Source organism: [Clostridium] aminophilum (genome assembly GCF_900101295.1).
GTDB lineage: Bacteria > Bacillota > Clostridia > Lachnospirales > Lachnospiraceae > Clostridium_R > Clostridium_R aminophilum_A.
In genome coordinates this window covers 1-49,281 of sequence record NZ_FOIL01000020.1, presented here as the reverse complement: position 1 = coordinate 49,281, position 49,281 = coordinate 1, and the positions used below count along the sequence as shown (strand labels likewise).

Sequence of the window (49,281 nt, the reverse complement as noted above, 5' to 3'; positions counted from 1 at the left end):
ATGTTGTATCGTCTTTGCCGCGTCCGTGAGATCTCCCCGGGTACCCACACGTTCTTTCACACTTATACCTGTCCCGTCTACTGTTGGCGTTCCGTGCAGTTTTTGGACTTTGGCTTGTTTGGCAGCCTCATCCACGCTTCACAGCCTGTTCGGGATTCCTGTTCGTCAGGCCAGCGCTTTGCCTCGGGCTTCCTTCAGACCCACACCTCACGGTGGAGCCCTTGCCTCTGGCTGCATCCTTCCCACTGCCGGGCGGATCAGGGACTTTCACCCCTTAGAACGTGCGCCCGCCGGGCGCACCAAAAAGCCCGGGCGGATTTCCTCCGCCCGGGATTCTGCTGTTCGTTATTCTTTTTTTGCCGGTTTCCGGTATTTGCGGATCTCCTCAGCGGTAAAAGCCGTCAATTCGTCAAAGATCCGGATCTTGCGGATCCCCTTGTTGCGGATCGTATCACACACAAACTGGTATATACCGTCACCTTCCGGCCCGTTCTGAATCTTTACAAAATTGTAGTTCGGAGATTTATACCGGCGTTTCGCGCGGTACATATGGGTCTCCGGAAAGAGGATGATATCCCGCAGAAGGTTTCCGTATTTGTCCGAACCTTCGTCAAAGGATTCCTGGAACATATAAGGTTCGCCGGTATTCTTGCCGAAAATGCAGTACACATAATCCATCGCAAACAGTTTGTGCATGGTAAGTCTCCGCACATGTTTGCGCCGGTACTGGAGTTTCAGAACATCCAGTTTGTCACTGCGCACATCATCTTTATAAAAGCAGTGAAAATAATACCAGATCTCCCTGGCATCGCTGAGGCTGAATCGCTCCTGCTCTTCCTGTGACAGATTCAGGTCTCTCCGGACCACGTACTCGGCGCCGATGGAATTCAGATACTCCGTAAAGATCTCCTGCGGCGTCACTTCGCCGAGGTACACCACCGCACCGACGCGAAGATCGATGTCCGGATCATATTCCTGCTCACTGTCGATGCACTTCATGCTGATCTCAATCTGATGATTTTCCGCCGCTTCGTTCTCTATCCCGTTCACCCAGATACCGGTCACTTTCATCCGGATCGGCTCAAAAAACCGTTTTCCCGGATCCGTCAGATAACATTTATCTCCGATCTTGACTTTTCCGCGGATATAACCGAGAATCGTCGTCTCGCTCTCCTTCTCGGCCCGGAACACGCCCGAAATTCCCAGACAGAAGCTTCGCCGTTTCTCGCGGATCACATCTCCCAGCTGCTCCCTCAGACTGGACTTTTTGTCTTTCTTCTCCGTCTTTTCGGCCTCGGGATTCTCACCCGTATCCTTCTTCCTCCTGCCGAGAAGACCGTCGAATTCAATATCGTACAAATTCATGTTCTTCCTATACTTCCTGTAGCCTTTTTCCACCCCGGGCATGTCCGAAAACCGGTGCCCGTTTTTCCTTTCATAGTCCCGTTCTGATTAATATCGACAGGATTATATCAATTACTAAGAAAAATCATACACAGAACTGTCATTAATAGTCAGAAATGATCAATTCTTTTCCACAAGAGCGCACTGTACGACATATCGCATGGTGTGGGATGAACCCGTACAGGTCGAAAGGGAGAGAAGCTTTGGCCTTTCTGCAAAATCCACCTCATCGTTCTCCGGCATGGAATACGCGCTCAGATTCCGCGCCATCCGGATGTATGCATCATACCCTTCCCCGTCCCGGAATCCGAGATAAATGCTGTGCGAAGCCTCCACCTCACTGCAGGCAAAAATCCGATACCGGAAGGTTCCTTCCGGCGTATAGAGAAAGACATACGGGAAACGGTCCACAGCCCCGGATTCCCGGAATTCTTTCAGTTTGCCGAACATCGATCCGTTCTTCATATTGTGGCCGTACACAAACGTATTCTGCGCCGAGAGATCCGCCGGCGCATCTTTGTCCAGAAAAATGCAGCCGGCCGCATTTTGGGTTCCGTCAAAGGTCCGGTGAAGATACTCTTCGTTGTCGTGACTTTTCACAACCGGATACCGGATCTCCAGTGCCGGAATATCGATCACGCCGACGAAGTCCGGATTCTTTTCGGAGAGAGCATTCAGATCAACGTGAAGCGGTTCATAGAAAAAATCGAAGGGCAATGCCCACGAAGGTACTGTGCTCCGGTTTTTCTGCGAGTTCCCGTCCGCCGCGTTATCCGCTCCGGTTCCGCCGTTTTCGGAATTTTGGCCGTCCGGATTTCCCGATCCGTCCGCCGTCATATACCGGTTCAGTGCCGCGTATTCATCGTCCGCCTGCCGGTAACTGAGATAATCCCGAAGAAACATCCCCGATGAGATCAGAAAAACCGCGATCAGCACAATCGGAATCAGCCGGTCACATATTTTTTGCTTCTTCCTCATCGATGATGTCCTCATCACCATTCTCGGTGATAATCTCGTTGAACGCCGCACTTACGGTATCATATTCCTCATCCGTCTCGATATTGTCGAGCTGCGGTTCACCATTCTCATCCTCAAAATAGCGATACAGGAAAACAGTGCTCTCCTGCTCATCCGCCGTCTCTTCCGGAAGAAGTGCAATGTATTCTCCGTCGCCCGCCTCAAAGATCATGAGGACGACGCACTCCAGTTCCGTTCCGTCATCGAGCATTACCGTCACAGTATCTCTCTGCTGCTCTTCCTGCTCCATGCCCGCATTTCCGTTTTTATTCTCTGCCATCTGTTTTTCCGTTGCGCGGGATGCGCCCGGTTCTCCTTTCCGTTATCACTGTTGTTGCGTGTTGCTGTTAAACACTATATTCACTCTATCAGACCGTCCATGAAAAAAGCAACATTTTTCTCCGGCCGAAGAAGAGAAATACCCAATTCAGTATTCCACACCGTTCCGCGCCCGGATTCCGCGGTCATACGGGTGCTTTCTCTTCCGGAACTCGGTCATGTAATCCGCCCGGACGACGAGTTCTTCCGCCGGATTCCGCCCGGTCAGAACCACCTCCAGCCCCGCCGGCCGGCGATCCAGAAATCCGGTCAGTTCCTCCAGCGGGATCATACCGGTATTGACAGCGGCGCACGCCTCATCCAGAACAAGAAGCACCTCCGCCGAAAGGTCATCCCGGCCCGTGAGGGCGTCATCCACAGCATTTTCGGACCGATCCACTTTTTGGAGAAGGGAATCCACCGTTTCCACCGCGTTTCGAAACATGGAACGATTGGCTCTCGCAGCCTCTGCTTTGACCTCCGGTGTCATATTCCAGGTAAAGCCAAAATCACCGGCTGCCGGAATCACCACGACGTTTTCCGTCCGGCTCAGCGCCTCCGCTTCCCCGGAGCAGTCATTTTTCAAAAAACGGCAGATCACCGCCTGCTTGCCGCAGCCGGCCATACGCAGTGCCAGTCCCGCTGCTGCCGTCGATTTTCCTTTTCCGTCTCCACAGTAAAGATGAACCAGCCCCATGTTTACCTCCCGTCATAGGTGTCGGACCGCACGCCGAATCCGTTCCGTGCCCGAAAATGTTCTCCGCTGGAATCCGCAGCCGATGCCGCCCGTCCCGGGAATCCTCCGCCTGTTTTTCCGGTTCTCAGCCGGGATCCGGCATTTCCCTGATTCCCGGATCCCCCCGGAATTCCACGGTATGAGCCCGGGGTCTCAGCGTTCCCACCGGCGGTTCCCTTTCCGGTCATCGCCTCCGGCATGCCGCCGTAGTCCGCGACAAACCGGGACACTTCCACCGGTTTTTTAAACCGTTCCCTCACGGCGCATACCGTCAGTCTGGACTTCGCTCTCGTCATGCCGACATAAAAGAGTCTCCGCTCTTCCTCGATGTCGTCATCCAGAAGCGCCTTGTTATGCGGGACTACACCTTCATTCGCATCCAGAATGAAGACCATCTGAAACTCCAGTCCTTTTGCGCCGTGCATCGTTGCCAGCGTGACCGCATCCGTATTCAGCCGGCCCTGCTGTGCCTGATTGCGGAGTTCTTCCCGATACGCCTCCATATGGTCGAACCATTCCTCAAAGGTCCTGTAATTCGCCGCACTGTCCCGAAGTTCGTCCGCCGTCTCCATGAGATCTTCCAGCCGCGCATGCCGCGTCTCGGCATATTCCTTGAGAAATGCGTCATATCCCACCCCTTGACGGATATAATTGACCGCTGCAAGCGGCGACATCCGGGAGATGGCTTTCAGATCGTACTGCAGATCCTCAATTTTCTGAATCATCCAGTCCTTATCTTTGTAGTATTCTTTCAGATCAAACCACGACACCGTCTCCGACATCAGACTTGCCCGGCTGATGTACCGTTTCGGCCGGTTCATAATCCGGAGAAAACCGCTCCGGCTCATATCCCCCATCGCCATCCGGATGTAGGCAATGATATTCTGTGAAATCCAGTGGTCGTAAAGATTCGGAACACGGTCCCGTGTCCGGAACGGGATATTGTCTCCCATCAGCGCTTCCATCAGCGTTCTCGGTCCGGAATTTGTCCGGTAGAGAACCGCGATCTCTTTTGCCGGCACGCCGGAACGGATGTACTCTCCGATCGCCGAAGCCAGAAAAGCGGCTTCCTCTCTCGGATCCTCAAACACTTTGGTCATGACTGACCTGCCGTGGGAACCGGCTGACCGGATCGCCTTCGGAAAACGCTTCCGGTTGTGATCGATCAGCCGGAGCGCCGCCGTCACGATCTCATCCGTACAGCGGTAGTTGACGTCAAGGAGCACCCGCTTCGCTGTCGGATAATCCTTCTCAAATCCAAGCATAATCTCCGGTCTCGCGCCGCGGAACCGGTAAATTGACTGGTCATCGTCACCGACAATAAACAGATTGTCTTCCGGCCCGGCCAGCATCCGCATGATCTCGTACTGAAGGCGGTTGATGTCCTGAAACTCATCGATCAGAATGTAGCGGTATTTCCGCTGCCATGCGGCAAGGATATCCCCGCGCTGCTGAAAGAGTTCCAGACACATGACCATCATGTCGTCAAAATCGATGAGACCCGCTCGCCGCATCCATTCATCATATCCGCTGTAAATCCCGCGGAACACCTCATCCGGACAGCTCGTGGAATAATAATTCCGAAGCGACATCCGCTCGGATTTCACCATGCTGATCTCGGAGAGAACCTGGGAGGTGAATTCGTTGACATCCTCCGGTTCCATTCCAGCCCGTTCGGACAGCTCCCGGATCACCTGACGCTGCTGTTCTTCCCGCACAATATTGTCCGCGGAATAGTTATACGCCAGCTTCAGGATCCGGAAAAAGACCGAGTGGAACGTTCCGAACGTCACCCGGGACGGTTTTCCGGTAAGTTTTCCATAGCGTTCCTTCATCTCCAGCGCTGCGGCACGGGTGAAGGTAATCACCAGAATTGATCCCGGATCCGCACCGTACTGCTCCGTCAGATATTTCACGCGGTGCGTAATAACCGTGGTCTTTCCGGATCCCGGTCCGGCCAGAACGATCATCGGCCCTTCGCCGTGGGTGATCGCCTGCTGCTGCGCTTCGCTGAATGCCATGAATTCTCCTTCCCAAGTAACTTTTATCAGGAAAACGCGGATCAAAGCGTTTTTCCTGAACGGATTTTCGCTGCAAAGCAGCAATTTCCATTAAAAATCCGTACCCTCTGCCGACGGCTCTGAGAAAACACTGACAGAATCAGTCTTTCCTTAGAAAAAGAGGGCTCGAAAAAGCCCTCTTTCGGATTCATTCTTTCGTATTGCAGAAGGATATTACGCTTCGAGAAGCGCGATACCTTTCTTCAGTCTCTCGAGAGACTCTTCCTTGCCAAATACCTCCAGAAGTTCGGTTGCACCGGCCGGTGTGGTCTGCTTGCCGGAGAGAGCGGTACGGATCGGCCACATGATATAACCGGTCTTGTATCCCTTCTCCTCACCGAATTTCTTCAGAGTCTCAAACAGGGCGTCATTGCTCCAGTCTTCCTGACCCTCGAGGATCGGCATCACTTCCTTCAGAAGTTCCAGAGAATTCTCTTTCGTAGTCTTCATCTTCTTGTGAATGTAAAGATCCGTGGAATACTCCGGAAGTTCCTCGAAGAAATCAATCATCTCCGGGATATCCGGATAGATCTCTATTCTGGATTTCACCATCGCTGCAATGCGTTTCAGATCCAGCGGCTTCGTGATCACCTTTTTGATGTACGGAAGCGCATTCTCATAGAACTTGTCCTCATCCATCGCCTTGACATACTCACTGTTCATCCAGCGGAGCTTCTGCATGTCGAAGACCGCCGGGTTCTTCGCGATATGCATATAATCAAAGGCATGGATCAGCTCGTCCAGCGAGAAGATCTCGGTATTGTCGGTCGGAGACCATCCGAGGAGAGCCACAAAGTTGACAACTGCCTCCGGGATGAAACCTGCCTCGATCAGATCCTCATAAGAAGCGTGTCCGCTTCTCTTGGAAAGCTTCTTGTGCTCTTCGTTGGTGATGGTCGGGCAGTGGATGTACTTCGGAATCTCCCATCCGAACGCTTCATACAGACGGTTGTACTTCGGAGAGGAAGACAGATACTCTGCGCCTCTGACAACGTGGGTGATCCCCATCAGATGATCATCGATAACATTGGCAAAATTGTACGTCGGGAAACCGTCGGACTTGATGAGAACCATATCGTCCAGTTCGGAGTTATCTACCGAAATATCTCCGTACAGCTCATCGTGGAACGTTGTGGTTCCCTCGGACGGATTGTTCTGACGGATGACAAACGGCTTTCCGGCAGCGAGATTTGCCTCGATCTCCTCTTTGGAAAGATGCAGGCAGTGCTTATCGTAGGTCATGATACGCTCGCCGTTGACTTCTCTTGCCAGAGACTCCAGTCTCTCCTTATCACAGAAGCAGTAGTATGCTTCGCCCTTCTCGACGAGCTCCTTCGCATACTTCATATAAATGCCTTCTCTGACACGGTCACTCTGAACATACGGACCGACCGGGCCGCCGATATCCGGTCCCTCATCGTGGATCAGTCCGGTGCCCTTCAGGGTATCATAGATAATCTCGGTCGCACCTTCGACAAAACGTCCCTGATCGGTATCCTCGATTCGAAGGATGTAATCTCCGCCCTCATGCTTTGCAATCAGATATGCATAAAGCGCGGTTCTCAGGTTTCCGACATGCATTCTTCCGGTCGGGCTCGGCGCGTATCTCGTTCTGATTTTCATATTCTTATTTACCCCTCATTCTCTGAAATTTTTGGAACAATTTCATTCTGAAAATTATATTATATCTTACCACATTTCAGCATCTATGTCCAAAAGCTTGAAAAAACCTCCGCAGACCGGTCAGTTGTTCATCAATCCGAGGATTCTGCTTGCAAATGTGAAATAAATCATCAGGCTGGCCGCATCAACTACCGTCGTCAGCATCGGGGATGCGACGAGCGCCGGATCCAGATGAATCGCCTTCGCCAGCATCGGCAGCATGCTTCCGATGCTCTTCGCGATGATCACCGTGCAGAATACACTCAGCACAACGACAAAGCTGATCATTGTGTGTCCCGGATACTGGATCATTAAGCGGACGAAATTCGCGGACGCGAGGATGAAACCGCAGATCATGCCAACCCGGATCTCCTTCCAGAGAACCTTCGCCGCATCCGGCAGTTCAATATCTCCAACCGCCATACCGCGGATGATCATGGTACTTGCCTGACTTCCGGAGTTTCCGCCCGTATCCATCAGCATCGGCACAAATGTCACCAGAAGCGGAACCGCCGCAAAGGCATTCTCATATTTCAGAAGAATCGCTCCGGTAAAAAGGCTCGAAAACATCAGGACCAGAAGCCACGGAATACGGTTTCGGGCAAGTGTCAGAACATCCGTCTTCAGATAGGGTTTTTCCGACGGAATGATCGCCGCCATCTTCTGGATATCCTCAGTTGCCTCTTCCTCCATGACATCCATGACGTCATCGACCGTGATAATGCCCACCAGACGGTCCTCGTTATCCACAACCGGAAGGGACAGAAGATCATAATCGTTGAAGATCATTGCCACATTTTCCTGGTCTTCCGTGGTCGTGACCTTGATCACATTATCATCCATGATATCGCCGATGACCGTCTCGTACGGATTCATCAGAAGATCCTTGACCGTGATAACGCCCTCGAGGCATCTTGTATCGTCGGTCACATAGCAGGTGTAAATGGTCTCTTTGTCGACACCGTTTTCCCGGATATATTCGAAGGCATCCCGAACCGTCATGGTCTTGCGAAGTCCGATATACTCCGCCGTCATGACACTTCCCGCGCTGTCGTCCGGATAATTCAGAAACTGATTGATCAGCTTCCGGGTATCCGGACTGGAGTTCTTGAGAACACGCTTTACAACGTTCGCCGGGAGTTCTTCCAGCATGTCAACCGCATCATCGACGTAGAGGTCGTTGACGATGACGCTGAGCTCGTTATCGGTAATGCTGGTGATGATCTGCTGCTGATTCTCGACCGGAAGCGCGGCAAACACATCCGTGGCCAGCTCCTTCGGAAGCATACGGAATACCACCACCGTCTGCTCCGAATTCAGATCTTCCATAAAGTTTGCAATGTCGACCTCGTTCATCTCGATGAGCTCGGCCTTCAGTTCGCGGTATTTTTTCTCTTTCACGAGCGCGTTCAGTTTATCGAACAGCTCGTCCATTTCCATGTTATCCACCGGTTCTTTCTCCTTTCTAAACACCGGTCCCCTTCCGTTTCCCAACAGGCGGGACCTTCCCGCAGAATGATATCTGCGTTTTTCTCGATCATGATCGACAGTTTAGATCAGCAGAAAGACAGCTTTTCCGGACGATTTACGTTGCAGCAGGGCACACCAAAAAAACCTTGAGGCACAACCGTGCCGCGGGTCTGTTCCCTGCAGATTCTTTGGTTTTTCGTCCCGGAATATCCTTCTCTGTCATTTTCGCACGCTAAAAACCGCGGGCAGGAAAACTCATGCCCGGATACGAACTCCCGTCCATACGGCCGGGATGACAGATATAATAATCAGATGGCAGTGCGCGCAGCGGTCAGATTCCGCCCGGCATGCTTGTCACATATGAATATGTCAGATGCTTCAGAGGCACACACTGCCTTCCGTTCAGGATGACTGCCGTCTGAATCTGCTCTGCTCGTTCGACCTTCCACTGCGTTCACTCCTTTCTAAAGAAATGCTCAATCATTGATATGTCTCAGATCCGGAATTGATTTGTTCGGAATCGTGTCAGAAACAACAACAATTCCAAAATTCGTCAATCTCCGTACCTTTCATTATAAATTCCAAATGCGTTTTGCGCAATTCTTTTCACGGCATAATATGCATATTTTTTTGATCACAACCACCTCGCCGCTTTCAGCCTGTATCGCGGCAGTCCCCTGTGTCCTGTTCCTGCTCAGGCTTCGGCCCGCTGTCACGCCAATTTAACAGCAGGGCCTCCGCTTTCGCGGAGACCCTGCCCTCGGTCCGGTTCATGGCCGGATTCTTATGTTTTTTTACCGCAATTACCGGTTGGTACCCAGATCAGACGGCTTCATGCTCAGGTTGATGCGGCCCATCTTGTCGACTTCAATAACCTTTACGGTTACTTCGTCGCCGATGTTGACAACATCTTCCACATTTTCCACTCTCTTCTCGGAGAGCTTGGAGATGTGAACCATACCGTCCTTGTTCGGAGCGAGCTGAACGAACGCACCAAAGTTCATGATCCGAACAACCTTACCGGTGTAAACCTGACCCGGTTCGATGTCGGTGACAATGCTGTGGATGATGGCCTTTGCCTTGTCGATCATCTCCTGATCGGTGCCGCAAATGGAAACCTGACCGTCATCGTTGATGTCGATCTTTACGCCGGTCTCTTCAATGATGCCATTGATAACCTTACCCTGCTTTCCGACAACATCGCCGATCTTCTTCGGATCGATCATCATCATATCGATCTTCGGAGCATACTCGGAGAGCTGTTTTCTCGGCTCGGAGATGCACGGTGCCATGACATCATCCATGATGTGAAGTCTTGCCTGTCTGGTTCTGCGGATCGCTTCCTCAACGATCGGGCGAGTCAGACCGTGGATCTTGATATCCATCTGGATGGCAGTGATACCCTTGTGTGTACCTGCCACCTTGAAGTCCATATCGCCGAAGAAGTCCTCGATACCCTGAATATCGGTCAGGACAATGTAATCGTCATCGGTGTCGCCGGTAACCAGACCGCAGGAGATACCTGCAACCATGGACTTGATCGGAACGCCGGTTGCCATAAGTGCCATACAGGAAGCACAGATACTTGCCTGAGAGGTGGAACCGTTGGACTCCATGGTCTCGGATACGGCACGGATGGCGTACGGGAACTCTTCCTCGGTCGGAAGAACCGGAACCAGTGCTCTCTCCGCAAGTGCACCGTGACCGATCTCACGGCGGCCCGGACCTCTGGACGGCTTTGTTTCACCGACAGAGTAGGACGGGAAGTTATACTGATGGAGATATCTCTTATATGTGATGTTGGTGTCAAGGCCTTCCAGCTTCTGAACCTCGGAAAGCGGAGCCAGTGTGACAACATCGAGAATCTGTGTCTGACCACGGGTAAACATTGCGGAACCGTGAACTCTCGGAAGAAGGTCAACTTCCGCAGCCAGCGGACGGATCTCGTCAATCTGTCTGCCGTCCGGACGCTTGCGGTCCTTCAGGATCATCTTGCGGACAGTCTTCTTCTCGTACTGATACATGGCATCCGGAAGCTGTGCAACCCACTCCGGCTTCTCCGCATACTCTTCTGCAAGCTTATCGGTCAGAGCGGCGATTCTCTCGTCGCGAACCATCTTGTCATCGGTGAAGACAGCCTTCTCCATCTCTTCGGACGGAATCTTTGTCATGAGATCCTGAACCAGATCTGCGTCTACGCCGAAGCTCTGGTACTGCATCTTCTCTTTTCCGCACTCTGCAACGATGCGGTCGATGAACTTGATGATCTCCTGGTTTACTTCATGGCACTTGTAGATTGCCTCGATCATGGTGTCTTCCGGAATCTCGTTTGCACCGGCCTCGATCATGATAACCTTTTCTCTGGTGGATGCAACGGTCAGAGCCAGATCGGAAACCAGCTTCTGGTCATTGGTCGGGTTGACAATGAACTCGCCCTCGATCATTCCGAGCTGTGTGGTTGCGCACGGACCGTCAAACGGAATATCGGAAATGCTGGTTGCGATCGCGGAACCGAGCATTGCGGTCAGCTCCGGGCTGCAGTCCGGATCGACGGACATAACCAGGTTGTCGAGAAGAACATCATTTCGGAAATCCTTCGGGAACAGCGGTCTCATCGGACGGTCGATAACGCGGTCGATCAGAACCGCATTGTCGCTTGCCTTACCCTCGCGCTTCTTGAATCCGCCCGGAAACTTTCCGATGGAATACATTTTCTCCTCGTACTCAACGCTGAGCGGGAAGAAATCAACACCGTCTCTCGGCTTTGCGGATGCAGTTGCCGTGGATACCACTACGGTATCGCCGTAGTGCATGAATGCTGCGCCATTTGCCTGTGCCGCAACTCTGCCGACGTCAACCGTCAGCGTTCTGCCGCCAAGCTCCATTGAAAAACTCTTGAACATATTGTCTCCTTTTCTCCTCTTTCCCGACTCTGGTCCGTGACTACTGCTCTGCATGCAAGGTTCTCCGGAACAGGGGCCGCAGGCGGGCTTCTGCTCCGCTTTCACACCATTCCTCACGAAGCCTTCGCTGATTCGGCTCCGTCCTCATCCCTGAGGGGATACCTGCGGTTCCTCACATGTACAGCAGCGGTCCCGGAAGTAGTCAGAAGGATAAAATAATATTGGTTGCAGATCGGACAGGGACATTCATCCACCGACCCGATTGTGAAAAAGGGGCAGAGACCGCAAAATCTCTGCCCCCGAGCACTCGAAGCGAATTACTTTCTCAGACCGAGCTTCTCGATCAGCGCACGATAACCCTCAAGATCTGTCTTCTTCAGGTAATCAAGAAGTCCTCTTCTCTTACCTACCATCTTCAGAAGACCTCTTCTGGAGTGGTGATCCTTCTGGTTGTTTGCAAGATGAGCGTTAAGCTCCTGGATGCGCTCTGTAAGAAGTGCGATCTGAACCTCCGGTGAACCTGTGTCACCAGCTTTTCTGCCGTACTGGTTGATGATTTCTGTCTTTTTCTCTTTTGTGATCATGATAGATCCTCCTTAAATTTCTACGGACCGTATACGAAGTTTACGTCAGGAGTACATCGGATAAACTGCGTATCGGCGATTTGATACCTCGCGTATTATATCATGTCGGCCCAAAACTGTAAATAATAATTTAAGTTTTTATGCCGCTCCCGGTCCGACCGCAGCACCGACGTTCCGATCCGATCCCGGTCCGGAAACGGCTGCCGTCTCCTGCTTGGCCGCTTCGGTCTTCGTCTGCGCCGGCTGACCGGCTCTCGGCCCGTCCGCCTGCGTCTCGGCCGGCTTTGCTGCTGCGGTCCCGGCCGGCTTTGCCGCAGAGGTTTCGGGCTGGGCCGCCGCAGAAGTCGGTGTCGCCGCACCGCCCGGGCCGACCTGTGTGTTCGCCGGTTCGGTCTTCTGTTTGTTCTCGGCTGTCTGTCCGGCCTGTGCTGTCGGTGCACTCTCCGATGCCTGGGCGGATGTCTCTGCCGCCGCTTCCGTTCCGGACGGTCTTCCGTCTCTGCTGGTCTTTTTGCTCTCGGTACCCGCCGCGCCGTAGCAGACGACAATGCATCCCGTGTCAATATTCTCAAACAGCTTTTTTGCCATCGACGGCGGCATATTGATGCAGCCGTGGGAACCGTTTGTCTTGTAAATCGTGCCGCCAAACGAGCCTCTCCAGTTGGCATCGTGGAATCCGATACCGTTGTTGAACGGCATCCAGTAGCTGACCGGCGTCCGATAGTTTTCTCCCTTCAATACGGCATTTTTCTGCTTATACGCCACGGTATATACTCCGTTGGGCGTGCCGTGGCCCTTGGAAAGATTTCCCGACACGAAATCGGTATCCAGCACCAGTGTTCCGTTCTTGTAATAGTATAAATGCTGCCCGGTCAGATTGACTTCCACATAGGTGTCGCCGATGCCGCCGTTTGATCTGGATTTTCCGGATTTCGCATAAGCCGGTTCTTTCTCCGCGCTCTCCCCTTCCCGGACCGCTGCCAGAAGGTTTGCGGTCTCGGTCGCTGTGTCAATCTTCCAACCGTAGGTTCCGCCATTGACATCCACGGTTGTTCCGTAGCTTGTCCGGAAGCCTCTTGTTCTGCCGACCGTATCGTATTTCTGCGCAAGCGAGCTGACATACGCCGCGGCCTCTCCCTCATTCACCCGCATGGATCCGTCTTCGCCAACCGAAAGCCAGGTACGAATCGTATCACCGTTCAGCACCTCCTTTTCATCGCCGAACCGATAAATGACGGACATCTCCGCAGCTTTGTTCAGGTGGTCCAGTGTCGAAAGAAGTGTCTCGTTATCATCATCGATTGTCGGATGAAGATAGAGATCCTCTTTCTCCAGATCCAGCTCCGTCTGAAGGTTCTTCATGGCATCCCGCACGGCTTCGTGAAGCTTGTCCGAGTCCGCAAGCGTTCCCTTCTTCGCCGGAACCAGAGAATACCCTTTTCCGTCAGCATACTCCGAAACGGAAGCATTTTCCGGCCGGGTCTGTGTTTTGCGATCCAGACATTCCAGATCGTCCACCAGTTTTTCGAGTTTTTTCTCGTCAAATGTTACCGCCGTATCGATGGTGAACTTTTTCTGTTTTCCGAGATTCAGTCCCCATTTCCAGATATTCTGATCCTCGAGGAGCTTCTCGATGCTGCCGTCGAACTCCGGCTTCATATCGACGGACTGTCCGGCAATGCTTTCCGACTTTCCTTCCCGCTCTGCAATCGTCAGGGTATAATTCCGCGTATCGTGCTCGATTTCCTGCTCGACCTCCTGCGGCGTCTTTCCGGATGCATCGACCCCGTTGATGATCGTCTGCGGAAAGAATGCATTCCGGTAGGTCTGCGCTTTTACCGCATATCCGCCGGCACCGCAAAAGAGAACCGCCGCCGCGGCCGCCGCGGCGATCATTGCTTTCTTTTTGCCCGGCACATCCCCCTCCGCTGTGAGATCCCGGTTGTTCTTTTCCGCACGGCTTCTTCCCCGCTTTTTCGGTTCTTCCGCGGCAGATGATTCGGTCGGTTCCTCCGGGAATGCATCCGCTCCGAAAGCATTCATTTTTTCCGGTTCATTATGTTCATCCGATGTCTCCGCTGCCTCGTTTTCCGGGCGGTCAGACTCCTCTGCCGAAGCACGAGGATTTTCTTTCTTTTTTTCTGCCCGGATCTCTTCCGGTTCTTCTGCCGGAGCTTTTTTCCGGTCTTCCGCCCGGTTCTCTTCCGGTTCTTCTGCCCGGATCTCCTTCGGTTCTTCCGCCCAAGCTTCGATCCGTTCATTCTTTTTCGCATATTTCGACCGGCTTCTTCCTCGTTTCGGAAGAGACTCCGGCGTATTCATTTTATCTTTCTTACTCATTCCATCTATCTCCGTCAAAGGCGTTCCCGCCCCCATCATAGTCTTTGTCTATTCTATAGTAATCCGGGGTACAGCGTCAAATGTCATTCCTCTGACATTACCATAAAGTCTTCCCGCCGTTTTCGTAAGATTTAACACTTCTGAAATATAGCAGTGCCCTCTGATCATATTGCTGTAACATTTTGCGGAAGCCGCCGGAGTCTCTTACCGTCGCGTTTTTCGACAGGTCAACCCTTCAGCTTCCTTACAGCGGCGTGTGCATCCTCGCGGAGCGTTTTGTTTCATAGGGAATTTCGAAGAAATTTCCTATGAAACAAAAACAGGGCGAAAGAAGACCGTTTCGGCTGCAGTCTCTTCTGCCCTGTTCCATCCTTGATTCTCTTTTTCTCTTATGCTCTTCTCTTAATCCGCCGGAAAATTATTTCCCGAAAAATCCCTTTTTCTTCTTCTCTTCCGGCTCAATGCCATGCATCGCGTCATCGAACGCCTTCAGTGCTTCCTTCTGCTTTGCGTTCAGCGACTGCGGAACCTGTACCACGAGAGTAATGTACTGATCGCCGCGAACGTTGCGGTTCCGGAGTGACGGAACACCTTTTCCCTTCAGGCGGATCTTCGTATCCGTCGGAGTGCCGGCCTTCACTTCATACTCTTCCTCTCCGTCCACCGTGCGGATCTTGATGGTTCCGCCCAGTGCCGCCGTGGCAAACGAAATCGGAACGGTGGAAAAGATCGTGGTGTCCTGTCTGCGGAAGATCGGATGCGGTGCAACGATTACTTCCACAAGGAGATCTCCCCGCGGTCCGCCGTTGATGCCCGGATCGCCGTTGCCCTGATCACGAAGCTTCATTCCGTTGTCGATGCCGGCCGGAATCTTGACCTTGATGGTCTTCAGGCGGGATACATATCCGGAGCCGTAGCAGTCCGGGCATTTCTCCCGGATCACCTTTCCGGTTCCGCCGCATTCCGGACAGCTCTGCACATTCTGTACGGTGCCGAACAGGGACTGCTGTGTGTAAACAATCTTTCCGCGGCCGCCGCACTTCGGGCAGGTCTCCGGTTTGGTCCCCGGCTTTGCACCGGTTCCGCCGCACTTCGAACAGGTCTCTTTCAGATTGACCTTGATCTCCTTTTCGCAGCCGTGAATTGCTTCCTCGAATGAAATCCGGACGCTGGAATGAACGTTTGCCCCCTTCATCGGAGCATTGGCGTTCCGGGATGATCTGCGGCCGCCGCCGAAGATATCGCCGAAGATATCGCCGAAAATATCGCCCATATCCGCACCGTTGAAATCAAATCCGCCGAAGCCGCCGGCTCCTGCACCGCCCTGGCTGAATGCATCCGGTCCGAACTGATCATACTGTCTTCTCTTTTCCGGATCGCTCAGCACGCTGTACGCTTCGGACGCTTCCTTAAACTTCTCCGCCGCCTCTTCATTGCCCGGATTGGCATCCGGATGGTATTTCTTTGCCAGTTTACGATAGGCTTTCTTCAGCGCCGCATCATCCGCGTCCTTGGAAACGCCTAACACTTCATAATAATCTCTTTTGGACTCTGCCATGTTATTCCTCCAGTCAGAAATGCCGTATCCGGTCTTTCTGTGCCCGCTTCTCCTCGGGTATGTTTTGCCAGGATATCCCGCAAGCGGCATTCCTGCTACGAATTCAATGTCTTTATGGCACACATGATGGGGCTCAGGCCGAAGCCCGATCCCCATCACGCTCAAAGTGCTATTTCATCAGATCATCAAACCCGACCTTTTCGTGCCGGTTCTCTCTATGTGTTCTGACGGAACCCGCACCGTTTTTTTATCAGACTTCCTTGAAGTCGCCGTCTACGACATCGTCGTCAGCGCCGCCCTGTGCCTGGCCTGCGCTCTGAGCTCCGGCATCCGCACCTGCGCCTGCTGCCTGTGCCTGCTCGTAAACTTTTGCCATAATCGGCTGGCTGTCGTTCATCAGTTTCTCTTTTGCTTCCTTGATCTTTGCAGTCTGATCCTCTGTCGGCTCGCCGTTCTGAACCTCAGCCAGAACATCCTTCAGAGCTTTCAGATCCGCCTCAACGGTAGCCTTGTCAGACTCAGAAACCTTATCGGCAACCTTGGAAAGTGCATCCTCCATCTGGAATACCAGAGAATCTGCCTCGTTCTTTGCGTCGATTGCTTCCTTTCTCTTCTTATCCTGAGCCTCATACTCAGCCGCTTCCTTTACAGCCTTATCGATATCGGCATCGCTCATATTGGATCCGGAAGTGATGGTGATGTGCTGCTCTTTGCCGGTGCCGAGATCCTTTGCGGATACATTTACGATACCGTTTGCATCGATATCAAAGGTAACCTCGATCTTCGGGATGCCTCTTCTTGCCGGAAGAATTCCGTCCAGTCTGAAGTTTCCGAGAGTCTTGTTATCTCTTGCAAACTGTCTCTCACCCTGAACAACGTGGATATCTACTGCAGTCTGGTTATCCTCTGCAGTGGAGAAGATCTGACTCTTCTTGGTCGGGATGGTGGTGTTTCTCTCGATCAGCTTGGTCGCTACGCCGCCCATGGTCTCGATGGACAGTGAAAGCGGAGTAACATCGAGAAGAAGGATATCTCCTGCACCCTCTTCGCCGGAAAGCTTACCGCCCTGGATGGCAGCACCGATTGCCACGCACTCATCCGGGTTCAGGCTCTTGCTCGGCTCCTTGCCGGTGAGTTCCTTAACCTTATCCTGAGCAGACAGCATACGTGTGGAACCGCCGACAAGAAGAACCTTTCCAAGTTCGGAAGCGGTAAGACCTGCATCGCGGAGTGCATTCTGTACCGGAATTGCGGTTCTCTCGATGAGATCTCTTGTGAGCTCGTTGAACTTCGCTCTTGTGAGGTTGAGATCCAGATGCTTCGGTCCCTCAGCGGTTGCTGTGATGAACGGAAGGTTGATGTTGGTTGTGGTAGCGGAGCTCAGCTCTTTCTTTGCCTTCTCAGCCGCCTCTTTCAGACGCTGCATTGCCATCTTGTCGCCGGAAAGATCAACGCCCTCTGCCTTCTTGAACTCATCGATCATCCAGTTGGTGATCGCGTTATCGAAATCATCACCGCCGAGGTGAGTATCACCGTTGGTTGCCAGAACCTCGATGACGCCGTCACCGATCTCAATGATGGAGACATCGAATGTACCGCCGCCGAGATCGTATACCATGATCTTCTGCTCGGACTCGTTGTCCAGACCGTAAGCAAGGGCTGCCGCCGTCGGCTCGTTGATGATTCTCTTTACTTCAAGACCTGCGATCTTGCCGGCATCCTTGGTTGCCTGTCTCTGTGCATCGTTGAAGTAAGCCGGAACAGTGATAACCGCCTCGGTTACCTTCTCGCCGAGATAAGCCTCTGCATCAGCCTTCAGCTTCTGAAGGATCATCGCGGAGATCTCCTGCGGTGTGTATGCCTTGTCATCGATGCTTACTTTATAATCACTTCCCATGTGTCTCTTGATGGAAGCAATGGTTCTGTCCGCGTTGGTTACGGCCTGACGCTTCGCCGGCTCGCCGACCAGTCTCTCACCGGTCTTGGAAAATGCGACAACAGACGGAGTGGTACGGATACCTTCCGCATTTGCGATAACGGTCGGCTTTCCACCTTCCATAACTGCTACACAGCTGTTTGTTGTACCCAGATCAATACCAATGATTTTTCCCATGATGTATCTCCTTTTTATGATGTCCGGAGCGGAAATGTTTCCGGCCTCCGGAATGTGGTTTGTGTTATTGTCTCAGTTTTTTTGCCGGACATTCCCGGCATCCGTTCCGGTGAAAATTATTTCTTCACCTTCACCATCGAGTGTCTTACCACCTGACCCTTGAAGGTATATCCCTTCTGCAGATCCATGGTTATGGTATCCTCCTCGGCATCGCTCTCCTCATCGGTCATAACCGCGTTATGAAGGTTCGGGTCAAACTTCTGGCCGAGTGCCTCGATCGGCTTCACATCCATATCGTCAAACATTTTTTCAATCTGACGATAAATACCGTCGACGCCTTTTACGAACGAACTCTCTTTTTCCTCGTCGGAGAGGCTTCCGAGAGCTCTCTCAAAGTTATCGACCACCGGAAGAATTTTTTCAATCACGCTCTTTGAACCCATGTCAAACATCTGCGCTTTTTCCTTCTCGGTGCGTTTGCGGAAGTTGTCAAACTCCGCCATCGTTCTCTGAAGACGGTCGGTGAGTTCGGCGATTTTCTCGTCTTTCTCATCCTTTTTGTCCTTCTTAAAGAACCGGAAGCCTTTTTTATCTTCATCTGCGGCTGCGCCGTCCTCCGGACAGCACTCCGCATCACATTTTTCTTCCTCTCCGGAATTCATTTCCTGTTCGGGCTCCTCCTGCTTCTCGCCTGCTTCCGCAGCTCCAGCGTCGACATTTCCGGTTGTCTCCGCTTCCTCAGCATGTTCAGCAAACTCTTCAGCATTCAGATTTTCTTTCATTTCTTCATTTTTCACTTCTCAGCACACCTTTCTGTTGAAATGTTTCAGCCCGTTCCACTGCCGTTCTTTTTGTCATTGAACGTATTCTGCAGCTGGCTCATGAGCGTCCGCAGGGTTCCCACGACCTTCTCATAATCCATTCGCTTCGGCCCGACAATGCCGACCGTTCCGCGCAATCCGTTGCCCAAATCATAATTTGCGGTAACGACGCTGCAGTCTTTCATGGACTGTACCTGATTCTCCTGACCGATATAGACCTGAATTCCATTCTTCTTACCTTCGGAAGCCGCTTCTTCCATGGCCGCGCTCTCGGCAAGGAACTCTTTGAGTTCATCCTTCTTTTCAAAGGTATGAAGGAGTTCACTGGCCTGCTGGCGGTCGGACAGCTCCGGATACTTGAAGATGTTCGTCGCACCTTCGGTATAAATGTTCAGGTCTTCCTCGTTGGTCCGGATCGCCTCCGCAATCTCATTCAGGACCATGTCGACCACCTCACGCTGTTCTCCAGCCTGCTGTTTCATCTTGGAGATGACATCCAGATTGATCTGCTCCATCGTAAGGCCGGTCAGATTGTTGTTCAGAAGAATATTGAGATTCAGCAGTTCCTGATCATCCAGCGTCTCTGCGGTATCCACCATCGAGTTCTTGATGATGTTCCCCTCGAGGACGGTTACAATCAGGAGCTTGCCGGTTTCCACTCTGGAAAGCTGGACAAATTTCAGTTTTGTCCGGTTGTACTGCGGACCGCTGATCATTGCCGCGTAGTTGGTACTCACCGCAAGGATCCTTGCCATCTGCTTCAGCAGATCTTCCAGTCGGTCCACCCGGCTGATCATGAGGCTGTTTTCGGACTGTTTCTCTTCCGTCACCTCTGCGAGTTCCGCCTTCTCGGCGTCTCTCTCTTTCAGGGCGGCATCTTTCTCTTTCACGATCTCATCGACATAGAAGCGGTATCCCTTATCGGAAGGGATCCGTCCGGATGAGGTGTGCGGCTGAAGGATGTAACCCATCTGCTCCAGATCCGACATCTCGTTTCGGATCGTCGCACTGCTCAGCTTGAGGTCGGAACTTCTTGAGATCGTGCGGGAACCGACCGGTTCTCCCGTCTCAAGGTAGGTCTGGATTATCGTCTTCAGAATCGTGATCTTTCTCGCATCCAGTTCCATTCGCTGCTCCTCCCTGTCTGTAATTTGTTAGCACTCATTTTTGTGGAGTGCTAATATCTACAGTTCATAATATAGTGCGGCGGAAAGTCTTTGTCAATAGATTTTTCCGGATTCTGCCGCTGATTCCTGTCTGCATTTTCGTCACCGCAAGATAGGCTTTTTTGACGGTCTTCCACCACAAGATGGCCTAAAACCGCGGTTTCCGGGCCCTTTCTTCTCCACCGGGCTTGACATTTAACATTTCTGTAATATAATGAACACGAAACTGCAAAATCTGACATTAAAGATATGACAGGAAAATTTGATTTTTCACAATCATCTCCTAACACCAACACAACGACCCGAACGATATCTTTACTGCCAGCCCAAAAGTGAGGTTTTATGAAGAATTCACAGATGATCACTGCTGTGACCGCATGTTTTATCGCGGCCGCTTCGACATTTACCTCCTTCGCAGCGGAAGCTGCCACCGGTCCCGCTCTTCAGGCGGAACAGAAGGACATTCAGTCGGAAATACAGCAGACAACAGATGAAGCAGGACACCCGCTGATCATGCAGGCGCCGGACGGCACCATCGCATCCTATGCCGGAGAATTCCGTGCAAGCGCTTACAGTGCTGAGGAGTATGGATCCAGTCTCACCGCAAGCGGTGTCTATGCAAAGGCAAATCACACAATCGCAGCAGACCGCAATGTGTTCCCGATGGGAACAAAGCTTCTGATCGATGGAACTGTATACACCGTGGAAGACACCGGATCCGCCATCCGCGGAAACAAGCTGGACATCTTCTTCAACACCAACCGCGAGTGCTATAACTACGGCGTTCGCACTGTATCCGTGTACCGCTTGCCGTAACGAACTGATCATTCTGAATTTCAATACTGATAGGATGAAAATTGATAAAAGCTTTGAAAGGTGCTGTCACATTCGTTGATTGATCAATCAACCAGTGCGACAGCACCTTTTTCGATATGTCTTCTTTCATTTATGCAGGGACGTATCACAAAAGCTGCCTGCGCACAAGCTCTGCGAATTTTCCGTTTCGCTCCATTAATTCAGAATATTTGCCCTCTTCCGCAATCTTTCCATTTTCAATCATGATAATCCGGTCAAACTGTTCCACGGTAGAAAGGCGGTGCGCCACCATGATCACCGTTGCTTTCATCCGGCGAACATGCTCCAGTACCGCCCGCTGGCTTTCATTGTCCAGCGCGGAAGTTGCCTCATCCAGCAAAAGAATTCTGGGATTTGCCAGAAAAGCCCGCGCCAGAAGAAGTCTCTGACGCTGTCCGCCGGAAAAACCTCCCGAGTTGGATTCCGAAATCTCCGTATTCATCTGAAGCGGCAGTGACCGGATATCATCTCCGATGACCGCAGCATCCGCAGCCGCCCAGATCTGCCCCATGTCCGCATATTCCTCTTTTCCGAACGCAATGTTTTCCGCAATGGTTCCCGGAAACAGACGGCTGAACTGAAAAACAGATCCGATGCATTTCCTGAGCGATTTCTGATTCAGACCGCTGATCGATTTCTCATCGTAAAAAACATTTCCGGAATCCGGTTTTTCCAGTCCGAGAAGAATCTTCAGAAGTGTGCTTTTCCCGCATCCGCTCTCCCCTACAATGGCCAGTTTTTCTCCGCTTTTTATCTCGGCGGAAAACCCGTCCAGACAGGGCCGGCTTCCCTTTTCATAGGAAAATGTGACATCTTCCAGTCGGATATTTCCCTGAAGACTCCGCACATATTCCAGGCTCTCCGTCTCTTCAGCCGGCATTTCAAGGATCGGCGCGATGTTCCTGCATAAAAGAACGGTCAGGAACATATTTTTCATAATATCCGTGATCCGGTCGACTACCGTCATAATCAGTGCGAATGACGATAGAAAGGTAAGATACTGGGTATTGCGCAAACCTGCATTCAGCGCCGCCATGAGAAAAACCATCGTGGTCAGAAGCCTGATTCCGGCCATGATTTCATTGCTGTATTTCAGAAGAAACGGCTGCCGGTAGGTAAGCGCCAACCGCTTTCGGTACATTTCTGCCCATCTGGCATAGACGAAAACACCGGCGCCCAGGCCCTTGATCTTCTGAATTCCCCTGATGGCCGAAAACAGAAAATCCGTATACTCCATGTCCAGATCCAGAAGACGGGCTTCCTTTCTCATGTTCATCCATGCACTGAGCACAGATAACAGGATGTACGCGGAAAGCATTATCATCGCCGGCCCGAACATATCCGCGCTGAAAGAATGCAGCTGGACCAGATAGGCCGCGGAAAAACTGAGATTCAGCAGGACATCCATAATGATGTCCAGAATAATGTCCGACAGGCGGTTGCAGCTGTTAATTCTGCGCGATATCTTTCCGGCAGAGGTATCTTTAAAAAAGGCATATGGCAAATGAAGAAGCTTTGCCATGACACTGGATTCGACCTCAATCGACGCACGGATCTTGGTTTCCGAGAGCAGCAGCGTCTTGACCGTCGTGATCAGTGCACGGATCAGAACAACCAGAAGGTAGATGAAAACCGCGATGGCAAAACCGCCGGCAGAATGCTCTGACGGAATGTAGTTCTGATAAATATACCTGCTGACCGCCGGAATCCCCAGGCCCAGCGCGGCGGACAGACCGGTTGCCAGAGCAAGCCGGGCAACATCCGACAGTCTCAGACTGTATATGGCATGGACGCAAAAAGTCCGCAGGATTGTTTTTCGCACGGTCAGCGGTCGGTGAAAAATATAGCATCCCTTTTTCAGACCTTCGCAGAACGCGGCGGACGCATATCCTTCCGACGCATCACCGGGGCAGTAATACCGGTATCCCATTCCGGTCGGGATGACGGCGACCGCTTTGTTGTCCGCGCGGAAAGCCAGAATAAAATCCGTTTTTTTCCTGCAGACCGCCTGCGTATCTTCATAATAATCGTACATCATCCCCAGCGGATCCAGCATCGTGTCCAGAAGCGGCGAAATACTGTGAAATCCGTACAGCCGGTCTGCATCAATGCCGAAACGTCCCAGAATATAGAGCACTGTGGTCTGGACGTCCTCCATCTCATCTTCAATGAGCCGGACCGGTCTGTCCTGCAGAAGCGCTGCGTCCGCGTTCTGCTCCATCCGGGCATTGTTTTCTTCCCTCTTTTTGATGATTTCTCCGTAAAGCCCCATTCTTATTCCCTTATCCGATTAACGTTCTGTAAAGACCTTCCTGCGCGTACAGTTCCTCATGTGTTCCCTGCTGCACGATCCGGCCGTGTTCCATCACATAGATCCGGTCACAGTCCACGATGGTGGAAAGCCGGTGCGCTACAATCACGCAGGTGGTTCCCTTTTCCCGAAGCGCTTTCATCGCCCTGTCCTCTGTACGCGCATCCAGCGCGGATGTAAACTCATCCAGAAAAAGCATTGTCGGCTCATGCGCCAGCGCTCTCGCCAGCTCGATCCGCTGGAGTTCCCCTCCGGAGAAATTCCGTCCGTTTTCTTTCATCCGGACGCTGTAATTCTTCTTTTCCCGGCTGATCCGTTCATGAATCTGAGCATCTCTCGCCGCCAGAATCACTTCATAATCCTGAATGGTACTGTCCCACATCTTGATATTGTTATAGACGGAATCCTCAAACATCATCGTTTCCTGATCCACGCCGGACACAGAGGAATAAAAAACTTCGTCCGGAATCTCCTCCCGGCGTCGGCCTGAATAGAAAATCTCGCCGGACTCGGGCTGATAGAGGTCTGACAGAACTTTGATGAGGGTGCTTTTTCCGCACCCGCTCTCCCCGACAATCGCCACCATTTGCCCCGGACGAACCTCAATGCTGACATGATCCAGTGCCAGCCGGTCCCCGGCATGATAACGGTAACAGATATCCCTCGCCGAAAGTCCGCCCTCGAGTTTATCGACATTTTCCATCGTATCCGTCCGCGGGGACAGGCGGGGTCTTGTCGCCCGGCTGTTGATGTCATCGATCCGCTCAATATTGGTCCGCATGGTCTGAAGCATATCGACCGAACCCACACAGCGGTTGACCGATGTGATCATGTTTCCTAAAATTCCCTGAAACAGCGACATCCCGCCAAGGGTAATGTTTCCGTGAACCACAAAATACGCCCCCATAAAGAGTAATACAGCCTGAAGAAGGTTCTGGGAGAGCATGCTGATCAAATTGGACACAGCAGAATACCGGAACTGAACCATACGGTTTTTCTGATAACGGTACTGCGACCGGTACCACATATTGTAAAACGAGTGCTCCGCCCCGGACGCCTGAATCGTGTCAATCATATTCATCCCGTTCAGCAGTGATGCATTGACGGAGTTCCCGTTCGTGACCATGCTTCTGGACGCAATCGCCCTCTTATTCTGAACCAGCGTGCTCGAAAAGACCGATCCCGCCACAAGAAGCGCACAGATTCCGGCAATAAACGGTTGATAGCGGAACAGATATATGAGATAGACGATCGACATCATCATATCGATGCTTCTCGGAACCACGGCTTTCAGAATCGAGTTGTCCAATGTGATATTGTTCTCCATTCTCGAGATCAGATCATAGGCACTGTGTTCCTCAAAAAAACGGAGCGGCTGGCGGAAAATATTTTTGAACAGGCGGATCCCGGAAACGGCGGAAGCCTTCCGGCTGGACCGGTCGACATGACGGGTTTTGAGAATACTGAACATCACATAGAGTACCATGGCCGCCGCATAATACCGGATCAGCCCCTCTGCGCCATCCGAAACCACCGCCGTTCTGCTGCCCATGTGCCGGTCCAGAATCTGTTTTTCCAGATTCATCATAAAAACGTTCAGTGCAATACATCCGGCGGTATAGACCAGCATCACGGCCATCGGCCCACGGAGCGTTTTCAGCCGGCTGCTGATCTGGCTGAACAGCGTTTCTCTTCTTCCACCGGCCTGAAATTCCTTCGTCTTCCGGAATACCAGCACGGTTCCGGAAAAAAGCTGTTCAAACTTTTCCAGCCGGATTCCGTACGTCCCCCGGGCCGGATCGACGATACGGACCAGATCTCCCCGGATCGATTCGATCAGACAGTAATAACGCCTTTTCCACCGGACCATAACCGGAAACTCCTGATTTCGCAGCTCCAGGATCGTCATGTTCCGGATTTCTGTCTCCAATCCATAGACAAGAGCCGCGTCGGCGATCTGCTGCGGGCTGGACCCGTTCCGGGAAGACACGCAAACTTCCCGCATGTCACAAATCGGAACAAAATGCCCGAAATATCCCAGCATCATACACAAAGCGGTTGCCGCATTTTCACCGTTCTGCATCTGAATCATAACCGGTATCTTCACGTCTGTTTTCCTTCCCTCCTGATCCTGGATACAACAAAAGAGAAGGGGTATTTTGCCTGGCTGGACAAAACCGGCTTGTGCTCACAGCCGTTCTCAAAGCTTTTCATGTGAGCATGTCCGGTTCTCTGAGAACACGATTTCCGCACCCTTCTCTCATCTGAAATTATAATCCACGTCAGCCGTCAATACAACGGTATTCCATAGAATGGAGTTGACTTTTTTCAGCAATCCGTACATATTGTAATCGAAATCAAAAAACCGACCGTGTCATTTCTGTACACGGACATTCTGAAATTGAGATGAATATCTGGATAAAATGAAAAATAACGCGAATGGAATCTTTGACCGGGCTGCCGCTGTCGAAATCCGAGAGGATTTTCTGTCTTCCCGTCAGAAACAAAATAATTCAAAGCCCGAAGAATATGATGAAATGGCTTCTTATATACGAAGCAGCGCTGTAGAAAATGATCTGAACCGGTTAAAGCGCGGAGAATTTTTCTTTTCCGCGCCGCAGCATTTTCGAATTCCCAAAGATTTCAGCCAGCGCAAACGGGACATCTATGTATGGTACGGTACGGAAAAATATCTCCTGAGTCTGCTCTGCTATCTTCTGCGGGATTATGACTCGATCTTTTCCCCCTGTCTCTATTCTTTCCGTTCCAAAATGAATGCACACGATTTTATCCGAAAGCTGCTGCGTTGTCCGGACACCCGGAAGTATTACATCGTCAAGGCAGATATCTCCAGTTATGCGTCTTCCATTGTCCCGGAACAGATTCTTCCGCAGTTAAAAAAGATCTTTCAAAATGATCCCGGAATGTATTCCCTCTATGAGTTTTTACTGCTCCGGCGGGAGTGTATCGAAAGAGACGGTTCCCTTGTAAAATGCGAACCAGGAATTCTCGGCGGCAATCCGCTCTCCAATTTTCTGATGAATGTTTGTCTCATGGATCTGGATACGTATTATGAATGCCACTCTCCGCTCTACTGCCGTTATTCGGATGATCTGATCATCTTTGCCGAAAACCGCGCAGAGGCAGAGCGGTATATCTCTTTTTTTCAATCCGTCCTGAAGGAAAAACATCTGACGGTCAATCCGGAAAAAATGCGTCTCATTGAACCGGGAGAACAGGTGGACATTCTCGGTTATTCCCTGAATCAGGGAATCCTCGACATTGCCGATCATTCCAGGCAAAAACTTCTGCGCAAAATCCGCATGCACAGCAAGCGGCTGATTCTCGCAAAAAAAGAACGGCATCTGACCGACCGGGAAGCGGCTGTTCAGATGACCGTCTATTGCAATAATCTTTTTTTCGGCAAAGCGGGAAGCAATGAACTCAGCTGGAGCAGATGGATTTTCCCGGTCATTAACACCATCGCATCCTTAAAGGAAATGGACCACTACGCACAGGAGGCAATCCGCTATGTATACTGCGGTTCCTTTTCCGCAAAGCGCTATCGGCTCCGCTACCGGGACCTCCAGAAAATGGGGTACCGAAGTCTGGTCCATGAATACTACCATTTCGAACGCTGAACGGGATCTGCTTACGCCTTTTTGTTCACCATAAGCTCCGCCGCGGAAGAACCGTTTACCATATATTTCAGCTGATACTGACGGATCGTCATCTCGATCCGGGAATCCGTCTTTATCTCCTCCGGAAGCTGTTTCAGAATGGTCTTCATATCCTCCATCAGGAGGGAAATGTTCGTATTCTGGGTAAGAATCACCTGCGCCATGCTCTTCATGATTCCGAGTGTGTTGCCCCGGTTATCGATCAGAAACTGCTCCAGCTGCGCCTCTCCCACTTTCAGAATCAGAGAATCCTCAATGGCGACCGCGGTATAAACCTGCGGTTTGCCGGTGAGCATGGAAACCTCACCGAAAAATTTATCCGTGCCCAGAATTCCGAGAATATTTTCCTGCTCCTCTTCATAATTGACATAGAGCGCAACTTTCCCTTTCAGCACTTTATACATATACGGATTGATTTCATTCTCGCGGAAAATCACTTCTCCGTCGCAAAATTTCCGCATATTTCCGCCTGTTGCTTCCTGACCCATATCGTTTCTCCCATCCGCCGATTCGCTCCGGAATCTCCGGTCCGTCCCGGAATTCCTTTGCCGTTTTTGCTGTTTTTCCCGTTTTTGCTGTTTTTCCCGTTTCTTCTGTTCGCCCGCTTTGTTACTCTCCCTGCTCCACCTGTTTGATCTCGCTCTCGGACGCGTTCTTCAGAGAATATGTGTCAAACACCGGCTCGTCCGGGAGTTTCAGTTCGATGGAATTAATCTTATCCAGAAATGCCGTACCACGCTTCATTGCAATCTCAAAGACATGTCCGCCGCATTTCCGGTCATCCGACACAAAGTGAAAATGCCAGCCGGCCGCATTGATCCCGTCCATATAATCCGGATAATACACACAGACCAGAGATCCCTTCACATTCTCAAAGCAGAAGGATTTCTGCGTTTTGGACAAAATCGTCTTCAGCGACACATGCATGGAACGGTAAGATGACTCCGACCTCGCGTCAATCATCGGGAACTCTCCATCAATCCGGATCACATGCATACTGTTGAGTCCGAATCCCTCTTCGATCCGGTTGTTAAGCTCCGACTTCAGTTCAGCGGCGCACCGGGCCTCTCCCATCTCGAAGGTGCGGCTCCGGTTCATATGACAGACCGCCGAAAACGGAACACCCTTTGCGGAATCCGCGACCACAACCGTTCCGTCTTCGGTTGCCCGGTAGCAGACGCCGTCCAGAACGATCATTTCCCCGTCCACGTCCTCAAAAGTCCCAAGGCCCGTATCACCGTGCTTCAACAGCTCTTCCACGGTGATCACCGGTCTGGAATATCCCAGCATCAGCGCCTGAAGTGTGGAAACCTGAAACATTTTGATTGCGTTCATATGTCCTCCTCTTTTATCATCCGTCTGTTGCGATGGAAATGATACTTCGATGATGTGCATAACGATGCGTAATTCCTTTGGAAATCCTGAGATTCAACAGCCATAATAAATCTCGTTTCTATTACGGGATTATTCCGGGAGAATATGTTTTACCCTTCATTCTGTCCAGATGGCAAATTCTCAATGTATCTGCATTTGGGATAACTGGAGCAGCCCCAGAAATGATTTCCCTGATAACTGCCTCGTTTTGCGGTCCTCATCACAAGCCGATTGCCGCATCTTGGACAGATTCTGACGGCGTCTGCATTCTTTGCAATATCTCTTTCCAAAACATTTCCCTCGAGGGACGATGGCTGCAATACATTACTGCCGGAATCCGGATTTGAGTGCTCATCTGCCTCTGCTGCCCCGCACGCAGTAGCGTCGTATTCTTCGGACTCCGTTTCTGCCGCTACAGTCTTTAATTCCCCCGTTTCTGCCCCATCTATCTTTGTGACTTCGTTTTCTATCCCCCCGGACGGTATCTTTCCGTTCGCGGATACTTCGATTCCTGTCACTTCGCTCTCTGAGCCGTTATGCTCTGCTGTATTTTCTATCTCTCCGTCCACCGAACGTGATTTTATAATTTCTTCCGCTTCCTGATTCGTGGGATCATGCTCCACAGCGTTTTTGAGCTCAACGAATTTCGCAAGATAATCCGTCCGGTCTGCCCGATTCATCTCCAGAATACTGTTGCCAAAGTCCAACAATTCCTTTTTTTTGGATTTTACATCCGATTTCATCTGCCTAAGCGTATTGATCAGCTGATCCGCCCGGATCACTTTTCCGTCAAGTTCTCTCGGAGCATAGCGGTCATTAATCAGGCTCTTCGGATTTGCCAGTACAACCAGCGATTTATTGTAGCGCTGAAAGTAAAATTCAAATCCCCAGCGTACAAACTTGCCTTTATTAGCCGACCGACAGTTTTTATACACCAGCATATGGCGTTCGTTCTGTGTGACCGGATTGTAGATACCTTCTTTGAATCTGTGACCATTATAGGAAAAGGTTCGAATGAAATCCCCTCTTGAGTTGATCTCAATATCTCCATAAAGATTCTTACATTCAATAAAGACCGTTACGTACGGAGTCAGTACAATGAAATCAATCTGTGCTGTATTTCCCTCCGGATCGACCAGACATATATCATGAAGAACCACCAGATTCATACCGCTGTTCTTCAGTTCAAACATAATTCTGTCTTCTCCAGCGATTCCGGCCTTTACGACAGCTATTTCCTTTTCAATTTTCTTATATAACGGAGTGTCCTTCTGTACCTCGTTTTGTAAATCCAACAGTTTTTCAAGGTACTCTTTTGCATCACTTGATTCTTTGAGAATCACCACTTCTGGACGTTCAAATAATGCCATTGTTCTGTTCCTCCGGTCCATCATATATTTCAAGTATAACACAGAACAATGGTGATATTCATGAAAAGAGCCCGAAAGTGCTGCATGCACTTTCAGACTCTTTTCACCGTCATATATATCACTTCTCGTCGCTTACCTCAAAGATATAGAACTTCAGATAATACGAATCACCCGCGCCCCAGAGGATCGGATGATCCGGTCCCTGTGTGTTGAACTGGAGCTGGCGAAGGCGCTTGTGTGCGCTTCTTGCCGCCTCGGCGATGGTCTTTGTGAAGAGTTCCTGCGTCATGAAATGTGAGCAGGAGCAGGTTGCAAGAATGCCGCCGTCCTTCACGAGTTTCAGTCCTCTCATGTTGATCTCGCGGTAGCCGCGGATCGCATTCTTGGTCGCCTCTCTGGATTTGGTAAATGCCGGCGGATCGAGAATTACGACATCATACTTCTCTCCCTTTTTTTCCAGTTCCGGAAGATAATCCAGAACATTCGCACATACAAATTTCACCGTCTGATCCAGACCGTTCAGCTTCGCGTTCCGCTCCGCCTCTTTCACCGCGAACTCAGAGATATCCACCCCGGTGACTTCCCTTGCACCGCCGAGTCCGGCATTCAGGGCAAAGGTTCCCATATGGGTAAAGCAATCCAGAACCTTCGCTCCCCTGCAGAGCGGCTGCATCGCCAGACGGTTCATCTTCTGATCCAGGAAAAATCCGGTTTTCTGTCCGTTTGCGACATCAACGATATACTTCACACCGTTTTCGCAGATTTCCACATTCGGATCAAATTCCTCCCCGATGAATCCCTTCACCGGAGCAAGTCCCTCTTTCCGGCGGACCGGCGCATCGCTTCTCTCATAAATACCGCGGATTCGGATTCCGTCTTCCGCAAGGCATTCTTTCAGATCGTCCAGAATCATCATCTTCAGACGGTCAATGCCGAGAGCCAGGGACTCGACCACAAGGACATCCTCGTACTTATCAACCACAATTCCCGGAAGCCAGTCTGCCTCGCCGAAGATCACACGGCAGGAGGAGGTGTCAATCACTTTTTTGCGGTAATCCCATGCTTTTCTCACTCTCTCCCGGATGAAGTCCGCGTCGATCGGCTCCTTTCTCCAGCGTGAGAGCATCCGCACACGGATCTTGGACCGGCTGTTGATAAAACCGTATCCAAGGAAGAAGCCATCGAAATCTTCTACTTGGATAATATCACCATCCTCAAAGTTTCCTTCCATGGATGCGATCTCGTTGTCAAACACCCATGCACCGCCTGACTTGATGGTTCTTCCTTCACCTTTCTTCAGAATCACCTTTCCGTCTTTTACCAAAGATTCTGCCATATTCATTCTTCAATGGTGCTTTTTGTGACAAAATCACCATATTCCTTTCTTTCCGTATTTGTCTCCGGATTTTTACCAATCCTCTTCACACTCCGGCATTTCGGTTTCTGAATCTGTGCCATACGCGAAGCATCTTCCCATTCGTAAAAACCGGCATTCATTCCATAGAGTTTACTACATCTGTGCCTTTTCTGCAAAACAATCTCATCACAGGTTCATACATTGTGCTTTGTAAGAACAAGATACAGCACGCTTGGCGAATTTCGGAGAAATTTCCTATGAAATAAAAACAGCCCGGCCGGTGCATTTCTGCACCGACCGGACTGGTCTTATCTTTTCTATCGCGGTTCCCGCTGCTTATTTCTTTCCGCTGAGCATCTCATCGATTCCCTTCGCGCCCGCTCTGCCGGCCTGCATCGCCAGAATAACGGTTGCCGCGCCGGTTACCGCGTCACCGCCGGCAAATACGCCCTTGCGGCTGGTCGCGCCGGTCTCTTCCTCGGCAACGATGCACTTTCTGCGGTTGATCTCCAGACCCTTAGTGGTCTTGGAGATCAGCGGATTCGGAGAAGTACCGAGGGACATGATGACCGCATCGCACTCAATCTCGTACTCGGATCCCGGAACCTCCACCGGTCTTCTTCTTCCGGACTCATCCGGCTCGCCGAGTTCCATCCTGATGACACGGATTCCGCGAACCCAGCCCTTCTCGTCAGTCAGGATCTCCACCGGATTGGTCAGAAGCTGAAAAATAATGCCTTCCTGCTTTGCGTGATGAACCTCCTCGACTCTCGCCGGAAGCTCTGCCTCACTTCTGCGGTATACGATATGTGTCTCCGCACCAAGACGAAGAGCGGTTCTCGCCGCATCCATCGCCACGTTTCCGCCGCCGACGACAACACACTTCTTCGGCATCATGATCGGAGTATCGTACTCATCCAGATATGCACGCATGAGGTTGTTTCTGGTCAGGAACTCGTTTGCGGAGAATACGCCGAGGGCGTTCTCACCCGGAATTCCCATGAACTTCGGAAGGCCTGCGCCGGATCCGATAAATACCGCGTCATATCCTCTCTCTTCAAGAAGTTCGTCAATCGTGACGGACTTGCCGATGATCACATCAGTCTCAATCTTTACGCCAAGCTTTGTCACTTCCTCGATCTCCGGAAGAACGACTCTTGACTTCGGCAGACGGAACTCCGGAATACCGTAGGTCAGTACGCCGCCCGGCTGATGGAGTGCCTCAAAGATCGTCACGTCATACCCCTTCTTTGCCAGGTCGCCGGCACAGGAAAGGCCGGACGGGCCGGCACCGATGACTGCAACTTTCTTTCCGTTGGCCGGAGCCTTTGCCGCCTCAACACCGCCGTTTGCGCGATTGGTATCCGCAACGAAACGCTCCAGCTTTCCGATGGAAACAGCCTCGCCCTTGATTCCGCGGACGCAGACGCCCTCACACTGGGTCTCCTGCGGACATACACGACCACATACTGCCGGAAGACAGGAGGACTCTGCGATGACACGGCCGGCTGCCGCAATGTCGCCGTTTTTGATCTCACGGATAAATCCCGGAATGTCGATGTTCACCGGGCATCCCTGAACACAGCGCGGATTCTTGCAGTCAAGACATCTCTCCGCCTCTGCCTTTGCTTCTTCTTCATTGTATCCGAGGCAGACCTCTTCAAAATTCTTTGCGCGCACCAGCGGGTCCTGCTCACGTACCGGTACTTTCTTCATCATATCTGCCATTAGTCTTCACCTCCGCACTGTCCGCAGCCGCCGTGATGGGTATCGCCTTCCTTCAGCTTGAGCATCGCTCTTCCCTCCTGGGTCTTATAGAGCTGCTGACGCTCCATTGCCTCATCCCAGTTCACTTTATGGCCGTCAAACTCCGGTCCGTCCACGCATGCGAACTTCACGTCGTCACCGACGGTGAGACGACAGGCACCGCACATTCCGGTTCCGTCCACCATAATCGGGTTCATGCTGACAATGGTCGGGATTTCGAGTTTTTCGGTTGTCATGCAGCAGAACTTCATCATGATCATCGGACCGATCGCAACGCACACATCATAGTGTTTTCCCTGATTCTTCACAAGATCCTCGATCAGTGCGGTAACCATTCCCTTGAAGCCCTCGGAGCCGTCATCCGTCGCAATATAGAGGTTTGCGACCGACTTCATTTCCTCTGTATAAATCAGGAGATCCTTATTCTTTGCGCCGATGATGACATCACACTCAATGCCGTGATCGTGCATCCATTTTGCCTGCGGATAAACCGGAGCGGTTCCGAGACCGCCTGCCACAAAGAGATACCGTCTCTTTTTCACTTCCTCGATATCCTCCGTCACAAAGTCGGACGGATTGCCGAGCGGACCTACGATGTCTGCGAAATGATCACCGGCCTTGTATCTGCTCATCTTCTCGCTGGTCGCGCCGACCGTCTGGATAACCAGAGTCAGTGTCTCCGCCTCACGATCGAAATCGCAGATCGTAAACGGAACACGCTCCCCCTTCTCATCCGGTCTGACAATGACAAATTCTCCCGGCTGACATGCATGAGTGACATTCGGTGCTTTGACTACGAGACGAAAGATTCGCTCGGCCAGCTTTTCCGCCTTAAGAATCTCAAACATTGATTTTCCTCCTGTTTTTCGGATGCATCGTTTCCTCTCCGTAGAGTTTCCAGCCGCCTTTCCCCGTTTTCTGCGTTTTCCGGAAAACAATCCGCGGATTTTTGCCCCGCGCGGTATTTCCTTCGAACGCATTTTCCCCTATAATAGTGAACGGCAAAATGCTTCCTAATCCAAGTGATTATAGATAACGTCGCTATTATAACACAGTTTTGTGAAATCCGACAGAATCTTATCATTCCTCATTTCTATATCATATAACGTTTTGGTTATGGAAGAATATTGTCCGACGATTATTAATTCCCGGAAAGAAAGAGGTTCAGACCATGTTTAAAAATATTGATTCCACAGGAAAAACGGGCCGTCATTTTGCGATGATCGCCTGCGTTGACCAGCAATGGGGTATCGGCAAGGACGGGCGCCAGCTCGTCACCATACCGGAAGATATGCAGATGTTCCGTCGCGCCACCATGGGGCGGATCGTGGTCATGGGCCGCAAGACCTTTCAGACCTTCGGGGCCATGCGTCCTCTCGAGGGCCGACTCAATGTCATTCTCAGCCAGAATCCTTCCTTCAATCCGAAAGACGCCTATGTTGTATCGGATCTCGAAGAAGCGCTGGACATCATTGACCGGCTGAAAAAGGAAAATGATCTCGGCGACGAGGACGTCGTCATCATCGGCGGCGGCGAGATCTACCGTCAGTTTCTTCCGTACTGCGACCAGGCGCTGATCACCCGGGTCGAATACACCTATGACGCCGACACCTTCATGGTGGATCTGGAAAAAGAGGGCTGGAAGCTGGAAAATGAATCCGACGAGCAGACCGCATTTGATCTGATCTACCACTACCGGCTGTATGTTAAACCGGAGGAGGAGTAAAGTTTGAAAGAAAACTTTCAAACTTTGATTGACGGCTCAAATAGACAAGCAAGCTTGTCTGCTTGAGCCTGGAGGACAAAAATATGAATCGCTCTCCTTACTGGGATATCGTAAAGGGAATCGGCATCCTTGCCATCGTAATCGGCCATACAGGGCTCGCCCACCGGTTCCTCTATCTCTTCCATGTGGCTCTCTTCTTTTTTATAACCGGCTTTCTATACAACGAAAAAAAATATGCCGGTAATCCCTGGGGATATTTTGCGGCCCGCGTCCGCGGCGTCTGGCCAAGATACATGGTATACACGGCATTTTTCGCCCTGATCCATAACTTCTGCGTGACCCACGGGATTTATCGGGATCAGCCGATCTATTCCCTCCCGCAGATACTGGGTTCCATATTCACCTCCGTCACCTTCCAGTGCCCGGAACCGCTTCACGGTGCCCTGTGGTTTGTCCCGGTCTGGATCACCTCCGCGGCACTCTTCGGCGGCTGCGTGTGGGCGGGAAATGCGCTGTCTGCCAAGTTTAACCGCGCTCCTTCCGCGAATGACTGTGCTCCGGCAAGAGACAGGGCGGAGACCTGTTCTGATTTTGCCGCGGAGAAACCGGCCAAACTCCGATGCTGTGCATCCTTGTCCGCCGGCATTTTCGCAATGTTCTTCGGTCTTCTCGGTCTTCTGCTTGCAGCGGGAGCTGTCACTCTGCCTCTGAATATGCATGCCGCGGCTCTTGCCGTCCCGCTCTACTGGATGGCATGGATGGTTCAAAAATATCGGCCGGACTATCGGAAATTCATGTTCCTCCCCGGATGGATTGTCAGCGGCGTTTTCCTTGAAATCATGCAGAGAATCGGCTGCCGGGTCAATATCGCCGTTCTGAACATTCCGGGCGTACTCTACTATCTCTTTTCGCTGGTGGGTGCCTATCACGTTCTCAGCCTTGCCGACTTTCTTGAGAAGCACCGTCTTCTCCGGCCTCTGTCCAACATGATGGCAGCGTTCGGGAAGTACTCCTTCGATATCATGGCGCTGCATTTTGCTGTATTTAAGATGATCGATCTTCTTTACTGCAGACTGATTCTGCATGCGTCACCGGATGGTCTTTCCAGCCTGCCCGTCGGCTTTCATTTTCTCACTCCGGTCTACATTGTTGCAGGCGTACTGATCCCGACACTGTCCGGAACAGTGCTTGACCAAATAAAAAAGAAATACCATTAACCCAATATTTCTTCCAAACGAATCTTTCGACATACCATCTCGTTCTCCGAACATACCGCCAGCGCGCAGTGCTGAAATCTCCGTGACATCACCCGAAGTTCCTCCGCCTCCTGCCATCTTCCGTCACATCGAATTCCGCTAAAATCCGTCCTTTCCGCCGGATACTGCAGTCCCACGCCCAGATATTTTCCGTATGCCTCCTTCAGGCTCCACATCCTCGCCAGTTCTTTGCATTTCAACTCTTCCTCCCGGATCGATTCGGCTTCCTCCTTCTCCCTCTGCGTCAAAAACCGGCCTGTCACCCCATGAAGGAGCGGCGAAAAATCCTGCACATCCACGCCGATTTCTTTCCGGTCTACCCCACAGGCCACTGCGGTATCACAATGGGACAGATTGAACCGGATCTCTGAACCGGATAACTTTGGTTTTCCGTATTCGGAATATTCAAACTCCGGCATTTCCGTGATCCTATACTCCTTCTTCAGAGAAAATCGCAAGAGAAGCCAGGAGAAGACACACAGCGCCCGGTCCTTATAGAACCGGTACTGCATCGCCTTCTCCTGTCTCTGCGGATTCAGAAGCGGCATCCATTCCTCCAGAGAAATATTCAGATGCGCAAAGTCTGCCTCCACCACATATATCATTTACTTGCCGCCTTGATCTACACCGCACTGATTACGTTATTCCGTCGCCCTGATCACACCTGTCGGCCATGTTACTCTGCCGCCTTGATCTCTTCCACCAGATTCAGTTTCCGGATCCGCCCGGAGAACAGCTGATTGATCATCACCGACACGGTAAAGGTGATTGCAAACGCCAGGAAAATGTATCCGGGGCTGCACTTTGTCGGAATATCCATGGAGTCACCCAGAGAATTCACCAGCGCAGACAGCATCATTTTCCCCAATGGTATACCCAGAAGCGCTCCAATGAGTGCCACATAGATGTTCTGCTGCAGCATCAGCCTGCCAAGGCTCCGGGAGGAAAGTCCCAACACCTTCAGTGTCGCAATCTCCTTTTCTCTCTCTTCAAAACTCAGAAGCCCAAGGCTGTAGAGAACCACAAACACCAGAAGAAGGGCAAACACCAGCATAAACGCCATCACCATGTTCACCAGTTCCATATAATGATCCAACGCCGACGATAAGCCTTCTCTCGTGGTAACATCCGCAATGTACGGCGATTCCGCCTTCAGAGCTTCCGTCACATCCTCCTGTGTCAGGAGTCTTGTGGGCGTAAAGGAATATCCCGCCGCCTCCACTGCTTTTCTTCCTGCCACAATTCCCTGCTCAAAGGGCGCTCTCGTGATGGCAGTCACCCGGCTCGTTTTCCATCCGGCAGAACCGTAAATGTGCCACTCCACAGTGTCGCCGACGGAAACGCCAAGGCTTTCTGCCGCCTTATAGGTCAGAGTAAAATCTTCACTGCCGATCTTTGACGTCCGGAAGTCGAGATCCAGAACATTACAGATCCGGCCATCTTCATAGACATTCATATGGAATGTTCTCCTGTCCGCACTCTCCGACGTGCGAAGCTCAACCGTATCGGACATGACCAGTTCCCCGTTCACCTTATCACGAAGCCGTTCCGACTCCCGGATATCGGTATCTTTTTCCAGTGTGATCATGGCCGAATTGTTCATCAGTTTTTTTACATACAGGTCTTCGATCGCGCCCTTGAAATCCGCTCTGGACGCAAAGGCACACAGAAGAAGTGCCATACAGGAGAAGGTTCCGGCGATTCCGAAGAGGGTTCTCACCTTATTTCGGGAGACGTCTCTCAGATTATACCGGGTTGTAAAACTGAGTTTTTTCCAGAAGTACATTCTTTCCAGCAACATTTTCTTTGCGCTCTTCGGCTGCGCCGGCCTCAAGGCCTGCGCAGGCCTTATGGCAAGGATCTTCCGGCAGCTGAGCCAGGTGGCTGTCACGCAGGCAAGAACCATCAGTGCACCGAATACCGGAAAATACCACGGGATCACCAGCGGGAACTCCGGAAGCATGTATTCGGTAGACGAATCCATGTAAAACTTCATTGCAAAGAGGTCCGGAGAAAGCGATACCGGTCCCACGATCAGTCCGAGAAGCGTTCCGATCAGGGATGGAACCAGACCATATCCGAGATAATGCATATAAATCTTCCGCTCTTTCAATCCCAAAGCTTTCATGGTTCCGATCTGGGTGCGCTGCCGGTCTACAATTCTCGACATGGTAGCCACCGTCGTGAGTATCGCGATGACCGCAAAAAATGCCGGAAACATCACGGACATCATCCGGTGCTGACGGATCTCGTCATCCAGCATGGTGAGATTGGTGATGCCGCTTCGGTCCAGCAAAACATTATACCGGTCTCCGAGAACGCTCCGGATATCCTTTTCCAGCATGCTGACTTTTTCCGCATCGCTTCTAAAAACAATCTGGTTGAAGGCTGTTTCTTCCGAAAGCACCTTCATGGAAGCGAAGGCATATCCCGTGTCATGATAATCCGGTTCAAGATCTACTTCATTTTTATAGTACTCATATTCCGGCTGCCAGATGAGGCCTTTCACCCGAAGACGGAGTTCCTTTCCTTCCGCTGATACCGAATAGTCATCTCCGACGTGAATTCCCTGTTCCGCCGCAAATCTTGCGGAAAGCCAGATTCCCTCGGAATCCTCCGGATCATATGCTTCGCCTTCCAGCACCAGCGGCCTGTTGATAAGATCAGCATGCTGGAAATAGAGATAGAGAAGGGTGTCGTCACTTCCATGGATCTCCTCATATCGTCTTCCCTGGGCGTTGCTGATCCCGTGGATCTCATTTAGTTTTCCGAGATCACCGGATGTAAAATCATCCCCGAAGATCCAGCCATTCCCCAGTTCTGCCTCGGATTCAAATCTTGTTCTGGCCGCTTCCACACCTTCGACTTCGCTGGCAACGCCGGAGAAGAAACTCATCGCAATAAATGTAAGAATAATGATGGACAGGAACTGACCGGCATGGCCCCTGAAATCCCGAAGCATTTTTCTGAAAAGCATCAGAGTTCCACCTCCCCGGCGTCCATGGGATGCTCGTTTACTTCAATCGAAACGATCTTTCCGTCTTTCATCCGAAAAACTTTATCCGCGCACTTTGAAATGTTCTCATTGTGTGTAACAAGAATTGTCGTCTTGTTCTTTTCTCTGCACATTTTCTGGATCAATCTCAGTACTTCTTTTCCGGTCTCGCTGTCCAGCGCTCCGGTGGGCTCATCCCCCAAAATAAATTTTGGGTTTTTGGCAAGGGCCCGGGCAATGGAAACTCTCTGCTGCTCGCCGCCGGACATCTGCGTCGGAAATTTATTCCTTTTTTCTTCCAGTCCCACAAGTTTCAGCATCTCCTCCGGATTCAGGGCTTCCGGAACGATATCTCTCGTCAGCGCCACATTCTCATATGCCGTCATCGAGGTGATCAGATTGTAAAACTGGAAAATGAAGCCGATATCCGTCGCACGGTAATCCGAGAGTGCCTTATCCTTCATTCCGGAAATAACTCTGCCATCCACACGGATTTCTCCCGACGTGGGGCTGTCCATACCGCCAAGCATATTCAGCACGGTGGACTTTCCGGCTCCCGACTGTCCGAGGATCACCGCAAACTCGCCTTCATTCAGACTGAAACTCACGTGATTCACGGCATACTGTCTGTTCTCTTCACTGCCGTACACTTTGACAACATCTTTAAACTCAATAAAACTCATGCTGCAAACTCCTTACAAAACAACCATCTCTTCATCCTCTTCCTCCGGCATGACGCAGGGATCCTCTGTTTTTTCGTGAATATGCCGAAGAAGCCCGACAATAGTCGGATACTTTACCAGTTCCGCCGCACTGACATTCACTCCCAGTGTGAGACGGATCTTATCCAGCACTGACGGAACTTTCAGGGAATTTCCTCCCAGAGAGAAAAAATCGTCCTCCAGCGATATGAAATTTTTATCCATGTCGAGAACATCCGAATAGATAAACAGAAGAAGATTCTCCTCATCACTCAGTTTCCGCCCCTTCCACCGTTCCGGAATCTTCTCAGTAGCGATATCGTAGATTCCGTCGGCATAATTTTTCCTCAGAGTCTTTCCATCGATCTTTCCGATGGATGACACAGGGAATTCCTCTTTTTCCAGCCAGAGAATCCGCTGAAAGGAAAAACCGTATACCCGGGACATCCCGGAGCGGATCGCTTCTTCTGCCGTCTCCCTCCGGTCCTGATCCTCTTCATCCGTTTTGGAAATGAACAGGATCAGTTCATCTGCGGCATTTTTCTGATTCTTCACCGTCAGAACTTTGAGGATGCACTGCGGATCATCCCGGTCGGATTCCGCCAGAAAATCTCTCACACTGTTTTCAATCGCACCGATACTATAGTTTTCTCCGTTCAGGATATAGATATCCGATTCCCTCCCGGTAATAATGAGTTCTCCGTCCCTTCGCTCTGCCAGATCTCCCGTGATAAACCATTCCCCGTCAAAATGCTTCCGGTGTTCCTCGTCCGTTTCTCCCAGATAAGAAGTCAGCACCCACTGTCCCCGAACCTGAAGCATGCCTTCGACGCCATCGCCGATTACATTTTCGCCGTCCTTTACGATCCGGACTTCCAGCCCGTCCACCGGTCTTCCGATGGAGACAAGGCTCCCTTTTTTCACCTTTCCGAAATCAGGATTATAGATCGCACCGTTACAAAGTTCCGTCATGCCCCAGCCCGGAATCAGCGCCGATCTCCGTAAACCTTTCCGGTTTAACAGCACAAGGCACTGTTCCGTCATTTTCCCGTCAATGGCCTCTCCGCCATCGATCAGGCATTCCATCCTTTTGAGGGAAAGATCCTCCGCTTCAATTTCTCTTTCCTTCTCCAGAAGCAGCCGGAAGAAAAAATTCGGTGCAAAACTCATGCTCACCCGGTATTTGGAAAAATATTCCAAAAGCCGTTTTGGGTCAGAAAGAACATAGGTGGTATTGACATGGATCTGCTCCGCGCCCAGAACACCGGCCCCCATATGAAGCAGCATCAGCGACGCGATATGTTCTAACGGAAGCCAATTGAGAAATACCGTTTCGTTTGTCAGTCCGAAAAAGCGAATATTTTCCATGCAGCTTTCCATCACCATCCGATGGGTCATTTCGACGCCTTTGGGTTTTCCCGTGCTGCCGGAGGTGAACAGAATCAGGGCCGGATCGTCCGCACGGATATCCGCGGCATGCGGCATCACGTCCTGCGGAACCGATTCCTTTAACATCCCATTCTTCCTTCCGGCACCGCTCCATCCGGACCCGGTTCCGGGAGCGAAAACCATCCGAACACGCCGGCTGACGTAAGGAGAAATGCTTCTGTTTTCCTCCTCACCGGTCAAAAGATACTCCGCTCGGCTGATATCCAAAACATCCTTTAAGCGCTGCGTTTCCTGTCTTCCCTCGATATACTCTCCCACTTGCGGGAACGCCAGCGGAACCGCACATCCTCCCGAAAGAATCACTCCCCAGATTCCTGCAAGCTGACCGATGCTGTCCCGGAAATCCACAATGACTCTTTCGCCTTTCTTAAGTCCGCTCCGTCTCAGTTCGCCGGCGACTGACTCCGCCCTTTCCGCCAATGTACGATAAGTGATTTCCCTGACTGTTCCGTCATGTCCGATACTGCGGATCCGTTTATCGTTATCACGCCAGTTCCCCATACAATGGATCAGCGTGTCAAACCTCTCGTTCATAAACCTTTTCCTTTATGCTGAACAACTTTCCATTTCTCTTGAAACAATCTCCCCGATCCGCCTGGATTCCTCTCTGATAAAAAAATGATTTCCGCTCATCGGATACAGTTCAAATTTCGGTGCAAAGTACTTCAGCAGTCTGATATTGCGATATTTAACCTCCCGGTCTTCCCGGGAGGCAAATGCGACAATCCCACACTGCACCTTGTGATACGAAAACCGATAATTCTCGATAAGCTTGTAATCATTGACAATGATCGGCTCATAATTCTTCCATAGGAACTCATCCGCAATCACACGCTCCGGCACACCATTGGACTTTCTCATATAGGTCACCAGCTGATGCTCATTCATGCTGCTGACCTCCACCGGCTTTTTTTCCCGAAAAATGGAGGAGGCCGCCATAAACAGTCTCACCGGCTTTACATGAAACCGTTCGTAGAGTTTTGCAGTCAGCTCATAGGCAAGAATTCCGCCCATGCTGTACCCGAAAATTCCGAAGGGCTTATCCAACAGATCCTTCATGGCATCACAGAGTTCAGAAATGATCTTCTCCACATCCGAGCAAAGAGACTCATTCCTGCGATTTTCCCTCCCCGGAAGCTGAATGGGGCAGACCTCGATCTCTTCGTCGATATATTTGCCAAGCCCCGCGTACATGGACGCCCCGCTTCCCGCATAGGGGAAACAAAAGAGTCTGTATCTGGCATTTCCGGCCCCCGTACTTCTGTACATCCATTTATCTTTTGCGGACATTTTGTGTCCCTCCCGAACGTGAAATGAAATAGCAGCTCCCCCTGAGCCTTCCGTCACGAAACATAATAAACTTCATTCGGTTTTCGATAGAATTCCGGCGGTTCCTCAGACGGAATTCCCACTGCCATCACGGCCCATACAATGTGGTTTTTCGGAATCGTGTATTCATCCAGGAGCTGCCTTATCTCCGGTTCATCCGAGATATCCATGAGCGGATTCAGCCATACACTGCCAAACCCACAGGACTCTGCTGCAATCATGATATTTTCTGCCGCAACGCCCACATCCTGCACCCCGTCCCGGTTCCTTCTGTCATTGGAGATCAGGATGAGGAGCGGCGGATTTTCAAAACCATGAAAGGATGTATGCTTTCTTTCCGCTGTTTCCCCGCATATTTTCTTCAGTCTCTGAATCTCCAGCGGATTCCGGATCACGGTAAATCTTCTGGTCTGAAGATTCTTTCCGGAAGGAGCTGATTTTCCCACCCGGACCAGCATATCGATGACGTCTTCCGGAACCTTCTCCTCTGTGAATTTCCGTCTGCTCTTTCTCCCCAGAATCGTCCGGATGACGGAATTGTTCAGATCATACGCCTGACCTCCGGCACCGTCAAAACCGTTTTTCCGATCCGCTTTCTCTCCTTTTCTTTCTGCCACGCCGGAAGCGGTGTTCGCCGCGTTTTCCGCATAGGATCTGCAAAAACCGGCAATCCCCTCCACACCGTTTTCTCTGTATGCTTTCTTCAGTCCCCTGCGGTCCGTCTTCTTCATGTAATTTTTCGGAATGCTCTTTACTTCAAGATACTTTTTGGGAGCCCGGAACACGCCCACCTTGCCGGTAACCAGCCGGTTAATGGTCTCTTCATCCATATGCGCCCCATCGGAAAGTACATACAAAAGCATTGGAACCTCACCGAGAACTCCCTCCTCATCCGGTATTCCGATGCAGGCACATCCATTGATTTCCCCGCAGTCAAACAGCGCATTTTCTATCTCGGAGGGGGCCACCTTCTCACCGCCCATGTTGATCACGTCATCTGCTCTGCCGAGAATGTAGTAGTAACCGTCTTCATCCCGGTAAACCAGATCCTGCGTGATCAGCCATCCATTCTGAACCGACTCCCGATAAACATCATCCTGTCCAAAATACCCCTTAAAGATCATCTCGCCCCGGATGGCAAGTCTGCCGGTATTCTTCTCGCCAACGCCGTCCAGATATGTTTCCTCCTCATCGGAATAGATGCCAAGCTCAATGTGATCCAGAGCCTTTCCCGCCGCATGAATCTTTTCCGGATGATCATGAAGGTTGAGGAAAAGACAACCGCCGGTCTCGGAAGATCCCCAAGTGTTGTGAATCTCGGTGTCCGGCAGAAGTTCCAGAAGTTTTTCTCTCATGCTTACCGGAACCGCTCCCGCACTGAACTCAATGTAACGAAGTCCTCCGAAAACTTCTCTGACGCCTTCCTCTCCGATCTCCCGAAGCACGGACTCCATGGTTGCCGATACGCATGCCATGGCATTACAGCCGAAGGACCGGATACTGTTTTTCAGTGAATCCGCAAAGATGGCACCGCTCTGAAGAACCACGGTAGCGCCGACCCAAAGAGCCGATCTCAACACACGCATTCCGAAAGAATGGTTCAGGGGAAGCGGCAGGAGAACAACATCCTCCTCCCGCATTCCGATTCCATTCACCGTGTTTCCTGTATTGCAGATCATTCCGGAAATGGAATGCATGGCTGCTTTCGGCTTTCCGGTGGTACCGGTGGTAAAAATGATCTCACTGATGAAGTCGTCTTCCGGCCGTTCATACGAAACGGCACAGTTCCACTTTGCCGCCTCCTTTCGCATCTCCTCATAATATCTGCGCTTTCCTTTCACCGTTCTCCTATCGTTTTTGGAAAAGTACATCGAGGCGTCCAGGAGATCTGCGAGGTAATCGAGTGTCTCTGTCTTTATTCCCCGCTCCACCGGCGCGGTTACGGCGCCGATCCGCTGAAGCGCCAGATAGAACAGGATATAGGACGGCTCAGACACCGCTTCCAGAAGGATCCGGTCTCCTTTTCGGACTCCAATGGTGCGTAGATATCCTGCCAGAACCGGCACTTCTTCGCAGAGTTCTCCGTAGGTCACGGTCTCTTTTTTGGTCCGGATGGCCACCTTATCTTTTCTGTCGTGAAATGTTTCCGTTAAAACCTCTGTCAATGTCTTCATCAGACTGCCTCCAGGATCTTTACTGCCAGTTTCTCGATGGTCTCATAATCGTAGATTTCAAATATGTCGAACTTTTTATGAAAATGCTCATTGATCTCATCCGACATGGACTGCATGATCAGGGAATTCCCGCCCAATGAGAAGAAGTCTTCGTCATGTCCGATGCTGCCGTCAAGATTAAACGCCTTCCTCCAGGCTTCCTCCAGAAACTCCTCCGCACTGAGAACTTCCGCACTTTTTTTCTTTGATGCCGGCTTCCCGTCTTCACCGGTAAGGTCCGCAGATGCGGTACCTGTGATGCCAGGCACAGATTTCTTTTTGACTCCTTCGCTCCACGGAACCGCCGGGGCCAGAATCTCAGCGGAGTACGCACTCTGCACGGTTACCGGAACAAATTCATTCTCTGTTCCAATTCCTTTTACCGGAACCATCCAGTCCGGGTGTTCCAGATAGTTTTGCAGTTCATTCTCATTCCGCAGTGTTACGATTCTCACCGCCCCCCGGAATACATGCCCTTTCAGGGTTCCGTCACCGAAATCAAAGACCGTTACGGCGCTGTCTTTTGCCAGTTCTTCGATTGCACGGATCGCCTTCGAATCATCTTCTCCGGAAGGTTCCGCTGATCCCGCAAGGTTCGCCCGGAAACGCGATTCACTGATTCTTCCCTGTTTGAGGCCAAGAATGGAACGTCCGTTTTTATCCGCCACGATCACATCCGGAACGATATGCTTTTTCTCAACAAACTTAAGCATGGCAAGTTTATAATCGGCATCAATGTCTCCCGAAACCGGGGTAAAACTCTCCCGGAACGACGAATCGATGTACGGAAAGAGATTCAGATCCACGTCGGCATTTTTTGCCGATTTCAGAAGGAAAACCTTTTTCTGCGGCAGGAACGTCTGCGGTGCGTCCGCCGGCACACCCGGCACAGCGATTGCCGGCCCCGCCGGAGCGGCAACACCCTGCACATTCAACGATGCTGCAGCCGCATTCACCGGCTGTTCTTCGGTTTTCATTTCCGCCCAGTGTCTTCTGTCCTCAAATGGGTATCCGGGAGCGGATACTCTTCGACAGCCGAATCCCTCATAACAGCCTTCCCAGTTTACGGAATGCCCGGTCTCGTACCAGAATTTCACAAGACGGCCAAGTTCCTCTCTTTCCGAGACAAAGAACACATCGATATTGTCTTCCGACTCAAAAACGGACATTCCCCTGTCATCGGTAAAATCGATCAGGAGAAGCTTATTTCCCCTGTTTTTGCTTCGGATCTGCTGATAGAATTTCTCATAACCGGTCTGGTAGTCCGCCTCACGGCGAATTGTCGCAAACTCTTCCGTCCCGATCTTTCCTTCCTCGTGCTTCACCGCTGCGGCAAACACCTTATCCACAAGGAGCGTGCTGCTCTTGATTCCCATGGCAAGAAGTTTTTTGTAAATATCCAGTTTCCTTTGGATATCGGAATCAGCGCAGGTCTTTACCACGAAAATCACTTTGCATTTTCCCTCTGAAACCTTCACCGGTTTTGCATTCTCGATCCGGTTTTTCAGATCGGTCACATCATGGAACGGAACCACTGAACGGAAACCATAATCGTCTCTTCCGGCATTCAGTGTATAGATCATATCCGTCAGCCGGGCTGTATCATCCAGCGCATCGACGATATTTCTCTTCATCTTTTCAAAGGCAGCTTCCGTTCTGGCCGATATCTTAAGGACCGCCGGCGGGTTGACATCGGATCTCTTTTCAATTCTTTCCTCATCGACATAATTTCTCACGACCAGATGCGCATTGCAGCCACTCAGCCCAAAGGAACTGATTCCGGTCATTCTCGGTGTATTTTTCTCCCAGTGATACACCTCCTGTTCCGGCATCAGAGAAGTTTCATCAAACCGGATCAGTGGATTGAGTTTTCTCAGCCCGGCGATGGGATACGTCTCCTGATGCTCGTATCCTGTCATGACCTTGATGATGGAAGCCATTCCGGACTGGGAGAAGAGATGTCCGATATTCGCTTTTGCGGTACTGAGACGAATCGTTTTTTTGTCCAGTCCTTTTTCCTTCAGGGCATCGGTAATGCTCTCGATCTCCACCGCATCCCCTACCGGCGCCCCGATTCCATGGGCCTCCAGTTCCGTCAGCTGATCCGCATCAACGCTGTCCCACGCCTTCAGGAGAACGTTTTTCTGCTGTTCCATGCTCGGCATGGAAACGCTGGTGCAGAGCGCACCGTCGCCATTTACCGCACCGCCCAGGATCACGCCGTAGATATGGTCACCGTCCTCTCTGGCTTTTTCCAATGGTTTCAGCAAAATGTAACCCCCGCCTTCTCCGCAGACAGTGCCGTTGGCACCTTCTCCGAAAGATCGGATGGTATAATCCGGCGACATGATACCCAGCGTGTCATACATATTGTTTCTGGCTTTCGGAACATCCACATACAGGATCACGCCTCCGACAATCGCGCTGTCAATTTCCCCAAGGGTCATTTTCTCGCAGGCGTTATGGATGGCGATCAGCGCGGAAGAACAACCGGAACTGATGGAGACGTTCTCTCCCTGAAGGCCGAGGTGGTATCCGATCTGCCCGCTCAGCATAAAACTCTGACTTCCGATAACCGAAGCGGATGACTGCTTCTTTACAAACCGGTTATAGTCACTTTCTCCGTCTGCGACAAATACCCCGCAGTTCTTTCCCCGGAAACTCTGAAGAGAATATCCGGCATCCAGGATCGCTCCCGCTGCCATTTCAAGGGACAGCCTCTGTTCGGGGCTCATCAGTCTCGCTTCTCTGTCCGTCACGCCGAAAAACTCATTGTCGAATTTATCAATATCTCTGATGTAACCGCATTTCATGTAATGCGCTTCATGATCTGCGTTCATAAGATCCAGTCTTGCAATCTCCGGTTCCCTGATGGCACAGGTTTTTCTCTTCAGGATTTCTCTGTATTCAGAAAGATCGGATGCAAAAGCAAATCTTCCGCTCATGCCGATCACCGCAATGTCTTTATACCGCATCTTCTTCGTCCCCCTTAAATCGCGATCAGCTCATATCCTTCTTCCTGATCAAGAAGTTCCATGGTATCCAGCGTAACGTCCTTTCGCATATAGTCACCAAAGGTCCTGTCCGGATAATTTTTCAGGAACCGGAACGCAAGCTGCGCGTTGCGCAAAAACGTTTCGGCATGTTCTCCGAATCTTGCAACATCCGTGATGACTCCGATGGAAAGCTTATCAAATCCGATGGGAATGAGAAGAATGCAGAGGAATTCCATAGTTCTCGCAATGTGTACATAATCCATCTGAACCGGCTCCCCGTTAAAATAAGGCAGTACATCCAGATCATCCAGGTCCTCATATGCGACAACATACGGAATAGAGCCAAGCGGCGTCTTTCCTGCCACATGCCGATTCTGATATCCGTCGCCGATTTTTTTTCTCATCAGCTTGTTGAGCTCACCGACCGTCATGTCATCATCGAAGATTGCCCGGTTGGTCAGCATTCTCGTAATACAGCCGAGAGTATAACGGTATTCCGCGTCCGGACGGTTGGAAATTGCATACTGGGTCATGGTATCATTCGAATCATTGGTCTTCGCAATCGCCATATGCGCAATGAGCATCATGATGTTGAACACGCTGGTCCGGAATTTTTCCGCCATTTCTTTCAGTTCGGACTTTTCAAAGATAATCATGAGATCGTCCGGGTTGATATCCGTTCTTGTCTGAACCGGAAGTTTACTGAAATCAACCGGTTTTGCGCCCTGCAGTTCTTTTGCCCAGTAAGCATCCTCATGAGCTGCCCCCTCAGACTTGAGAAACTCAATTTCTTCTCCCATAAATTTCGAGAATTCCGAACTCCCCTCGAACAGAACTTCTCCGCCGTTGTAAACAGAATACAGAGATTTAAGAGCGATCATGATCGAACCAAAATCAAGAAAGGCGTGATGTACGGACATATACAGGATGTGGTAATCCTCCTGCAGATTATAGACTTTAAAGAAATATTGTCGCTGGTCTTTCTCAAACAGTGCAAGCGGCTGAACCGTCAGTTCTTTGGCAATTGCCGCCACCTTTTGAAGTTTCTCCTCCAGAGTATCTCCCTCCACGTCCTCGTCTTCCAGAACATAGGGCACATATTCCTTTTCATTGGCAAAGAACCGGTTATCCTCCACGGAAAACCAGGTGTTCATGATTTTGGTGGACAGAATCTTCTGAAGGGCATCTTCCAGCTTCTTTTTGTCAAACTCCCCCTTCAGATGCATCACAAACGGAATATTCATGGTCGCCTTGTCTTCTCTTGTCTGCCCAAAGTAGTGGGTCATGGCCATCATCATGGTCAGAGAACTGATCTCGTATTTTTCCATATCTTCCTTTCTTTGGTTAGTCATTTGTAATTCAATGTTTTTAATTAGCTTATACTAACTGTAATGTTCAGGATTATATCACCGTAAATTGTCGAATTCAATACTTTAAAACAAAATATTTTTTTGAATCGGATAGGGGAGATTTGACACTCCCCTTCCACACCACCGTACGTACCGTTCGGTATACGGCGGTTCAATAGTTTACACGAACTTTTAGATAGTGGGCTGATAAGGATGGATATCCGAGTCTGACCACTATTATCGTTTTGGTAAGCGCTGTGTTTAGCATCATCGCCGCTCTCCATGTGCCTTTTCTACAGTTAGCCAGTTCATGTACCTTCCATTCTGGCAAGTGTAGCGCCCTCAGCATCTTGTACCTCGTTCGCACCTTTTTCCATTGTTTCCAATACACTGCCCGGATT

At 51.0% G+C, this 49,281-nt stretch carries 34 protein-coding genes; 4 read left to right on the top strand and 30 right to left on the bottom strand.

Annotated features, from left to right (window positions below):
* Positions 1-345: 345 nt before the first annotated feature.
* The 14 genes from BMW41_RS07020 to hrcA all read right to left on the bottom strand — a co-directional run bounded on the left by BMW41_RS07020 (position 346) and on the right by hrcA (position 20,113).
* Entirely contained in the window at positions 346-1,365 is a 1,020-nt protein-coding gene (locus tag BMW41_RS07020; RefSeq protein ID WP_074649476.1) for a hypothetical protein, read from the bottom strand.
* 159 nt (positions 1,366-1,524) lie between these two features.
* Positions 1,525-2,382: a class B sortase gene (locus BMW41_RS07015; RefSeq protein ID WP_177171185.1), complete on the bottom strand. Its 858-nt coding sequence runs from the start codon at positions 2,380-2,382 to the stop codon at positions 1,525-1,527.
* Positions 2,357-2,701: a DUF1292 domain-containing protein gene (locus tag BMW41_RS07010; protein WP_074649474.1), complete on the bottom strand. Its 345-nt coding sequence runs from the start codon at positions 2,699-2,701 to the stop codon at positions 2,357-2,359. Before BMW41_RS07010 ends, BMW41_RS07015 begins: the two co-directional genes overlap by 26 nt.
* 147 nt (positions 2,702-2,848) lie before the next feature.
* A complete protein-coding gene (locus BMW41_RS07005) occupies positions 2,849-3,436 on the bottom strand; it encodes a cob(I)yrinic acid a,c-diamide adenosyltransferase (protein ID WP_074649473.1) in 588 nt (195 codons plus the stop codon).
* A gap of 2 nt (positions 3,437-3,438) precedes the next feature.
* On the bottom strand, positions 3,439-5,496 hold the full coding sequence (locus BMW41_RS07000; RefSeq protein ID WP_074649472.1) for an ATP-dependent helicase: 2,058 nt from the start codon (positions 5,494-5,496) through the stop codon (positions 3,439-3,441).
* 213 nt (positions 5,497-5,709) lie between these two features.
* Positions 5,710-7,158, bottom strand: coding sequence for a glutamate--tRNA ligase (gene gltX / locus BMW41_RS06995; RefSeq protein ID WP_074649471.1), 1,449 nt, complete (start codon positions 7,156-7,158; stop codon positions 5,710-5,712).
* Positions 7,159-7,278: 120 nt separating this feature from the next.
* Positions 7,279-8,631, bottom strand: a complete 1,353-nt coding sequence (mgtE, locus tag BMW41_RS06990) for a magnesium transporter (protein WP_074649479.1) — start codon at positions 8,629-8,631, stop codon at positions 7,279-7,281.
* Positions 8,632-9,470: 839 nt separating this feature from the next.
* A complete protein-coding gene (locus tag BMW41_RS06985) occupies positions 9,471-11,570 on the bottom strand; it encodes a polyribonucleotide nucleotidyltransferase (RefSeq protein ID WP_074649470.1) in 2,100 nt (699 codons plus the stop codon).
* Positions 11,571-11,887: 317 nt separating this feature from the next.
* Positions 11,888-12,154 (bottom strand): 30S ribosomal protein S15, encoded by a 267-nt coding sequence (gene rpsO / locus BMW41_RS06980; protein WP_038288574.1) that lies wholly within the window; start codon positions 12,152-12,154, stop codon positions 11,888-11,890.
* Between the two features lie 138 nt (positions 12,155-12,292).
* Positions 12,293-14,494 carry a L,D-transpeptidase family protein gene (locus BMW41_RS15120; RefSeq protein WP_074649469.1) on the bottom strand — a complete coding sequence of 734 codons (2,202 nt, stop codon included), beginning with the start codon at positions 14,492-14,494 and terminating at the stop codon, positions 12,293-12,295.
* A gap of 418 nt (positions 14,495-14,912) precedes the next feature.
* On the bottom strand, positions 14,913-16,052 hold the full coding sequence (gene dnaJ, locus BMW41_RS06970; protein ID WP_074649468.1) for a molecular chaperone DnaJ: 1,140 nt from the start codon (positions 16,050-16,052) through the stop codon (positions 14,913-14,915).
* Between the two features lie 250 nt (positions 16,053-16,302).
* The gene (gene dnaK, locus BMW41_RS06965) at positions 16,303-18,165 is read right to left on the bottom strand and encodes a molecular chaperone DnaK (RefSeq protein WP_074649467.1); all 1,863 of its coding nucleotides are present in this window, start codon (positions 18,163-18,165) and stop codon (positions 16,303-16,305) included.
* Between the two features lie 116 nt (positions 18,166-18,281).
* Entirely contained in the window at positions 18,282-18,947 is a 666-nt protein-coding gene (grpE, locus tag BMW41_RS06960; protein ID WP_074649478.1) for a nucleotide exchange factor GrpE, read from the bottom strand.
* Between the two features lie 44 nt (positions 18,948-18,991).
* Positions 18,992-20,113, bottom strand: coding sequence for a heat-inducible transcriptional repressor HrcA (gene hrcA, locus BMW41_RS06955; RefSeq protein WP_074649466.1), 1,122 nt, complete (start codon positions 20,111-20,113; stop codon positions 18,992-18,994).
* A 381-nt stretch (positions 20,114-20,494) separates the two neighbouring features.
* Here hrcA and BMW41_RS06950 point away from each other — a divergent pair, with 381 nt between their 5' ends.
* Positions 20,495-20,968: a 3D domain-containing protein gene (locus BMW41_RS06950; RefSeq protein WP_083378821.1), complete on the top strand. Its 474-nt coding sequence runs from the start codon at positions 20,495-20,497 to the stop codon at positions 20,966-20,968.
* 145 nt (positions 20,969-21,113) lie between these two features.
* Here BMW41_RS06950 and BMW41_RS06945 read toward each other — a convergent pair whose 3' ends face one another.
* Together BMW41_RS06945 and BMW41_RS06940 are read right to left on the bottom strand one after the other, a co-directional pair.
* Positions 21,114-23,279 carry a peptidase domain-containing ABC transporter gene (locus BMW41_RS06945; RefSeq protein ID WP_074649464.1) on the bottom strand — a complete coding sequence of 722 codons (2,166 nt, stop codon included), beginning with the start codon at positions 23,277-23,279 and terminating at the stop codon, positions 21,114-21,116.
* 10 nt (positions 23,280-23,289) lie between these two features.
* The gene (locus BMW41_RS06940) at positions 23,290-25,410 is read right to left on the bottom strand and encodes a peptidase domain-containing ABC transporter (RefSeq protein WP_177171183.1); all 2,121 of its coding nucleotides are present in this window, start codon (positions 25,408-25,410) and stop codon (positions 23,290-23,292) included.
* A gap of 445 nt (positions 25,411-25,855) precedes the next feature.
* Here BMW41_RS06940 and BMW41_RS06935 point away from each other — a divergent pair, with 445 nt between their 5' ends.
* The gene (locus BMW41_RS06935; RefSeq protein ID WP_177171182.1) at positions 25,856-26,959 is read left to right on the top strand and encodes a reverse transcriptase domain-containing protein; all 1,104 of its coding nucleotides are present in this window, start codon (positions 25,856-25,858) and stop codon (positions 26,957-26,959) included.
* Between the two features lie 11 nt (positions 26,960-26,970).
* On the opposite strand, the gene BMW41_RS06930 is transcribed toward BMW41_RS06935, so the two are convergent.
* The 6 genes from BMW41_RS06930 to BMW41_RS06905 form a co-directional block, all read right to left on the bottom strand.
* Positions 26,971-27,486, bottom strand: a complete 516-nt coding sequence (locus BMW41_RS06930; protein ID WP_074649461.1) for a cyclic nucleotide-binding domain-containing protein — start codon at positions 27,484-27,486, stop codon at positions 26,971-26,973.
* 121 nt (positions 27,487-27,607) lie between these two features.
* The gene (locus BMW41_RS06925; RefSeq protein WP_074649460.1) at positions 27,608-28,333 is read right to left on the bottom strand and encodes an acetolactate decarboxylase; all 726 of its coding nucleotides are present in this window, start codon (positions 28,331-28,333) and stop codon (positions 27,608-27,610) included.
* 149 nt (positions 28,334-28,482) lie between these two features.
* Entirely contained in the window at positions 28,483-29,742 is a 1,260-nt protein-coding gene (locus BMW41_RS06920; RefSeq protein ID WP_074649459.1) for an NERD domain-containing protein, read from the bottom strand.
* Between the two features lie 118 nt (positions 29,743-29,860).
* On the bottom strand, positions 29,861-31,078 hold the full coding sequence (locus BMW41_RS06915) for a class I SAM-dependent rRNA methyltransferase (protein WP_074649458.1): 1,218 nt from the start codon (positions 31,076-31,078) through the stop codon (positions 29,861-29,863).
* Between the two features lie 357 nt (positions 31,079-31,435).
* On the bottom strand, positions 31,436-32,827 hold the full coding sequence (gene gltA, locus BMW41_RS06910) for an NADPH-dependent glutamate synthase (RefSeq protein ID WP_074649457.1): 1,392 nt from the start codon (positions 32,825-32,827) through the stop codon (positions 31,436-31,438).
* Positions 32,827-33,714 carry a sulfide/dihydroorotate dehydrogenase-like FAD/NAD-binding protein gene (locus BMW41_RS06905; RefSeq protein WP_074649456.1) on the bottom strand — a complete coding sequence of 296 codons (888 nt, stop codon included), beginning with the start codon at positions 33,712-33,714 and terminating at the stop codon, positions 32,827-32,829. Before BMW41_RS06905 ends, gltA begins: the two co-directional genes overlap by 1 nt.
* Before the next feature lie 323 nt (positions 33,715-34,037).
* Here BMW41_RS06905 and BMW41_RS06900 point away from each other — a divergent pair, with 323 nt between their 5' ends.
* Both BMW41_RS06900 and BMW41_RS06895 read left to right on the top strand, forming a co-directional pair.
* Positions 34,038-34,592 (top strand): dihydrofolate reductase, encoded by a 555-nt coding sequence (locus tag BMW41_RS06900; RefSeq protein WP_242870305.1) that lies wholly within the window; start codon positions 34,038-34,040, stop codon positions 34,590-34,592.
* 83 nt (positions 34,593-34,675) lie between these two features.
* On the top strand, positions 34,676-35,809 hold the full coding sequence (locus BMW41_RS06895; protein WP_074649455.1) for an acyltransferase family protein: 1,134 nt from the start codon (positions 34,676-34,678) through the stop codon (positions 35,807-35,809).
* Here BMW41_RS06895 and BMW41_RS06890 read toward each other — a convergent pair.
* From BMW41_RS06890 to BMW41_RS06855, 8 genes are all read right to left on the bottom strand, one after another.
* Entirely contained in the window at positions 35,806-36,453 is a 648-nt protein-coding gene (locus BMW41_RS06890; RefSeq protein WP_074649454.1) for a 4'-phosphopantetheinyl transferase family protein, read from the bottom strand. The two genes, BMW41_RS06895 and BMW41_RS06890, sit on opposite strands and share 4 nt — an antisense overlap.
* A gap of 71 nt (positions 36,454-36,524) precedes the next feature.
* Positions 36,525-38,825 (bottom strand): ABC transporter permease, encoded by a 2,301-nt coding sequence (locus BMW41_RS06885; protein ID WP_074649453.1) that lies wholly within the window; start codon positions 38,823-38,825, stop codon positions 36,525-36,527.
* Complete coding sequence (locus BMW41_RS06880) at positions 38,825-39,526, bottom strand: ABC transporter ATP-binding protein (protein ID WP_074649452.1); 702 nt, start codon at positions 39,524-39,526, stop codon at positions 38,825-38,827. The genes BMW41_RS06885 and BMW41_RS06880 overlap by 1 nt, the downstream gene beginning before the upstream one ends.
* Before the next feature lie 12 nt (positions 39,527-39,538).
* Positions 39,539-41,527 (bottom strand): non-ribosomal peptide synthetase, encoded by a 1,989-nt coding sequence (locus BMW41_RS06875; protein ID WP_074649451.1) that lies wholly within the window; start codon positions 41,525-41,527, stop codon positions 39,539-39,541.
* A gap of 12 nt (positions 41,528-41,539) precedes the next feature.
* Entirely contained in the window at positions 41,540-42,283 is a 744-nt protein-coding gene (locus tag BMW41_RS06870; protein ID WP_074649450.1) for a thioesterase II family protein, read from the bottom strand.
* A 53-nt stretch (positions 42,284-42,336) separates the two neighbouring features.
* On the bottom strand, positions 42,337-44,496 hold the full coding sequence (locus BMW41_RS06865) for an AMP-binding protein (protein WP_074649449.1): 2,160 nt from the start codon (positions 44,494-44,496) through the stop codon (positions 42,337-42,339).
* The gene (locus BMW41_RS06860; protein WP_074649448.1) at positions 44,496-47,510 is read right to left on the bottom strand and encodes a type I polyketide synthase; all 3,015 of its coding nucleotides are present in this window, start codon (positions 47,508-47,510) and stop codon (positions 44,496-44,498) included. The genes BMW41_RS06865 and BMW41_RS06860 overlap by 1 nt, the downstream gene beginning before the upstream one ends.
* Positions 47,511-47,524: 14 nt before the next feature.
* On the bottom strand, positions 47,525-48,859 hold the full coding sequence (locus tag BMW41_RS06855; protein WP_074649447.1) for a condensation domain-containing protein: 1,335 nt from the start codon (positions 48,857-48,859) through the stop codon (positions 47,525-47,527).
* Positions 48,860-49,281 lie beyond the last annotated feature (422 nt).

What these genes read in the sequence shown, in the direction of transcription:
- BMW41_RS07000 (WP_074649472.1), bottom strand. Translation starts at nt 5,496, where the DNA reads ATGGCATTCAGCGAAGCGCAGCAGCAGGCGATCACCCACGGCGAAGGG.
- rpsO (WP_038288574.1), bottom strand. Translation starts at nt 12,154, where the DNA reads ATGATCACAAAAGAGAAAAAGACAGAAATCATCAACCAGTACGGCAGA.
- BMW41_RS06925 (WP_074649460.1), bottom strand. Translation starts at nt 28,333, where the DNA reads ATGAACGCAATCAAAATGTTTCAGGTTTCCACACTTCAGGCGCTGATG.
- BMW41_RS06870 (WP_074649450.1), bottom strand. Translation starts at nt 42,283, where the DNA reads ATGTCCGCAAAAGATAAATGGATGTACAGAAGTACGGGGGCCGGAAAT.
- hrcA (WP_074649466.1), bottom strand. Translation starts at nt 20,113, where the DNA reads ATGGAACTGGATGCGAGAAAGATCACGATTCTGAAGACGATAATCCAG.
- gltA (WP_074649457.1), bottom strand. Translation starts at nt 32,827, where the DNA reads ATGGCAGATATGATGAAGAAAGTACCGGTACGTGAGCAGGACCCGCTG.
- BMW41_RS06865 (WP_074649449.1), bottom strand. Translation starts at nt 44,496, where the DNA reads ATGAAGACATTGACAGAGGTTTTAACGGAAACATTTCACGACAGAAAA.
- BMW41_RS06930 (WP_074649461.1), bottom strand. Translation starts at nt 27,486, where the DNA reads ATGGGTCAGGAAGCAACAGGCGGAAATATGCGGAAATTTTGCGACGGA.
- BMW41_RS06855 (WP_074649447.1), bottom strand. Translation starts at nt 48,859, where the DNA reads ATGGAAAAATACGAGATCAGTTCTCTGACCATGATGATGGCCATGACC.
- mgtE (WP_074649479.1), bottom strand. Translation starts at nt 8,631, where the DNA reads ATGGACGAGCTGTTCGATAAACTGAACGCGCTCGTGAAAGAGAAAAAA.
- dnaJ (WP_074649468.1), bottom strand. Translation starts at nt 16,052, where the DNA reads ATGGCAGAGTCCAAAAGAGATTATTATGAAGTGTTAGGCGTTTCCAAG.
- BMW41_RS07020 (WP_074649476.1), bottom strand. Translation starts at nt 1,365, where the DNA reads ATGAATTTGTACGATATTGAATTCGACGGTCTTCTCGGCAGGAGGAAG.
- BMW41_RS06915 (WP_074649458.1), bottom strand. Translation starts at nt 31,078, where the DNA reads ATGGCAGAATCTTTGGTAAAAGACGGAAAGGTGATTCTGAAGAAAGGT.
- BMW41_RS07015 (WP_177171185.1), bottom strand. Translation starts at nt 2,382, where the DNA reads ATGAGGAAGAAGCAAAAAATATGTGACCGGCTGATTCCGATTGTGCTG.
- BMW41_RS06905 (WP_074649456.1), bottom strand. Translation starts at nt 33,714, where the DNA reads ATGTTTGAGATTCTTAAGGCGGAAAAGCTGGCCGAGCGAATCTTTCGT.
- BMW41_RS06945 (WP_074649464.1), bottom strand. Translation starts at nt 23,279, where the DNA reads ATGGGGCTTTACGGAGAAATCATCAAAAAGAGGGAAGAAAACAATGCC.
- dnaK (WP_074649467.1), bottom strand. Translation starts at nt 18,165, where the DNA reads ATGGGAAAAATCATTGGTATTGATCTGGGTACAACAAACAGCTGTGTA.
- BMW41_RS06920 (WP_074649459.1), bottom strand. Translation starts at nt 29,742, where the DNA reads ATGGCATTATTTGAACGTCCAGAAGTGGTGATTCTCAAAGAATCAAGT.
- BMW41_RS06935 (WP_177171182.1), top strand. Translation starts at nt 25,856, where the DNA reads ATGGCTTCTTATATACGAAGCAGCGCTGTAGAAAATGATCTGAACCGG.
- gltX (WP_074649471.1), bottom strand. Translation starts at nt 7,158, where the DNA reads ATGAAAATCAGAACGAGATACGCGCCGAGCCCGACCGGAAGAATGCAT.
- BMW41_RS06950 (WP_083378821.1), top strand. Translation starts at nt 20,495, where the DNA reads ATGAAGAATTCACAGATGATCACTGCTGTGACCGCATGTTTTATCGCG.
- grpE (WP_074649478.1), bottom strand. Translation starts at nt 18,947, where the DNA reads ATGAAAGAAAATCTGAATGCTGAAGAGTTTGCTGAACATGCTGAGGAA.
- BMW41_RS06900 (WP_242870305.1), top strand. Translation starts at nt 34,038, where the DNA reads ATGTTTAAAAATATTGATTCCACAGGAAAAACGGGCCGTCATTTTGCG.
- BMW41_RS07010 (WP_074649474.1), bottom strand. Translation starts at nt 2,701, where the DNA reads ATGGCAGAGAATAAAAACGGAAATGCGGGCATGGAGCAGGAAGAGCAG.
- BMW41_RS06885 (WP_074649453.1), bottom strand. Translation starts at nt 38,825, where the DNA reads ATGCTTTTCAGAAAAATGCTTCGGGATTTCAGGGGCCATGCCGGTCAG.
- BMW41_RS06860 (WP_074649448.1), bottom strand. Translation starts at nt 47,510, where the DNA reads ATGCGGTATAAAGACATTGCGGTGATCGGCATGAGCGGAAGATTTGCT.
- BMW41_RS07005 (WP_074649473.1), bottom strand. Translation starts at nt 3,436, where the DNA reads ATGGGGCTGGTTCATCTTTACTGTGGAGACGGAAAAGGAAAATCGACG.
- BMW41_RS06985 (WP_074649470.1), bottom strand. Translation starts at nt 11,570, where the DNA reads ATGTTCAAGAGTTTTTCAATGGAGCTTGGCGGCAGAACGCTGACGGTT.
- BMW41_RS15120 (WP_074649469.1), bottom strand. Translation starts at nt 14,494, where the DNA reads ATGAGTAAGAAAGATAAAATGAATACGCCGGAGTCTCTTCCGAAACGA.
- BMW41_RS06940 (WP_177171183.1), bottom strand. Translation starts at nt 25,410, where the DNA reads ATGATTCAGATGCAGAACGGTGAAAATGCGGCAACCGCTTTGTGTATG.
- BMW41_RS06875 (WP_074649451.1), bottom strand. Translation starts at nt 41,527, where the DNA reads ATGAACGAGAGGTTTGACACGCTGATCCATTGTATGGGGAACTGGCGT.
- BMW41_RS06880 (WP_074649452.1), bottom strand. Translation starts at nt 39,526, where the DNA reads ATGAGTTTTATTGAGTTTAAAGATGTTGTCAAAGTGTACGGCAGTGAA.
- BMW41_RS06895 (WP_074649455.1), top strand. Translation starts at nt 34,676, where the DNA reads ATGAATCGCTCTCCTTACTGGGATATCGTAAAGGGAATCGGCATCCTT.
- BMW41_RS06890 (WP_074649454.1), bottom strand. Translation starts at nt 36,453, where the DNA reads ATGATATATGTGGTGGAGGCAGACTTTGCGCATCTGAATATTTCTCTG.